Source organism: Paenibacillus sp. FW104-T2 (genome assembly GCF_058789975.1).
This window is the reverse complement of sequence record NZ_JBYTCE010000003.1, coordinates 1-57,671: the sequence shown is the minus strand read 5'-3', so window position 1 is coordinate 57,671 and position 57,671 is coordinate 1. Positions and strand designations below refer to the sequence as shown.

The window sequence follows — 57,671 nt, the reverse complement described above, 5'->3', positions numbered from 1 at the left end:
CATCCAGCACAAGCAGCTTCGGCTTATGTAATATGGCCTGAGCGACACCAAGACGCTGACGCATGCCCAGAGAATAGGTTTTCACCTTATCATGAATACGGGCGGTAAGCCCCACACGCTCAATGGTTTCCGCAATGCGTTCCTTGGTAATCCCTGGCGACATACGGGCAAAATGGACGAGGTTCTGATATCCGGTGAGAAATTTGTACATTTCCGGATTCTCTACAATGGCACCTACCTGGGCCACCGCCTGCTCGAATTCATTTTTGATACTATGTCCCGAGATGAAAATATCTCCCTTACTGATGGACATAAGTCCAACCATCATCCGGATCGTTGTTGTTTTCCCGGCACCATTAGGCCCTAAAAAACCAAAAACCTGCCCCGGAGAAATATCCAGAGTCAGGTCGCTGACCAACGATCGGGAAGATATGATTTTACTGACGCCCTGAAGTCGGACGACCGGCTCCTGCTGCATGCAATTCCCTCCCTCATCGACAGGCTAATGACTCATGCCCGCCTCTCATATGAACATAGTGTATCATAATCTTTGGTATAATGTCCCGTAAACTGGGTGTTCTCCTTACGCTTCATATGGATCTGACACGCTCCACAGCATCCAAGCGGCATCTCACTCCGGTAAAATCCGGTGCGAAATACGTGATTGCCTCCATAGCCCTCTTCCTTTAATTCGACAGAGCCTCTACCAACCGACACAATCATCCCACAACTGACACAGTAAAAGCGGCTCGTTTCGATCACAGAAATTCCTTCCCCTCAACAAGGAGCAATGTAGTCCCTGTTATTTGTCGTTAGAAGCTGAATTTTGATACATTTTGTATCTATCTCGTAATTTACTTGACCCCGGGACGGTTGTCAAGCCCTTTACGGCTTTAAAATAGAGTGAAACACAAAAAAAGCTCTATAAATGCGACAAAAGTCTCGCATTTATAGAGCTTAAAATAGGAACAATGATACAATATGATGCAAAGTATGGGTGTATATTAAACTACCATCCCACATCATGGGAATCACTCGCTGCTCTTACTTGAATGCTGTTCCTCGCCCTTGCCAGGGTAATACCAGAGCAGTGTCCACTCCTGTCCATCCTGCACGACGTAACAGGTCTGTACAATGTCTAATTGCCCAAAAGTACTTCTGTACTTCATGGTTATTCCGACCTTGTATGCCTCGGGAAATGGCTTTACGCCATCCATAACCGTTACATCAAATTCCCGCTCGGGCTTTTCCATCTCAAACTCAAAGGTTTCCACGCCAAAATGCTGCATGAAGATATGAGCCCTGGACTGTAAATAAGCACTTTTGGAGAAACGCTCTTTCATCAATGGGTGAAACAGTTCCCATGAGCTGCCGAAATCGCCCGCCTGCTCGTACTTGTAAAACTCTTCAACCACCGAAGCAGCGTCGTCCGGCGCATCTGCACGAAAGAGATATGGGATCGTTCTGCCTATTAACCATAGCAGCAACAGCACAAGTGCGATGAATCCGATCTTTTTGAACAAGGCATTTCGATTGCGTCTGCGCAGCATGTTCGTCCCTCCTGTCCTACTCCATTCTTATGATGAATAGCAGGAAAGTAGAAGCTGGAGGAACAAGAGCATTTCCTGGGAAATCCCTTTGTTTAAGATCATCCTCAAGAACTCGAATATCGGCGAGGCCTTAATTTACGGATCACTGCCTTCATCATTACATATAATGCAATCCCGCAGCTGCCGCCGATCAGATCCACGCCGATATCACGTATCGAACTTGTTCGATTGGGGCTGAACTGCTGTATATATTCATCGATCGAGGCTATTATAGCCACCACAACCAGCGAAGCAGCGATGGAGGTCACCATTCGCATTTTCCTGTATCGCAGTCCACCGTAGACAAGTACTGCGAGCACAGCATAGACAAACAAGTGTGCACTCTTGCGAAAGATAAACTCGGCAAAATCATACGGTCTCTGTCTCAATGAATAGTCATTCTCTCCGTAAGTGAAGTGTACATCAGGCAAGGCAAATCCGATTTTGACGTTTTCGGACAATTGATGCAGCCAAGGCTGAATGGTCTGCTGTTGATAAGATTGCTTGGACATGGACCAAATCACCAAAATCCAAACTGCAACCAGCAACAAGGACAAGATAAAACCGTATAATCTCCGTTTGCGTCCGTGTCTCCTTTTTCTGGAGCCCTCCTCCATCCGTATTGTCATCACCACTTTCGTTGCCCAATCCAAAACCTTTTATTTCTGCAAATTCTCCTGAATTATTCCATGAATGCGATCCCGTTCCTGTTGTTCCACAATGTAATAGTAAATACCATTGATTTTTTCGCCCTTGCCCTTGATTTCCACTGTATCAATATGTTCAAGATCACTGCGGTAATCCAGAATAAGTTCCTTCATTTCATCAAACGTCAGATCCGTCCTGACGTGTGTCCCGAGCTCATCCAGCATATTTTGAAGATTGAGTACACTGGAGAACTGCATTGTATTTTTCATCATTTGCTTCAATACTTCACGTTGTCTTCCATTACGACCTAAGTCTCCTTGGGGATCATCATACCGCATTCTTGAAAAACCAAGCGCAGCCACACCATCCAGATGAATATTTCCCTGTTCATAACGTCGGCCGTCGTAATCGAATGCAAACGGATTATTTACGTCCACACCGCCGACCAAATCAATGATTTTCGCAAAGCCTTCCATGTCCACCTTCATGTAATAGTGAATAGGGGCATCCAGAAACTGTTCCACGGTTTTCACCGACATGTCTACACCGCCGAAGGCATAAGCATGATTGATTTTGTCTTCTGTGTTGTGGCCTACAATCTCGGTTCGTGTATCCCTCGGAATATTAAACATAAGCACTTGTTTTTTGCTAGGATTCACACTTAATACGATCATAGTATCCGAGCGCCCTGGATCGTTCGGGCGTTCATCCACCCCGAGAATAAGAGCATTGAAGGGCTCTTTACTATTAATATCAACAGGCAGCCCGCCTCTACTGTCCGAGATGGACACGGGCTGAGCAGGATCACGCGGCTCATAGATCTGATCAGCCGTAGATTTGACGGATTGATATAGATACGTCGCATACCCAAACACTGCAATGACGAAAATGGAAACCACCCAGATCGAAATTTTCATCCACTTTTTCATGGTATTTCCTCACTCACGTTATGATGATCTTCCGTTTAGATGATTGCTGCCGCTTTGCCTTCAGCGTGGTTAAGCCCAGGACGACCTATAGAATAATACTGGAATCCGGAGGCTTTAATCTGTTCCTTGTTGTACACGTTACGTCCGTCAATCATGATCGCTTCATTCATCATGCTTGCAAGCTCCTTCAGATTCATTTGGGAGAACTCCTTCCACTCGGTCAGCACGCAAAGGGCATCGGCTCCTTTAGCTGCATGAAGGGGGTTTTCTTCCCAAACAATCGAGGCGGCATCAACTTCTCTGCGGAAGTTAGTTGTGGCAATCGGATCATACGCCTTAACAATAGCCCCGGCCTCCATCAAATACCTAATAATATCAATAGCTGGTGCGTCCCTGACATCATCTGTATCAGGCTTAAAAGCAAGACCCCAGATAGCAATGGTTCTACCACTAAGGGTTCCAAAAATTTCCTCAAGCTTGCGAATCACATTGAAACGTTGATCCTGATTCACCTGAACTACGGATTTCAATAATCTGAAATCATAATCCACTTGGCCTGCAATCTGAATCAGTGCCTGTGTATCTTTCGGGAAACAGGAACCACCATAGCCAATGCCAGCTTTCAGGAATGAGGAACCAATCCGTTTATCATACCCCATGCCTTCCGCTACACGTGTAACATCTGCGCCAACCTTCTCACATATATTCGAGATTTCGTTAATAAATGATATTTTCGTTGCGAGGAATGCATTGGACGCGTACTTAATCATCTCTGCCGACCGAATGTCCGTAATGATCAAGTTTTCGGTTAATGGGCGGTGAAGTTTCTTGAGCGCTTGAATCGCTCGTTCACTGTCCGTACCAATCACGATACGATCCGGGTTCAGTGTATCCTTAACAGCCGAACCTTCCCGTAAAAATTCAGGTACCGAAGCCACATCAAATGGTTGAGTGGAGATACTCTGGATGAGCTCTCTTACGCGATCATTAGTGCCCACAGGCACTGTGCTCTTGGTCACAACAATTTTATAGCTCTCCAGATGGGTACCAATCTCGATTGCCACCTGCTCAACAAATCCCAGATTGGCCTCGCCGTTTGGCAAAGAGGGGGTTCCGACTGCGATAAAAATAATATCGGATTCACGAATAGCCTCTGCGATATCGGACGTGAAGGATAATTTGCCTGCCCGTTTGTTGGCAACCATGAGTTCCTGGAGTCCAGGCTCGTAAATGGGTACTTCCCCTGCGTTCAGCATTTCAACCTTGTCCTGATTGTTATCTACACAGATGACCCGATTGCCGAGTTCAGAAAAGCAAACTCCCGATACAAGACCTACATACCCTGTTCCAATTACCGCAATATTCATCTTGTTTTCCCCCAGTTCACACAATTTTGGATGATGTCCGCCCATTCCATTTCAATTCTTACAATATCCTCTTCGATCAACTCGCTACCCATCTGAACTTCAATAATTTCAAGTTCCGTGATAGCTCTTACACTATGTTTTCCGCCAGACGGAATTGAAATGGTATCGCCCTGATTAATCCGTTTTATATCACCGTTGAGAATCAATTCACCTTGCCCGGAAACGACTGTCCACACTTCGTTTCGTTTCAGATGGTACTGGTAAGATAAATTTTTACCGGCCCCAATAATAATGCGTTTGGTGAGTACCTCTTCCCCCTGAGCATTCCGTGTATAATCAAGAACTTTATAACAGCCCCAGCGGCGTTCTTCATACATGGGACGTTCCGTACTATCTTTAAGAAGTTCTTTAATTTGTGGGCTAGACTCTTTCTCGCTGACCAAGATACCATCCGGGCTCGTAGCAACAATCACGTTTGAAACGCCCAGTACGCATACCGGGATATTCAACTCATTGACCAGATGTGTGTTTACTGAACTATCTGTAACGACTCCCTTGCCCACAATGTTAGTGCTCATCTCATCCGTCAGCGTATTCCACGTCCCCAAGTCTTTCCAGTATCCATCGTAAGGTGTAACGACAATCTGAGATGCTTTTTCCACGACTTGATAGTCGAAACTGATTTTCTCCAGTCTGCCATATTGCTTAAGCATCTCTTCATACTGGATGGGCAGCTCAAGCTTGATCAGCAGATTAATCAGATAATTCAGCTTGAACGCAAAAACCCCGCAATTCCAAAGGGCAGATTGCTCGATCATCTCTGCCGCTTCAGCCTCGCGAGGTTTTTCTTGAAAACGGGATACCTTGGCGTAATCTATAGGTTCATCCCTCGTTGCTAATCGTTGTTCTGGTACAATATAACCGTACTTTTCAGAAGGGTACGTAGGCTGTACGCCAATCAAAGCCAATTCAGCACCCGAAATTTCTAACACCTGTTCTAGCTCGGTAACCTTGTAAAAGAAAGATTCCTCCACATATGGGTCTACCGGAAGTATAGCTACCGTTTCATTCAGCCCTACCCCTTGCACCGAATAGAGATATACAGCCGTCAGAGCAATAGCCGGGAAGGTATCCCTGCGTTCTGGCTCAACAACCAGATCCACTTCTTCTCCCAGTTGACTGCGTAAAATTTCCACTTGAGGCTTACTCGTAGCAATCGTCGCCTGTTCACTCAACCCCGTTTGCTGCAGCTGCCGCCATACACGCTGTACCATTGATTCCGATTGCCCTTGAGGTCCTTCAAGCACCTTGAGGAACTGCTTCGAACGTGTATCATTGGATAAGGGCCATAACCTTTTGCCTGATCCTCCAGAAAGAAGCACGATTCGCAATATGATCACTCCACTCTATATTTTTCAAAAAACGGATGCTCCTTGAAATGGATGTGCAGGCTAAACAGACACGGTTGACTCCATGTAATTATGATCGATCGTTGGACTTTTCTTAGCAGAAGATAAATCTAATGTTGCTGTGTTGACCTGGTGGGTCCATATTCGATAATATCCGGAGTTTTTCCCGTATGAATTATCGATTAGAAGATTGGGCTTCGCCATCAAACAGGACAAGATATGTCCATGCAATCTCGAAGAATGAATCATCTCATATTCACTGAAACAACGAATTGCTTTGTTGACCAGATAATCACTGTAATTCATCCAGATCTTCTGAAGCAGCCGTCTGCCTCTTCCTTTCCGAAGTCCAAGCCCTAGCCAATACACCAGTTTGCGCTCGTAGCGATTATACAGAGTAGGCCAATCCAGAAAATCCCCTTGCTGATCTGCAGCCATATGAGAAGGTTCTGCTGCTTTTTCGATATCTGTTCTATAAAAATTCAATCGTTCTTTGCGCGGAGAGCTATTTCTCTCGATCGGCCACAATTGATGTGCCATATCTGGTATCAATGAAACGTGGCACCCTTTAAAGTTCTCCGTTGCGATCTGATAAGAGGGTTCATCTCGTACAAACAGATGAAGATCGGAATGTTGGCTGAATACTTCAGCCGTTTTTCGCAGAGCTGTTTCTTCCTTGAAGAAGATCGTTTGAGGAAGAATAATGATCCGATGCTCGGGATATTTTCGTATGATGTTTTCTCTGAGACGTTGGTGGGCTTCGTATAAATCACCAAAATTCCCACCACCATGAAGGACAATAATATGGTCTTTCGGGATTACCGTTTGTTCATTGAAATCGTGAACACTGTAACGTTCAGCAACTTTTATTCGATAGTCTTTGAAAAAGGCTTCCGTTCCTTTCATGATCAACAGATCGCCGCAATTGCTATGCACAGGATAATCAATATAGTAGATTTTGGACTCGGGAGGCATGATCTCCAAGATCTGCTCAAGCTTCTTCTTCAACTCATCCATGCGATGAGTCCTTTGCAAGTTTGGCATCTTTTCCGGCTCCTTTGAGTATATTTTTCTCTCTTAAGCGATCCCTCAGAAATGAAATATCTGCTCGGTCATAGAGCATTTTGCGAATCGGCATTTTAAAAATGACAGATATGGATATGAGCGACATCAGAATGCGTACAAATGAGCCCAGTAACAGGGCGAGGCCAATCCCAAACAGTCCGAACAACGGAGTTAACACAAAAAACAAGGTAATCGTCACACCAAGTGCAATAACCTGACGTAAAACAATTACGCCTGGTCGACCCAGTGCATTAAAAGCCGAAGCCAGAATCCATGATCCCCCGCCTACAATGCATTCAAGAGAAAGCAGATAAAAGGTGCTGCTTGCCTGGAGAAATTCAGGTCCAAATAGTAAGCCAATAAAAAAACGACCAATCAGCATACTGGGTATGATGATGATCGTCATAAGAACCATACTGATTCGAAAAGCTCTTCCTACGAGTGTCAGTACTTTCTCCTGTTCCATTCCTGCAACTTTGGGAAAGATCACATTCGTGATTGCCATCTGTACTACATTGAACATGCGGGACAGCGCATAAACCACAGAATATAATCCAAAATCCATCGGTGTTAAAAGCGCCAAAATAATAATTTTGTCGAATTGGTTATACAACGTGCCTAACAACTCTACTCCATACACTCGAATGCCGTAACTAAACAGGTGAATGCAGGTTTTGAATTGAGAGACTAATTGATTGATCGAACCGAAAATCTGTTGCCGCATCATGAACATGTAACCAAGCAGAACCAGAATATTGGCTGCAAAACTGATCATGATGGCTTTCTCCACAGTTAATAACCCTGCAGCCCATAATGCAACAAGTCCAAACAAATTAAAAAGAGGTGCAAGCAGTCGGGACAGATTATAAATATGGAACTTTTCCGTACCTTGAGCTGATGCCGCAAGCACTCCCATAAGTAATAGAACCGGGACCATGGAGACCGTATACCAGCGTGCAATGGTAACTACGGATTCAGAGTATCCTGAAAGCCATAAGGGAATACCAAACCAACTAATTATGCCAGCAATTAAACTAATGGGAAGCTGAACGGCAAAACTCATGCTGATGTATGTCGGCAATTGATCACTGTGTTTTTTAACATTGTAGATGAGTGAAGTTGGCAACCCGAGAGCTGCAAGTCCTGATATAAATGCAGGCCAGAACAGCACAGCGGCAAGCTCGCCTTTGCCCGTAGCCCCAAACATGCGGGCTGTCACAATGGACGTGAGTGTTGTAACACCCATAATAAGAATATTGGCAAAACTGGTCATAAGAATGTTTTGAATCATGCTGTAGTCACGTCTGTTTTTGGCAACGGCCATATTCATTAGGCGTTCAATCCTCTGCCATTACGGAAGGAACCGACAATTGTTCCGTTCCGGTATGATATTTTTGCCATTTCACTCATCACCTTTTGAACATTATTAAATGATATAACAATTAATAAGACTGCCTGAATAATTCTAGCTGCATGCTTAAAAATTCCCCACCCGCTTTTTTGATAACGGGTAGCATCGCTAATTCCTTGCCAGTAAACTCTTCTTAACAACCAACGTTTTGTAAGTCTACTTTTAGCAATTTTGTGCTCAACAACTGCGTATGGATTGTAAAATACTTTATACTCTAATCGAACCCGGCCAATAAGCTCACTTTCTTCGCTAGACATCAGATTACTTCCTACGCGCCCTAAATCTTCTCTGAAGGGCTGCATCTGCTCAAAAATGCTCATTCTGAAGGCAACATTTGCACCAAATGGAATAGCTGGCGCCTCCATTTCTACTATATCACCAGAGAAATCCATAAGTGTATATAAACTGATGATATCGTTCGGTATCCATTCGGGCTTGCCACCTTCCCAGATTGGTATGATTTTCCCACCCACACAGCCAATTTCTGAGTTCAAGTCGAATATGCGAATAATTTCTCTGATCCAAGAAGGACAGGCCAGTGCATCGTCATCTAAAAATAAAATAAACTCCCCTTTAGCTTCCTTGATAGATCTATTTCGCGCATAGGACAGACCCAATTGAGGTTCAAAAATATACCGAACATTTTCAGGAAAATGATGTGAGTAAAAAAGTTCCTTTGTGTTGTCTGACGAGTTATTATCTACTACCAAAATCTCATAATCTTTTGATTCTGCATCCCCATTCAAAACACTTTCCACGGCCTGCATGGTGTCAACAGCCCTATTATGTGTACAGATGGATATTGAAGCCCTCATAGTTCCCCTCCAAAAATACAATTTAATGAGGTTACGCCAACTTTTTCAGCAATTGACTACGATGTGACCATAGGCAATGATTGATAACCCAATTATGTCCATTATTTCCCATTTCTTCAGCCAACTTCTCGTTCACAACTAACTCCTCAATACGGTTGGCGATTTCGATATCATCCATTGGGTCAACCAAGTACCCTGTAACTTGATCCTTCACTGCATCAGGTATCCCTCCACTATTACCGGCAATGACGGGCAACTTATAATAATTGGCTTCAAGGAACACAATGCCAAAGCCTTCAACATCACCCTTCTCCTTAATATCACGGCTGGGCATAATGAATATATCCGAACATTCATATAATTGATGAAGTTCCTGATCGGTAATTCCACCAGTGAAAACAACTATGGTATCGAGACCGTATAGGCTAACCAAACGTTCTAATTCACCTCTGTAAGGACCATCACCACATATTAGATACTTAAGATTCGGAATATGCTTAATAACTTGGCGGATTGCTTTGAGAGTGACATCATGCCCTTTGCGCTCCACCAGACGAGAGACGGTAATCATCACTTTTTTACCATGCAGATCATACTTGTCTCGAACATCCTCCACGGATTCGACTGCACCACTTAACTTACTCACATTCAGACCTGGAGGGATGATCACGATCTGATGTTCATGTATTCCCAGTTCTATCAACCTGGATTTGGTATACTGACTATTCGCTATCACCTTGTCAGACCGTTTAAGAATCATCATTAAGAGTGGAAATAGCCTGCTGTTTACCATACCCATAACATCGAGACCGTGTACGTAGGGGAAATATTTCACTCCAAAGAATGCTTTCATGAATGGCCCGGCAATCCCTACCGGGAACACATTAACAAAGTGAATCTCACTCGTCTTTCTACGCCATTTCAGAATAATAAGCTGCAGAATTAAGATAACTTGAGATAGGATTAGCAGAACCTTGTTGGAGTTCCAGTAGATTCGCTTCCGAATGATCTCAAAGTCAGCTTTCCGGTCAAACTGATTCGATTCCACCGTATCTTTGATTTTATTGGTTAGAACCGTAACCTCTTCTGAAGGAATCTGAGAGATAAGCCCATAGGCATAATCATGAATTCCTCCTTTTTCTGGCGGAAAATCAATTGCGACAAAAACTTTAGTCATACGATTTATCTCCCTTGAAAGACCATATCGGTTCAATATTTACACTGTGCTCATAATGATATTCACCGTGTCTTTTGCACATTTGTTCCAGGAAAATAGACCTGAATGATGTTTGCCTTTATACGACAATTGCTGGCTTAAATCTGGATCTGATGTAATTTCAATTAACCGTGAAGCGGCTTCTTTGGGATGGTTAGGATCAAAGTACAGAACTGCATCCCCGCATACTTCAGGAATGGAAGCACGAGAAGATACAATTACCGGGCAGCCTGTTGCCATTGCTTCCAGCGGCGGCAAACCGAAACCTTCGTATAAAGATGGGAAAATAAAACCGGCAGCTTCTTCATATAGTGCCTTTAGTTCTTCATCCGTAACATAGCCCACCCAATTCACTGCATCCGATTCAGTCCATGCTTGTTCGCCAAAAACCTTGCTGTTTTTGGACCCGACAATAACTACGTTCAGATGATGTGCCTCAATCTCGGGCAATACATCAAAAATCAAATTAAAATTTTTATAAGGATTCATCGTGCTAACTGCCAGAATATACGGTGATTTAATCCCATATTTTTCTTTTGTACCTGCTGCAGCCTTTTTCCGATGAATATGATCGATGCCCAGATGAGTGACAGCCAGCTTGTGCTCTGCTATTTTACAGTGCTGCATGAGCTCTCCCTTGGAAAAGTGGGATACCGTGATGATTTTTTTTGAGGTTTTGCCCAGACGAACCATCAGGAATTTGTACCAGGAGCGGAATGCAAATGAGAATGCGTTAGGATAATTGAAAACGGCAGCATCATGAATGGTTACGATCTGATTCTTGTTAAAAGCCGGCCCCGTGTTACATAGATTAATCAAGAGACCATTCTTCGCGTGAAAAGGCAGCTCCAGCTGTTCCCACAGGTGTCCCTTTAGTTTACCGACCACTTTGTGACGAACGTGCTTGAAATCTGGCTGGGTAACTATGTTGGAGGGTGACAATAAACAAAACTCGTACTGGGAAGAATCAATTTCTCCCTTTTCAATCATTGCATCTATTTCTTTTACAAGTTCCAGTGCATATCGCTGTACTCCAGTAATCGTTTGGGTAAGAAACCGGGCATTAATATATATTTTAGTCATGTACATCTCCAGCTCTCTTAGAAAGTTCAAAATGACCCGATACAGAGGCTCCTTGGGCCACATGGCCTGCATGGGCATGGTGATAGAGATTCACAATCTCCTCGTTCATTCGTTCCGCGTGAAACTTATTCTTATACAAGACATATCCCGCTTCACCCATCTTCTTCAACTCATCCTTGTTAAGGTTTTTGAGAATGTGCAGCAGTTCATGAGAATGTTCAATGTCAAATAAATATCCGCTATCTCCGTGCTCAACCAGTTCTGGCAGAGCTCCGCGCCGGCTTGCAATAACGGGTTTTCGATTCTTCATGGCCTCTACAGCGACCAGTCCAAACCCTTCCCAGCGAGAGGGCATGATTACTGCATCACACTGTTGATAATAGCGATCAATATCTGCATTGTTTACCCAACCCAAACGGATAACATTGTCCGGAAAGCTCCATTCATTCTGTTCCAGCACACTATCCCCAATAACATATAAACGGAGATAACGCTGTAATTCAGGATTTTCATTTAATATTTGTAACAGCAGGTCCAACCCTTTCTGCCGATCATATCTGCCTACAAACAATAACTGAACCATTTCAGAATCACGATCTAATTCGCTTATTGAATTCACACCATTATCTTCACGTTCACGTACACCGTTATACACCAACTTGGACTTGGAGGCGGGTAAACCCAATTTTATGGAACTTTCCAGCTCGTGCTTAGAGATATTAATTATTACATCCGTTCTATAGGCCATAATCCTCTCGATGAACGCATATCCCTTCTTGAACAACGGCTTCGTATCCATAAGAAAAGCCCATCCATGAGAACAATAAAAGATGCTGGCTTTTTTGGGTTGAATAAAAAATAAGCTCCTTGCAAGCAATCCTGCAAATGAGCTGTGTATGTGAATAATATCTGGTTGTAATTTGCGAATGGTCTGATGAATTTGCCACATCGCCGATAGAAAATGCTTGGGATGACGCTTGTATTTGTATTGCAAAATATGATCTGACTCCAAATCAAAACTTGTTGCGCTATTGTAAGCACTCATTAGCAGATACACGTCAAAATGTTGCCTCTGATATGCAACAACTTCGTTAAGATAGGTCGCCATCCCCCCTACAACGTACTCTCCAATATGCAAAACCTTCAGTGCGCTCACCCCACTTTCTGTGACTTATCATATTCATGATGAGAACCTATAAGAGCCATACCGATGACAATCCAGAAAAAAATATTGGCTGGAAACATTTCAAGTACATTTGTAGTTAAGCTTGAAGCCGCAATCCCGGCGAGTAGTGCGGTAGCCATCTGTGGCAAACGAATTTTATCAGAAGATGGTAGCATATCCATTTTACGAATAAGCGCCACAGCAAGTATGGTAAACAAGACAACAAAGTATATTAATCCTATCCATCCTGTCTGTTCATAAAAGGAAAAAATCTGATTATCCACGGCAAAATTATTGGAGTTCAACCCGATCATGTGCGTTCGCCGACTAGCAGCACCAACAGAACCAATACCGTTACCTACCACCCCATGCATGGACAACGGAGATGTTAGTCTGCTTCCCCAGCTATTGAATCGATCAAGCATGGAAGAGACAGACAACAGGTTATAAGAATCCAATAAGCGGGTACCAGCAAATACACCAATGGGCAACAACATAAACGTGATACCAAGTATCAATGTGTTCTTTTTGTTGTACTTTCGGATTTTCAGAATAAACATAAAAATTTGATATACGATCCACAGCACCAAAGCCGACCGAATGGTCGACAGTAACAGGAAGCTAATCGTCAAGAATTGGATACTTATTCGAAACAGGTTGTATTTAACAGCTGCCTTCATGCGCTCTGCAATTAGACCCGTAATTAGTAAGGTATAAGCATAACCATCAGGTGAATAGGTAATGGAAGATAGCCGAGGTACACCTTCCAGATAGTTCTTGATATTTACACCATAAACAAACCCCATCGTTATTAACTTCTCTATGCCTAATGAATACTGAATTAACCATCCTACAATCAACAAAATGAAAACAATAAAGTTCGTTCTGGCAAATGCGTAGAATCCGCCGTATTTAGCGAATAACATACCTGCGAACATCATCATCAAAGGTAAGAATGTTATCTTCAGACCATAGATGAGCGTAACCACACTCGAACCCATGAACAGATTCAAAGAGCCCAGCGCTATGACTGAGCCCATCACAAACAAGAACGGATTTAGAAAGGAGGTTTGTTCTCGATACATTTTGCTCAGTGCAAAAAGAGAAACCAAGATCATACCTACATCTTTCAACGTTCTAATCACGATATTATCCACGTAAATGGATACCAAACCATAAATGGATAAATACACGATCAAAATATGCATGGAAACCAAAAATAGCGAGGATGGGGCATCCGATCTCACCTGAACGAGTGGATGAGATCTGGCATTCAGGGATATCATTTGCATGTTAACCTCCACGCCTGATTAGCTTTTCATAAATATCACTATGTTCTTTAAGAAGGTAATCTTCATTAAAGGACTGGCAGTGCTCGAAGCATTGATTCTTCAACCGTTGTTTCGCTGACTCAGACAGATTGTAATAATGCAGAATGGACTTCGTAATTTCTTCTACACTGTGGGGGGCAAACGAGAATTGTTCGGCATCCAGTAGAATTTCTGGCATCCCTCCCACCCTCGAAGCATAAATAGGTGTGCCCACTTGATAAGATTCAATGACTACTCTGCCAAAGGGCTCATTCCAAGTGGAAGGGACAATAGTCAGGTCCATATCCCTCATCTTCAGGGGAATTTGTGATTTATCCAACTTTCCCATAAATTTAATTCTTGGGTCTGATTCGGATTTTTCCTTTAACTCCCCCACCATTGGACCATCCCCAAAAATGAACAGTTTACCTACAATTTGCTCATTTAGTTTTTTTACTGCTTCAATTAAATATTGAACACCCTTCACTTCCGTCAGTTGCCCAAAATATCCAATTTGCAGAGGCTGATCATGATGTACCTGTTTACTGGCATACAGATTCTGTACCTCTTCATTGTTCTCGACAATATTATGAATCACATGTTTGGAAGAACGCTCAAATAACCCCAGACCTGTATGAGTTCTAAGGATATGTCCTGATATGCCTATGACTGCCGAGATCATCCGGCTATATCTTTTGGAAATTTGTCTATATATTTTGGAGTATGCCTCGATCTTAATGGGTTCAATCAGTGAGAAATCCCGCAACGTATGCACCACAGGAATATGAAGTTCATAAGCTGCCTTCCAGATCGCCAGACTTAGGCCCGGAATGTTCTGAGTATGAATTACCGAGGGCTTAGTCTGCAAAAGATATTGTTTTATATGCTGATACTGCTTCCTATTAAAAATATCCTGAACTCGCCATAGCACTTTATCCGGAGCGGATACTTGTTTGGTTGAATCTCCGATCCAATACCGATTGTTAAACGGTAATCGTAATATCTCAATCCCGTTAATCGTATCTGTAATCACTTCGCCATCCTTATGACTGCCAACAGTCATGACTTTCACGTGATAACTGGGACTCAGCGTCTGTGCGAGGATCTGTGTTGATATCTCTGCCCCGCCAATGACATGCGGAGGATACAAACTGTGGGCAATCAATATTTTATGCACTCATCTCATCTCACTTTGATTAGCTTCATGGAGTTTCCTGCAATGTGGCACGAACATTCTCAATCGTTAACTTCAGTCCTGTTTCCAGTGATATTTCCGGTTCCCAGCCGAGCACGGTACGTGCCTTATCAATCACAGGACGACGAACTTTGGGATCATCCTGAGGCAAAGGCTGGAACACCAGCTTACTGTCGGATTGGGCCAACTTTTTTACCAAATACGCCACTTCAAGGACAGTGTACTCCGTCGGGTTGCCGATATTAATAATCTCTCCATTCGCCTCTTCGGTTTCCATCATTTTTTGCAGACCACGAATATTGTCATCCACATAGCAGAACGAACGGGTTTGAGAGCCATCCCCATAAACGGTGATGTCCTGTCCTGTCAGTGCCTGGGTTACAAAATTGGAGATGACACGGCCATCATCATTCCGCAAACCGGATGAATACGTATTAAATATTCGCGCTACTTTAACGGGAACTCTGTGTTTCGTGTAGTATTCATAACAAAAAACTTCGCCCAAACGTTTGGCCTCATCGTAACAGGCTCTCGGTCCCCATGTGTTTACATTCCCTCGATAACTCTCAGGCTGTGGATGCACTTCAGGATCCCCATAAGCTTCACTTGTACTTGAAAATAGAAACTTTGCTCCCTTGGTTCGGGCCAGCTCAAGCATGTGATAGGTGCCCTGCGTGTTCACCCATATGGTACCAATTGAATCAGCTTGATAGAATTTGGGTGAAGCTGGCGACGCAAGATGATACACCTCATCCACAGGTTGATCAATCAGAAAATCGAGTGAAGCTGCCAAAGTGACATCCGCTTCTTGAAAGTGGAAAAGGTGGCTGTTCGCCACCTCTTCCAGGTTACTGGACACGCCTGTCGACAGATTATCAATTCCTGTAACCTGATGACCTTGATGAATTAAAGATTTGACCAGGTGGGATCCCAAAAAGCCGGCTGCCCCTGTCACTACAATATGTTTCAATACGTTCACGCTCCGTCCGTCAAAATGTATTGCTTTTAATCATTACCATGGCCGTTCTGAAGATAATTTTAATGTCTAACTGCAGCGAGACGTTGGAGATATAATGGAAATCATATTGCAGATTGTGATGGATGGGCTCTTTGCGAGCTTCACTCACCTGCCATAACCCGGTAATACCTGGTTTTACCAGAAAACGTCTGCGCTCCAAATCGGTGTAGCTTTCTTCTACGATTCGCTTCATTTCAGGTCTAGGACCCACAAAGCTCATATCACCCTTGATAATGTTAAGCAATTGTGGCAGCTCATCCAGACTCGTCTTGCGAAGCAAGCGACCCAGACGGGTGATTCTGGGATCATGACTTGTTGTTGGAGATAAGCCATATTTCGGTGCGTCCGTACGCATCGTTCTAAATTTATAAATATTAAACTTGATTCCGTTTTTTCCGTAACGCTCCTGTTTAAAGATTACAGGTCCTTTGGAATCGAGTTTGATCATTACCGCAATAACAAGCATGATCGGAGATGTGAGCAGTAATAGGAAAGCAGCTACAAAGAAATCGATGAGCGGCTTCATAACGTCGGCGTACCCACCTACACGTTGGGAGTACGGCTGTTCAAGCAGTTTCCCATGGGCTTCCTTGGCAATGGCCTCTCCGCCGCTTCCATAATATTCTGGTCCCGAGAGATTCACAGACCATCCCCTCCTGCAACAAGCACTTGGTTCAATTTTTCCTTCATTAAGATCTCTTCAATCGCCATTAAGACAGGTGCACGCAGCTCATTATTTTTCAACGCAAAATCTAGCGTAGTCAGGATATATCCTAGTTTCTCGCCCACGTCGAAACGGGAACCTTCGAAATCATACGCGCTGATGCCTTCATCGTGATTAAGCATTTGCAGAGCATCGGTAAGCTGAATTTCACCACCAGCTCCCACATTTTGCTCTTCCAGATACTCGAATACCTTAGGCGTCAAAATGTATCGGCCCATGATTGCGAGATTGGAAGGAGCAGAACCGAGTGGCGGTTTCTCTACCATACTATTTACTGATGAAAGTCTTCCATCGGTATGCAGTGGATCAATAATTCCATAGCGATAGGTTTCACTTGGACTTACCGTTTTCACACCAAGCACCGACTGGTTAACCTTCTCGTATTGTTGAATCAACTGCTTCGTGCACGGTACTTCGGATACGACAATGTCATCGCCAAGCAACACGGCAAAGGGCTCATTGCCGATAAAATTCCGGGCACACCAAACTGCATGCCCCAGTCCCAGGGCTTCCTTCTGCCTTATGTAGTGAATATCAACGTTGGAGGATTTCCGGACTTCTTCCAGCAAACCCAGCTTGCCTTTCTCCAGCAGATTGTGCTCCAATTCAAACGCACTATCGAAATGATCCTCAATTGCACGCTTCCCTTTGCCAGTTACGATAATAATATCCTCAATACCGGAAGCTACCGCTTCCTCCACAATGTATTGAATCGTCGGTTTGTCTACGATAGGGAGCATCTCTTTAGGCATTGCCTTTGTAGCGGGTAAAAATCGGGTCCCCAAACCTGCTGCGGGAATGATTGCTTTCCTCACTTTAGTCATAAATACCACCCTATCCTTCTTATTTTTATGGTTTAAAAGTATGAGTTGAACCACTTAAATCCATGAAACCTTGAAATAAATTGATGCAATTCTTACTTTCAATTTCATAAAGGGGCATTCAACCCAACCTCACGTCACACCCTTGACGATTAACGTCTAAGGTACACTACCCACAGTGTGACCGAGTGCCTACCTTGATAAAGGTGTAGTAGACATGACCTGTCAGTGCTATTTGGGATTTATAACGAAAGTCTCTTAAACATTCTCGACATAGTCAGCATTCCGATTCTTCGGTACCTGTACATTGTTCAGAACTGCTCCGAGAATCCGAGCATTTACATGTTCGAGATGCGCCTTTGCCTTTTTGACCAAGTCTTTCTTCACCTTGCCTGCACTTACGACAAGAAGGACGCCATCGCACAAGGAACTGATAATCAATGCATCCGTCACTGCCAGAACAGGCGGAGTATCAAATAGAATGACATCGTATTCTTCCTTTAGACCCTCCAGCAGGGCTGTCATTTTACGGGAACCCAGCATCTCGGAAGGGTTGGGCGGAATCGGACCGGAAGAGAGAACATGCAGTCCTTCCACATCCGTTTCTCTCAATACTTCCGTCACTTTATATTGACTCGACAATACACTGGTCAGCCCTACATGGTTGGGCACATTAAACATGCGGTGCACGGCAGGTTTGCGCAGGTCCGTATCCATAAGCAGAACCTTTTTCCCTTCCTGTGCATAGGTCACGGCCAAATTCCCAATCGTTGTGGTTTTACCTTCACCCGACAAAGCCGAAGCAATCATGATCGTTTGAATCTGACTATCAATGGATGAAAATTGGATGTTGGTTCTCAGCTTACGATAAGCCTCAGATGAACTGGACTTGGGATTAGCCATTGTTACTAGGCTTCCTTTATCATTGGTTAACCGTGGCATACTGGCCGTCACCTACCTGTTTTTGAGATGTTGTCTGTTTGGAGCTGCGAACTTCTTCCTTTTTAATTTTGGATATGACAGCGAGTGCTGGAATTCCCAGCTCTTTCTCCAATTCATCTTCGGTTTTCAACGTATCATCCAAGTATTCCAAGAGGAATACAAAACCTACTGCCAGCAGAAGTCCTACGAGAAAGCTGATCAGGATATTAACGGTTGGATTTACATTGATGGGTCTGGACGATTCCGTGGGTTTGGCTTCACTTAGAATGGTTACATTATCCACTTTCATAATTACGGGGATTTGGGATTCAAACACTTTGGCAACGGCATTAACTGTTTTGGCCGCTTTTTCCGAGGACAAGCCGGTAGCGGTTAAACTCATAACCTGGGATTCATTCGCTGTGGTTACCGAGATGTTTTGTGCCAGTTGATTGCCGTTCATGCCTAGATCGGGGTATGTAGCAGCTACTTTGTCGAGGATTGCTGAAGATTTGATGATTTCCATATACGAGTTAATCACTTTAATGTTGGTTTGAATGGACCCAATATCCAGACTGGGAACACCCTCTGCGTTATATGCCTGATTGACGATCAATTTTGCGTTCGCCTCATAAATGGGGACGGTAAAAAAATAATTTTTGACACCCGCTCCAATGCAAGCAACAGCAACAAAGGCTACGATGATCCAAATTCGCTTGCGTAAAATTTGCATGTACTCTTTCAGTTCCACCTTGTATTCCTCCCATTCAATTCGGCGATTATGAAGACATTCTATCGATCTGACTGCTTACCAGAACAACAACCTGCGTTTGAGAACCATTGGTTTTTCTTGCTCTATGTCTATACTTTGGTTGTTCCATAACGACCAAGCATTATTTTTTAAGCGTGTAACCAGTTCTTTGCCAAACCTGCGGCCTAGCTGCTCATATGCAGCATTCATAGCAAATGAACGAATATGAATGTCATGAGCGTCTGATGAAATGAAATGAAACGGGTTTTCTTTGCAAAAATGAAAACACCATTTCTGAACTTTTCGTCCGAAAAGTCCTATGATGGACTGGGCCGTGAGCTGAATCAGTGCGCCCTGATGAATGTATTCAACCAATAACCCAGGATTTTTATGGATTAAGTGATTCCTTTCGGGATGAGCAATGATAGGTACGATACCGGCTACTTTAAGTTCATGAAGTATTCCGGTGAACTGCGAGGGAATATAGCCAAAGGGCAATTCCAGCAACATGTAACGACTCCCGGCAAGTGTGCAGCATTTGCCTGCGTGTAAGTCTCGAATCAGAGCTTCGTGAACCCTGATCTCCTGTCCGGGGCGGATCTCCAAGCGAATGTTGCGTTTGCGAAGCTCTGCACGAAGCAGTTCCACGGCCTGATTGACCACAATCGGTTCATTATTGTAATGCCCGTTCAGGTGATGCGGAGTTGCAATGATCGAGGTAACTCCCGAGGCTGCCGCCTTCTGGGCCATGTCGATGGACTGTTCCATGTGAACCGGACCATCATCAAGACCTGATAAAATGTGGCAGTGTATTTCAACCATATCCAAACTTCCTCAATGTATGATCCCCCTCGCCCTTTTATTCATCGCGCAAAATGCTTTTGGTGTTAAAGAACTAATGCATAACGCTATGAAATATAGTAAAATGGCGTTAAGTACATGCTTGTTCAGAAAATGTTTAGAATTTGTGATGCTTCATATGGTAAAATCGATGTAATGATAGGTTTTCTGCAGGTCCGGTTGTTCCGCTGCCTTTTCATAGGCAAATCGGGATACCGTAGGAAACTGCACGTCACGAAGCATCTGATTTAACTGTCCAGTTATATATAGTGTCTGCTCTTGCTGAATATGCAGGCTTGAATGATACAATGTAAGTTCGCCGAAGGGCTGTTTCCATTGCAAGTTGGCCTGAAGCCTTAAACATACTTGGCGATCTTCTACATCCAAACCGATCAACATCATTGACGATACCGGTAAAACCAGGTCACTCAGGAAAGTAATCGCTTTTGTATCCATCCCAAGCAAGAGAACGGGACGTCGTTTGCGGTCTACTGTCTTACCCTGAAACTCCTGAATGTACATATGGACATTTAATTCTAGATCGGCCCATTCCTGAATCACTGAATTCATCGTTTCATTCCTTTTAGAATGGATTAACCTCCAAGTGTTGCCATTATTCCTTCTCACAGGTATATTGCATAGACAATTTGGAGACACTTAAATTATTCCAAATGATACATTTTGTAACTTCCATACGTCCAATTTACGATACAAATTGTATCATGTCAAGCAGTATTTGGACATGGTTCTTTTGATTTACGACAATATGAGATGTCCTTAGACAGACCTATTTGAGGTATAGGTCTGTCCAAGCGTCATCATTTTGCAGGAAAGCTGCCCTGATCAAAAAATAGCTCAGGATTGGTTTAATATATTTGACATGGCGTTCAGGGGGAAAAGCGTATGAACTACGGAAATCGCATTGCTGAATTAAGGGAACAGCGGGGACTTACTCAAGAAGAACTTGCGAGCTCCATTCATATTACCAGGGCCGCTCTCTCCCATTATGAGAAGAATCGACGCAAACCGGACTTTGAAGTATTAACCAGGCTTGCTGACATTTTTAATGTATCCATTGATTATCTCATAGGGCGTACGAAGCAGAGCGATGTGGTTATGGATGAGGATGTTCGGGAATTTGTGGACTCGCTTGAATTATCAGATAAGGAAGTGTTGGATCGCTTCGACCTGATGATCGATGGCAAACCCTTAACAGAAGAAGAGGCACGTCGTTTTATTGCTTTTGTCCGAATGGAACGCAGTATGGATTAACTCCAACAAAGGAAGACCCAGTCCCGAGTAGTCATCTCTTCGGTTCCTGGGTTTTTTTGCGTCTGAACTCCCTTCAATACATAGTTGTGTATGATCCTGGTTATTAGTGCTCATTGTTGACGGAGGATATGAACTCGTTCCAACGCTCCGGGTCGATTCCGCATTGCAGTAAAACCTTCATGATGTCCATCTCGGTTGCTTCCACTTGTTTACCTGTCGGCTTAAGTTCGCCCCTGTTTGGATTCTTCATATTCATTCCGCTAACCTCTCTTATCTATATATACTTTCTCTGCACTCCAAAACTAGCCTTATTATACTTGAGAAAGTTCCTCAATGTTGTCGTCTCATGGCGATAGCGTTTTTGGTACGGGTTCTAATTTTGTCGAAACACAAATAGGAGCTTTACAGCGCCTCATCGGCAGCCATAAAGCTCCATTAATTCTTCATACAACTCATTCACGCAATTCTGTTAAAAGTGGGACTTAACCTCCCGCACGTGCAAGCTCACGCATATTGGCTTCAAATGCAGCCAGCAAAGCTTCCTCTCCCGTCAAGCCTGTCGCCTGAACACGTTCGATCTGCTCTGTCATCCGTTTGAAGTCTTTCGGAATAACCCGAACGAACTGGTTCACAGAATCCTGCCAGTTATCCAGAATACGCTCACCTGCAGCACTGCCTGTATAAGCCACATGACGTTGAATCATGCCGCGCAGGTCTGCACTTTCCGATACATCTTCAATCCGCTCCAAAAGAACCATTTCCAGGTTACAACGCTGCAGGAATGTGCCTTCCGGATCATATACGTAAGCAATACCTCCGGACATCCCGGCTGCAAAGTTACGACCTGTATCGCCAAGAACGACGACACGTCCTCCGGTCATATATTCACAACCGTGGTCACCCACACCCTCGACAACGACTTTTGCACCCGAATTCCGTACGGCAAAACGTTCACCTGCAATCCCGCGAATATAAGCTTCACCACTGGTTGCTCCATACAGTGCCGTGTTACCAATAATGATATTATCCTCGGCCTTGAACGTTGCTTTTGGAGAAGGCATAACAATCAGTTTACCTCCGGATAACCCTTTACCAACGTAGTCATTGGAATCCCCTTCAACGGTCAGGGTCATCCCTTTAGGTACAAAGGCCCCGAAGCTTTGTCCGGCAGAGCCGACAAACTTGAATTGAACGGTGTCTTCCGGTAGTCCAGCAAGACCATATTTCCGTGTAATCTCACTACCCAGAATCGTACCTACTGCCCGGTTAACGTTAGTAATCGGAAGAACAGCCTCAACAGGTTGCCCAGATTCGATCGCAGGCTGAGCCAGCGTCAGCAGCTGCTGCATGTCGAGCGTCTCTTCCAATTGATGATTCTGGTGCTGTGTACGATAACGTGCAGAACCTTCCGGCATCTCAGGTACATGCAGCAGCACAGACAGGTCCACACCTTTTTTCTTCCAATGATCTACAGCCTGAACTGTTTCAAGACAGTCTGTACGTCCAACCATTTCCTGAATGGTACGGAAACCAAGGTCAGCCATAATTTCGCGTACATCTTCAGCGACAAAACGCATGAAGTTCACAACGTGAGCCGGATCACCCATATAATTTTTGCGCAGCTCCGGATTTTGCGTTGCCACACCTACCGGACATGTATCCATCTGACAAACACGCATCATGATACATCCCAGAGCCACGAGTGGTGCTGTGGAGAAGCCATACTCCTCCGCTCCAAGCAAGGCAGCAATCGCAAGGTCTCGACCATTCAGCATTTTACCATCCGTTTCCAGAACAACACGATCACGAAGATTGTTCAGCATCAGCGTTTGATGTGTTTCGGCAAGACCAAGCTCCCAAGGCATACCCGCGTGACGGATCGAGCCTTGTGGAGATGCCCCCGTACCGCCGTCGTATCCACTTACGAGGATAATATCGGCACGACCTTTGGCTACACCTGCAGCAATGGTACCTACGCCGACTTCGGAAACCAGCTTCACGTTGATTTCCGCACGTGGATTTGCGTTTTTCAGGTCATAGATCAACTCAGCCAAATCCTCGATAGAGTAAATGTCGTGATGCGGCGGAGGTGAGATCAGACCCACGCCAGGCGTTGAACCACGAACTTCAGCAACCCAAGGATATACTTTACGTCCTGGCAGCTGTCCACCTTCACCCGGTTTTGCACCTTGTGCCATTTTGATCTGGATCTCGTCAGCATTTACGAGATAGTTTGACGTAACACCGAAACGTCCGGACGCGACTTGTTTAATGGCACTCCGACGTGAATCACCGTTGCTATCTTTAATGAAGCGAGCCGGATCCTCCCCGCCTTCACCTGTGTTCGATTTACCACCGACACGGTTCATGGCAATCGCCAAATCTTCATGTGCTTCCTTACTGATGGAACCGAAGGACATCGCACCTGTTTTGAAGCGGCGCATAATACTTTCAACGGACTCTACTTCCTCCAGCGGAACTGCCGGCCCTGCCGGTTTCAGTTTCAGCATGGAACGAATCGTCAGCAACTGATCATTCTCACCCTGTACCAGTTTGGCATACTTTTTGTACAGGTTGTAATCGCCAGTGCGAACAGCGTGCTGTAACGTATGAATCGTTTGCGGGTTGAACAGATGTTCTTCCCCGTCATTACGCCATTGATATTCACCGCCAGAATCCAGCACTTTGTCATTGCCGTCTTTGTCCGTAAAGGCACGATTATGATGAGTCAGCACCTCTGCTGCCACTTCTTCCAGACCAATACCACCGATCCGGGATGGCGTCCAAGTAAAGTAACGATCAACGAAATCAGACTTCAGGCCAACCGCTTCAAAAATTTGAGCGCCCCGATAGGACTGAATTGTCGAGATTCCCATTTTGGACAATATTTTAATAACGCCTTTGGTTGCGGCTTTAATGTAGTTTTTGACAGCTTTCTCATGCGAGATGCCGCGCAGCAGCCCTTGCTGAATCATGTCATCCAGTGTTTCGAATGCCAGATAAGGGTTCACGGCACTTACACCGTAGCCCAGCAGCAATGCGTAGTGATGAATATCACGAGGCTCTGCCGATTCCAGCAAGATGCTGACTTTGGTTCTAGTACCCTGACGGATCAGGTGGTGATGCAAACCTGCCACTGCAAGCAGTGCAGGAATGGCCGCATTCTCCGCATCCACGCCGCGGTCAGACAAGATCAAGATGTTATGACCTTTGTCGATGACACGGTCCGCTGCTTCGAAGAGCAGATCCATCGCTTTGCGCAGTCCTTCCGCGCCTTCTTTGGCCGTGAAGAAAATCGGGATGGTCATCGAACGGAAGCCTGGACGGCGCACGTGACGAATTTTCGCGAAATCTTCATTGGACAATACCGGTGTATCCAGACGGATCTGGCGACAGCTCTCCGGTTCTGGATTGAGCAAGTTGCGCTCTGGACCAATCGTTGTAGCCGTAGACGTGACGATCTCTTCACGGATGGCATCAATTGGTGGATTGGTTACCTGTGCAAACATTTGTTTAAAGTAGTTATACAAACGCTGCGGACGATCCGACAGCACTGCCAGTGGTGCATCATAACCCATGGAACCCGTAGCTTCCATCCCTGTGGACGCCATTGGCTCCAGCACCTTGCGCAGTTCCTCAAATGTATACCCATAGGCCAGCTGAAGCTGGGTTACGTTATCGTGTTTTGGATCTGGAAGTTCCGGCGCTTCCGGCAGTTCATTCAGATCCATCAAGTGCTCATCGAGCCACTCCTGATACGGATTCTCGGCTGCAATTAGAGCCTTTACTTCCTCATCCGAGATGATGCGTCCTTCTTTTGTATCCACGAGCAGCATGCGACCTGGACGCAGACGATCCTTGTACAGAATATCTTCTGGAGCAATATCCAAGACCCCGACTTCAGAGGACAAAATGATGCGATCGTCTTTCGTTACATAATAACGTGCCGGACGCAGACCGTTACGGTCCAGTGTTGCACCAATCTGCAGACCATCCGTAAAGGCCATTGCTGCCGGCCCGTCCCAAGGCTCCATCATCGTGCTGTGATATTCATAAAATGCTTTTTTGGCCGGATCCATTCCCTCATCCGTGCTCCACGGCTCAGGAACCATCATCATTGCCACGTGTGGCAAGGAACGTCCGCTCAAATACAAGAACTCCAGTGTGTTATCAAACATCGCCGTATCCGAACCGTCCGGGTTAATGATCGGCTTCACTTTGGAGATATCGTTGCCAAACACTTCGCTCTCAAACAGCGATTGACGTGCGTGCATCCAGTTCACGTTACCACGCATCGTATTGATCTCACCGTTGTGGATCATGAAGCGATACGGGTGGGCACGCTCCCAGCTTGGGAATGTATTGGTACTGAAACGGGAGTGTACTAATGCAATCGCCGATTCAACCAGGTCTTCCTGCAAATCGAGATAGAACTGTCCAACCTGCTCGGTAGTCAGCATGCCTTTGTAGACAATTTTACGACAAGACAAGCTTGGCAGGTAGAACGAACCGCCTTCTTTCTCATCAGCCGAATACCGGATCGCCAGCTCAGCACGTCTGCGAATCACATACAGCTTGCGCTCGAACGCGAGCTCATCGTTGATATCCGCAGATCTGCCAATGAACACCTGACGCACATAAGGCTTCGCAGCAAGAGCGGAACGACCAAGCATCTCATCAAAGGTCGGCACATCCCGGAAACCGAGGAATGTCTGTCCTTCTTCTTCAATGATTTTCTTCAGGCTTTCTTGGTGAGCATCACGAATCTCAGCATCCTGAGAAAGGAACAGCATCCCCACGCCATACGCTCCCTGCTCTGGCAGCGCAAAACCGAGGCGCTCTGCTTCCTGTGCAAAATAACGATGTGGAATCTGAATCAAAATACCGGCTCCGTCACCGGAATTCGGCTCACTGCCCTGTCCCCCGCGGTGCTCCATATTACTGAGCATGGTCAGTGCCTGACTAACGATATCGTGTGAAGGTACTCCTTTGATGTTGGCAACAAAACCCATTCCGCATGCATCTTTTTCGAACTGTGGGTCATACAAACCCTGTTTAGGAGGTAATCCGATGTGTCTCATGGAACGCAACCTTTCTATAATGAAGTATTTCGGAAAGATCAAGAACATAGGCAACAAGCAACAATGAAACGGGAGGAGCGGGCCTACAGGTTGAGAACCCTGCTGAATAATCGGGGTGACCACAATCGGGTCATTGGATTTAGAGTACTTCTGCTGCTGGAGAAGAAGTCATTCTTTTGTAGTGCTTCCGGATGAGCCGGTAAAGAGCACAATTATAATTACTCGCAGTCGCTGGCACGACCGCTGATATGGAGCGACGTTTTTTGATATAGTTCTATTATTTTAACACCGACCTAACATCAGCGCAATTTAAACTTTTTAATACCTCTGATAAGAAATGTTTTGCAGTACAGCTTTAGTGTAATGACGTTTAAATTCATCTCTTTTTCGAATAATTATACACATTTTAAGACAGAGTACAACTGATTTTATCTGCTGACAAAAGAAAAACATTCCATATGCAGCCTGTGTTTCTGCTTAATATCACCAAATTCCCACTCCGCTTTCGAGCAAAATGCAGCCCGAACATGCATTTGTATACAAAAAGAGCCTGCGACCCGATTTGGGGTCACAAGCTCTTTGCACTTTTTGACTACTATGTTGCATAATTTTGATACTGGATACCAAACTTTATTTTTCCATCCAAGCCATTACTCTGCATGACTTCAGACTTATGCTGTCACAACTTGACCCGATTCGGCCGAATCAGTCATTTCAGCCTCTTTTTTCGGACGACGGCCACTCCAGAGAAAGTACGCCAGCGTCAACAGAATGGATACCCCTGCATAGATAGCCAGAATTCCAGCCTGATGCCACATCACATCGAAGTTGCCACTGGACACGACTGCTTTGAAGCCCATTATACTATGCGTCATTGGTAACCATGGGCTAAATGCCTGGAGCCAGGACGGAATCAGTTCTACCGGGAAGGTTCCTGCACTTGCCGCAAGCTGGAATACCAGCAGCAGAATGACCACATAGCGTCCAGGCAGATCGAGCCAGGTAACAAGCGCCTGAACAATCAACATGAACGTCAGCCCCGTAATAATTGTGAACAGATAGAACAGTCCTACACTGTGCGTTTCCAGACCAAGACCATACAGCATGAAGCTCGCAACGATAACCGATTGAAAAATGCTCATGGAACCAAATACGAGTGTACGGCTTACAAAACGGCTCCAGCCGGATGCGCCCGGTACGGATGTATCACGCATTTTCAAAATAATGGTCGAGATAAGGGATCCGACAAACAATCCAATGGACAGGAAGAAGGGCGTCAATCCTGTACCGTAATTGGACACGGATTCTGCTTCATTCTCAGCCGAGTTAATCGGTTCAGCAAACATGTTGACCACATCATCGGTCTTCTTCACTTCAGACGTTTTCTGAGCGGCATCATTCAGCTTGGTTGCCAGTTCACTTGAGCCATCTTTAAGCTCAGTCAAACCATTAGCCAATTCGCCTGCACCATCACCAAGCTGTTTGGAACCGTCTGTCAGCGAACTCACACCACCGCTCAGCTTACCAACGCCGGTTTGCAAGGCACTTGTGCCTGTGCCAAGTTGTTTGGCCCCATTCACCAGCTGAGTGCCGCCGCTTGCAGCTTCACCCAACTTGCCGCTAAACTGCTTCAGGCCGTCAGAGAGCTTCGCTCCGCCTTCGCTAAGCTGATTGGCTCCAGCGAGCAGCTGCTGCTGTCCATCAACCAGCTGGTCGGCTCCAGCCAGCAGCTGCTGTTGTCCACCGTGAAGCTCTGTCGCACCTGCTGCAAGCTGCTGGTTGCCCTCGTGAAGCTGATTTGCACCTTGCGCCAGCTTTTGTTCACTCTCGTGCAGCTGTGCGCTGCCTTCTGCCACAGCCTCACTGGCTGCCAGCAGCTTCTGAACATCCTCACTTGCAGCCAGCTCCGGATTAGATGCAGCCAGCTGTTTCAAACCGTCCGCCACACCTTGGGCACCGTCCGCAACTTTACTGCTTCCATCCACGGCAGACTGTAAGCCTGACGCCAGCGTTCCACTACCCTGCACTGCACTTTGCAAACCTTCAGAGAGCTTCGCACTGCCTTGTTCGGATGATTGAAGACCTGCCTGCAGCTTGCCTGTGCCATCAAGTGATGATTGAAGACCTGCCTGCAGCTTGTCACTGCCATCCTTTAACTGGTCTGCTCCGCTTTGAAGCTGATCCGAGGCTGCAGCCTGCAGCTGCTGAAGACCGGATACCAAACTGGTTGTTCCGCTTTCCAGCTGGGTGGCCCCGGTATGCAGTGCATCAACGCCATCGCTCAATGGAGATAGTCCATCCTGAAGCTCAAGTGTTCCGGATGCCAGTTTGGCCAAATTGTCTTTCAGCTTGACCGCACCATCATCCAGTTTGCCTGCCCCCGTATTCAGTTCGCCCGCACCATCGCCGGCTTCCGCCAGTCCGTCAGATACTTCGGAGAACTTGTCGAGCAGCGTTTCGGCATAGGCCTCTGTCACCTTGGCAGATACCTTCGCCTTAAGATCCTTGATTGCCGTCTTGCCGATCTGTGCACCTACGAAGCTGTAATTGCCGTTCGGTTCGTAGATCAGTTCAGCTGGCTGCGGTTGATCATCCAGCAGCGTGGTGGCCTGGGAAGAGAAATTTTCAGGAATCGTAATTTGCATATAATACTTGTCGTTCTGCATACCCTCTTTGGCCTGAGATGCATTAACGAATTCCCATTCAAAATCTTTATTTTTCTTCAGCTCATCCACCAGATCGTCACCGACCTGCAAGGATTTGCCTTCAAGCTCTGCTCCCTTGTCGAGGTTGACGACAGCAACCGGCATCTGGTCAACATGACCATACGGGTCCCAATAGGCAGCCAGATAAATGCCGCTATACAGGATCGGAATAAACATTACTGCAATGACGGGGATCAACACCTTCGGGTTTCTCACGGCCGATCCCACATCCTTGAAAAACACGGATAAAGATTTCATGTCATTTTCTCCCCTAACTCTCTGCTTCACGAGCAGGAACTAACTTGATGTAAACATGTGAATAAAATCAGAAATTTGCTGAAATACGAACTGACCACTTTCCTCAAACGGTCAATTCAGGACAAAAAACAAACCTGCCTCTCGGCAAGCCTCACTGCCTTCAAGCAAAAAAGACACTCCACATTCTCCCTATATTATAGTAGAGAAATTTGGAAACTACATGACGGCAGCAATTCCTTCCATTAAGAAAAGACGAAAGTAATTTTTGATTTCCTCTTTGCTGAGCGGTTCGTGCTGTTTATTCCAATCCGAGGTGAGCGCTATATACAGACGGATCATCATAAAGGCTACGACTTGCGGATCACAATCCCGAATCTCACCGCTGTCTCTGGCTTTCTCCAGCTCCTTGGATAAGAAGTCGGAAATGACCTTCTCCACCTTGTCCAGACCCTCCTTGGCCTGAAGTGTTCCAAAATCCTTAAGTTCCTGGGATAGCTTCACCAATAGTTCATGATCACGTCGGAATTCCAGCAATGAATCCAGCACACGAAACAGGTTATCAAAAAAGGCACTTTCCTGACGCACTTCACGATGGGCAATATTTTTCATTTCCTGGATCACTTCCACCAGAATCTGATCAAACAGCTGCTCCTTGTTCGTAAAAAAAGTGTAAATTGTCCCTTTGCCTACATTCGCTATCTTGGCTACCTGATCCATCGTGGTAGCTTTGTATCCAAACATGGCGAACGACTGAGCTGCTGCATGAATGACCTGCTGCCTCCGGTCAATCGGAGCCATCATATCCCCTCCTTCACTGATTTTCACTTATAAAATGACCGAAAATACAATTTGGTCACTTGGTCAAAACTTACATTATCACCTTCGTCAACAGATTGCAACCCTAACATTTCAAATTTGTGTTAATTTATTTTAACCGAAATGCAGTGGAAAGTGATTCATTCGTCGTCTATAGTGTATGATGGTTCCAATAATACGGATTAAACGAAGATGGGCTGTCTCAGAACATCAACTTTCGTGTAAATATTTATGGAATGAACATGATTTTCCGTTTCGCTGTATATTCATGTATTGAAGGGTACGGCAGAACGGTGAACTTATCAAATTTAAACTTATGAATAAAGGTGAACTCATGCGAAAACCAAGAGTGCTCTTATTATCCGAAGGTTTCGGCACCGGTCACACCCAGGCCGCACATGCGCTGGCAAGCGGCATCAAAAAGGTCAGTCCACACGTCCATAGCCGCGTTATCGAGCTTGGCAAATTCCTGAATCCGACGGTGGCTCCGCTTATTTTTTCCGCCTATCGAAAAACACTATCCGTCCAGCCCAAACTCGTCAGCATGCTGTATCGGACACAATATAATAAATCGTTGAACGGATTTACCAAACTTGCTTTGCATCGGATTTTCTATACTCAGACGGCGCAGGTCGTATCCCAGTTGAAGCCGGATGCGGTAATCTGTACCCATCCATTTCCGAATGCGGTCATTTCAAGGCTGAAACGGCAGGGACTAAACATACCGCTGTATACAGTCATTACAGATTACGATGTGCACGGTACATGGATCAATCCTGAAGTAAATCAGTATCTGGTCTCTACCCCGCAGGTTAAGGCATTACTTGAAATTCGGGGAGTCGACCCCTCTCGAATTCAGGTTACGGGAATTCCCGTGCATCCTGATTTTTGGGAAGCAGGTGACAAAGTACGGTTACGTCAGGAAATGGGGCTGAAGGATATGCCTACGGCACTGCTTATGGGCGGTGGATGGGGGCTTTCCTTTGATGAAGAACATATGAAACTATTAACCTCCTGGGCCGATCGGGTGCAGCTCGTTTTTTGCCTTGGAAGCAACGAGAAGATGATCTCCAAGATGAAAGAGATGGCTTGCTTCCAGCATCCGAACATCCGCATTCTCGGTTACACCAGGGAAGTCAGCAAGCTGATGGACGTATCGGACGTGCTTATTACGAAACCGGGCGGCATGACTTGCACAGAGGCTCTGGCTAAAGGGCTGCCGATGTTGTTTATTCCACCACTTCCAGGCCAGGAAGAAGAGAATTGTGAGTATTTTGTACAAGCCGGATACGGCCAGGTCATACATTCAGCAGACGTTATTACCACAAGGTTCAGAGAGCTGTGTGACGGCACAAAAGCACCGAGTGAAGCTGAAAGCCAGCTGAAAGTTGTACGCAAACCGTGGAGCAGACCGTCCTATGACCCAACGTCCTGTGCACAGGCTGTTCACGAATTATTATGCCCGGGTGCAGCTGAGTTCCCCTCCACGCTCAAGGAACGCTTCAAAGCCGGAATTCCTGCCACGACGCTGTCAGGTACCAGAATCCCATTTTAAGGCCTCTAAGGGCCCTTGGAGCTCTTCTGGGAGGGTGTTGAATGTGGATAGACATGTCCTTTGATTAACATTCACTCATTTGAAACGAAATGCATGCAGAAAAGGTTCCCTTCTCATTTTGGAAGGGAACCTTCTTCAATTTCATTTAAAATAAGCGTATGTTTTACCAGAAAAAAGGGTAATTTAAAGGAAAGAGATCCATGTAAATACCGAAATAAAACTCTGTTTCAGGTGTTTTCAAAGGTTCGTTTAATGTAAATACATTAACTACCCTGCCTGTTTGCAGAATTTTCAGATCAATTACTTGTAAAAAGTATGATGACCGATCGTTTTCACTTTTTTCTTCGAATGGGCAACCGTCAGATCATCGGCAAGCGTCAATGACAAGAAATAATACGTATCATCAGCGACTTCCTTCTGTCCATTCAGTGCAGCGTTCACTGCCTTCACGCTGTCCTCATTGGGAACTACACGCTTCAGACGTCCGTTGGCTACCGGGCTGAATTGAGACTTCTGATAGATTACCTTATAAATAGTATCGGGAAAATTGGCTGACCGCAGCCGGTTTAAGACAACATTGGCAACTGCCACTTTGCCTTCGTACGGTTCACCTTCCGCCTCTGCCATGACGATTTTTTGAAGCAGAAGCAGCTCTTTATCGGACACACTGTATGACCAGGTTGCAAGTTTTGAGTCCTCCTGGTTCAAAAGCTCAGTCCGCGTAAAGTAAAGTTTTTGGGGGGGAGTTGTTACAGCAGCAGCCGCTTTGGCCTTCTCTATTTTGGCCAATTTAAGGGCAGCTTCTTTTTTGGCTTTGGCCGCAGCAGCAGCTCTAGCCTTATGCTTGGCCTTGGCTTCCTTCAATTCCTGTTCTTCCTGAGCAGCCGTAAGCCAGTCCTTGGCTGGCAGTGAAGCCGTCCAGTTTGCCGTATGAATCGATGAATCAGCAGACAGACTTGTCCCGTCTGACATCATTCGCCTGTCCCCAGCAGAAGAAGATGATGCGCTATTTTGCACAGAAGCTGCCAGATCGGTCATCTGTTTACTATCACTTGCCTCGTTCCATTTCCCAGTTGCCTGAACTACATTAACCCCCACTATACATACAAGCAGCACAGATAACATCGGTGCTACCCAACGATTCTTGCTTATAATATCCATTCGTAAGATTCCTCCTGTCGCAACAATTCCCTTAACTAAGTAACCCAAAAAAAAGAATTTGAATAACGATGGCTAATATTACATAGGGATAAACGTAATGTCAATGTGATTTTATGTCATAAAAACATGTTTCAGGAAAATGAAAACGTATCCACAACCTCATACATCGGCGATTGTCCCAGCCTGGTCACATAAAGTACAAAGTCCTCCACAATCCATGATTTAGCACCCAAGGAATGTTCCGGAAGCACCCCATAAATACCTTTATCTTCATTTCCTGGGGCTAAACCCAGAAATTTGCGTGCTATGGTAATGTGCGGCGAGTAAGGTCTCAGCTCTGCTTCATATCCAAGTGTGGATGTGGCCTCCACGATCCGTTTGTGAAGAAGATTCAAAGACTCCAGCTCGCCGTCCACACCCCTCCACAACACCTTCGGAGCATCTTTCAGACCAAAAGTACCCCACCCGGAAGTTTGCAGTTCAAACGGCTGAATTCCAGTACTCGCCATGCGCAGCGCTTTCCGCAGATGACCGATATCACTCACCAGTGTATCTCCCAGAAATTGCAGCGTGATATGGTAATCCCGATGGTCTGTCCATTTGCGAAAATCGAGTCCGTTCTTCACCATTCCTGCATCGAGTTGAAGGGATTCCTGAATAGCTGCCGGGAGACGTATCGCCGTAAATAATCTTTCCCGCCGTGATGGTAGATCCGTATATGAATAGTTATTCATCATCGTATACACCTCTCTAAAGTTCGTTCTATTATTTCATAATCATATGTCCTGTTTCAAGTTGGGTAATTATAGATTGACACAAATGTCAGCACTCGCACATGAGGCTGCACTCCTGCCTTTCTGCAGCATTTTCTCAAATCTGCTACACTTATCTCACAACTCAATTGAATTCAGGAGGTTACACACTATGGGTAAAATTGTATGTTTTCCATCTTTATCTGCGGAACAGCAGCAGCGCATTTTAGACGCCGCACCCGGCTATACGCTGACCGTCAGCAAAGCCAAGGAGATTGACCCTGCTGCGTTAACAGAAGCCGAAATTATTGTTGGCTGGTCTCCACTCGTCACAGAACATGCCCTGAAGAAGGACAGCCTTCTGAAGTGGGTACAGGTCTGGTCCGCAGGTGTGGATAACCTCCCCTTCTCGGATTTGGAACAAAAAAATATTCAGGTGACCAGTGCCAATGGCGTACATGCCATCCCGATCACTGAAATTATTGTAGGCATGATGTTATCGCACAGCCGCTGGCTGAGACAAGCCATGCTTCATCAACAGCAAGCCGAATGGAAAAATCCTGGAAAACCACTGCCAGAGCTGCACGGCAAAACGGCTGTCATTGTTGGTGTAGGAGAGATCGGCACCGAAGCTGCCCGTATTCTCAAGGCGTTTGGCATGAATGTCATCGGGGTTCGCCGGTCCGGCAAAGACGTTCCTAATGTCGATCACATGTACGATATGTCCGGACTGCATGAAGCTTTGGGCAAAGGTGATTATGTCATTAACATTTTGCCCCTCACAGACGAAACCCATCATTTGTATGATCAAACCGCATTTGAACATTTCAAGACAGGCTCCTGCTTCGTCAATGTAGGACGAGGTCCAAGTGTAGACACTGAAGCGCTGATGCGTGCACTGGATAGCGGCCAGGTCGCCTATGCTGCGCTGGACGTTTTTGAAGAAGAACCCCTTCCTGCTGAGCATCCATTATGGCAAAAGGACAATGTGTTAATTACCCCCCATATCGCGGGAAGTACGGAGCAATATACGGATCGGGCACTTGATATTTTTGTGGAAAATCTGGAAGCTTACCTGGCGGGCAAGACGCTGCCGCTCAACCTGGTCGACTATAGTCATAAATACTAATTCGCCCTCCATTTTCCATGCACAATTGTACAAATGCCTTATCATTATTTCTAAAAATGGATATAAAAAAACCTCCACACCCGGAAATCATTTCTTCCGAGTTGGAGGTTTTCTTCTACTATATAACTATGTGCATAACCAAACGTGACGTATAAACGTGCCTTTACGAACAGCGCAATACTGATTCACTTCCCACCCTGCTGCAAGCAAATGCTCTTCCATCCATTCCGTGGATACAACTACAGCCCGTTTCGCCAGCCTGCGCAGACTTGTCAGCATGATGCGCTGGTCTTCATCCGGGAGGACGGAACACAGATTGTAGGGCATATCCAAAATCGCTGCGTCGTAAGATCCGTCTAATTCATTCATGTCACCCAGTGTAAGGCAAGCCGGATCATAACCAAAGTGCGGCAGATTGATGCGCGCTCCCTGAATGGCCAGCGGATTCAGGTCGTTCCCTCTCGCCTCAATTCCCATGGAGAGTGCTTCAATGACTACCGTACCCATGCCGCAGCATGGATCGAGCAGCCGCTGGTTCAGAATGTTCGGTACGGCAATGTTAACGAGAGATCTGGCCAGCGCAACTCCGAAACCAGTGGAGTAATTTTGCGGCTTCTGCTGATGGCGTTGCCACGATCGATCCGCTTCTGTCCACCGACCCAAGATCCATTTTCTACCTGTTCGAATTAGTCCAAAGGTCACTTTTGGGCGCTTCATCTGCGCCTTGCCCTTAATGCACATTCCTACTTCTCTTTCCAGCTGACGGGAATGTTCATAATCAGGCATATGGTCTCCTTCTTTCAAACATACCACCTTAAACGTCTCTTCTTGAAGCAATTCAATCTTCGCTGCAGTCGGAAGCAGATCCTTCACGGTCTCTGCTTCCGATATCACGTCCAGCCTTCCATGAATAAATGGGCTTCTGCCTGGTGGAATGCATATATTAGACCGGACATATGAGCGTAAATCCGAATTTATTTCCAGTCTGGAACCAACCAGTGTATGGAGCTCGAGCGAGCATAATTCACGCTCATTCTCATGACAGGCAAACGTATAGATGTAATCTTGGTTGATTGAACTCCTTGTGATGTCGGTCGAATAGATTTCAGTCAAAATTGCAGCCGTCCTTCATGTTTCTTCTATTATAAGAAGAAGGTTTATATTTTTAATTTCTCGATGGAAGTAAGCAGGTCATCCGACAATTCCTTCAATGATTGAATGCTGCCGCTAATCGTTTCCATGGAGCTTACCTGTTCTTCAGCTGAAGCCGAAACTTCCTCTACGCTTGCCGCAGATTGTTCCGATACTGCCGAGATCTGTTGGCTGAAATCATTCATGCGTCCACTTGCATCCTGCATGCCTTCCAACCCAGCTGTCATCGTGCCAATCACGTGAACCATTTCCTCTACGGATTCATTAATATTCCGGAACAAATTACCCGAAGTTCGCACATGCTCTTGCCCCAGTTCAGTCTCCCGGACACCTGTACGCAATTCAGCAACAACTCCCTGGGAATCCTGCTGGATATCTTCCGTAATCACTGTAATTTCCTCCACTGAAGTCTGCACCGCTTCCGATAACTTCCGAACCTCGGCTGCGACCACGGCGAACCCGCGACCACTCTCTCCAGCGCGGGCTGCCTCAATGGAAGCATTCAATGCCAGCAGGTTGGTCTGCCTTGCGATGTCACGAATCACTTGGACGAGCTTGGAAATATCCTCGTTTTTACGGTTGAGCTGCTCCATCCGCTCCATCGAAGCCGAGACAGCCCCGGAGATTTGCTGCATTTGCTGCACCGATTGCTCCATCGCCTTACGTCCATTCAATCCCTGCTCCAGCACACGTTCTGACATCGCACTAAGCTTGCTCCCTTGATTGGCATGCTGCTGAATATGATCGTTCAATCCCTCAACCGCACGTGCTGATTCAACTGCCGTTACGGCCTGGCTCTCTGCAGCCTTGGCTGACTCTTCCATCGTGATGGCAATCTGCTGACTTCCAATTTTGACTTCTTCCGAGGAAATGGCCAGCTCGTTGCTCTGGCGATTCACCGCTTCGGCAACACGTCTGACATTCAGCACCATGGAAGTCAGATTCCCTTTCATCGTGTTTACCGCTTTAGCCAAGAGCCCCACTTCATCTTCGTGCTTGGTATGTATATCCTGCACATTCAATTGGCCTTCTGCAATCAGCTTCACTGCACTAATAACCCGGAGCAGCGGTTTCACAACCTGCGAACGGATAATCGGAATCGCAATCGCTGTGATCGCAATCATGATCAGCACCCCTACAATAATGATCATTCGGCCATTCTGCACTGACCTGATGGTTTGTGCTGCCGAAAGATCCGACTGATTCTGATTGTACTCGACCAAAAAATCCAGATCGACCTGCATGGCATCGAAGGAATCAGCCCCTTTTTCCGATACTTCCTTCGCCAGTTGGGATTGTCCTTGATCACTCAAATTGATTGCTTGGGTATTCAGCTTAAGGTAAGCTGCCCACTTCGTCTTGAATGCATCCCAGTGCTCCTGTTCGTCTGTCGCCTTTTCCTGCTGATCGTATATTTTGATCGTCTGTGCCGTTTCGCGAATGTAATTGGTACGCTCTTCAGCGAGTTCAGCCTTGTCTCCATCCGGAGCATCAAAGTGCCGGTAACTCAATGACAAAACATGTTCGGTGGTATAGTTCAACCTATTGATTTGCTGAATCGAGGGCATCCAGTTGCCCGTAATCTCATTGGTATTGGCTTCCATGGAGTTTAACCGGGTGACAATGGTGACACTAAGGAGAATTAAACAGAGGATTAACAAATAGAACGCGATGCTGATACGCAGACCGATACTCCTGACCTTTAATCTGCTGAACATGTGATTTCCCCCTTATGCCTGATTCGGACATTCTCCGAACTTTCAGTTCTTTGGTCTTGGTTTTACCCTTCTTTTGGCATCTTGCAAAATACTCTTTTATCATATATCTATGGGTAAACTGACGTAAAGTATTATAACATTATTTTGTTTAAGACATGCTTCGTTTTGTAAAATCTTGTGTCGTATACACGTTGAGGTCATAGGCATACTTCCGAAAGCATGCAGCGAGATAAAATGGAAAAGAGCTGCAGCATACGGAGAATACCGATCTGCAACCCTTCAACATGTTAAATTGTGAGGATCATCCTATGAAAACCGGAAAAGCGCTGCTTAATTCACTTCACCATGTTTTTACCAAACTCGGCAAGTAACCGATAAGACGCAAGTCTTCGCTCGTAATCAGGGCCGGCTGTAACCACTAGAAACTGATTCGTCCCCAGTCGTTTGCTTACCTGCCCGAATTGTTCCCAGATCTGCGGCGCTGTCCCTGCAAAATGTTTCCGTGCTTCGTCCGCACCCTCGCCCTTCTCAATGTTGATCTGACCACCCGTACTAGAGTTAGATTCCTTCTCGGCAGCGTGCAGGGCTGGCGCATCTTGTCCACTCTGCCTGCGCCTATCTGCCATTTCACGGCTCCAGTCCCGAGCTTCCTCCTCTGTCTCTGCACACATTGCACTGACCGCAACCATCACTTGCGGTTCGTTCATCGTTTTACTTGGGGTAAACCCATCCCGATACCGCTTCACTGCTTCCATACCATCGGCATCACTCATAAACTGACCAAATACATACCCCATGCCATACCGTGCGGCAAACTCGGCACTCTTGACGTTGGTACCCAGCATCCACAGGGATACGGGAAGTTCAGGGATCGGACGTGCCGTTACCCGATGCTCCTCATAACTGTACCGATCCTCTAGCAATTCAGTGAGTGCCGCAAGTGATTCAGGCAATTTGGACACATGCTGCAAATAATTGCCGCTCAGCGCCATGGTAGCATGCGGCCCACCTCCAGGCGCGCGTCCCAGTCCCAGCTCAATTCTGCCTGGGTAAAGTGCAGCCAGCAGCCGAAACGACTCGGCCACCTTCAGCGGACTGTAATGCGGCAGCAGCACCGCACCCGATCCCAGCTGAATTGTTGCTGTCCTCGCACCAATATGCGAGAGAAGAACTTCAGGCGATGCGGATGCAAGTTCCTCCATATCATGATGCTCGGATGTCCAGTACCGGGTATATCCCCAGACTTCGGCATGTTGAGCCAAGGATACGGCCTGCTGCAAAGCCTCTTCCGCTGCAGCTCCATTCAACCTTGGCACAAGGTCGAGCACGCCCAGACTGAACGGCTCACTTGAGCCTGTGCCGATGTTTGTATCCAAGCTTCTCACTCCTTATTCTAGTCCAGATCGTAGATGGAACCTACCTTCAGACCATACAATTCATTGTATATTTTCTCGGCAAACGCATCCGTCATGCCTGCAATATAATCAATCACCATGTGCTCCCATGTCCAGATCGGATGAGCCTTCGCCTGATCCTTCTCATATCGCTGCAGCCAGTCGGATGGAATAATGGATTTGGACGTTTCCGGATCAAGGAACGCATCCCACAGGCGCTTAATCATCCATTCACTGCGTTTTTGCAGACGCTGCACGCGCAGATCACGAATCATGGTCACCCAGGCAAAGCTCTTGAGCACACTCACCGTGCGCAGCATATCAAGATCCTCTGCATCTTCACGGACAAACGTCACCTTCTTCCAATCCCCGTCGTCAATTACGCCCAGGCTGCCCACAAAGAGGCTTACCCAGTATGCCTTGACCTCGCGGCGGGTACGGGAGTAATCATGCTCGCAGAACGGCATCTTCTCATTCCAGACACGCAGGAACGAAGCGAGCACTTCTTCTACCTTTTGCCCTATCGCCTCTCTCGTCCAACCATTCCAGAACAGATCCTCGAGTGTAGTAATCTTATCCACAATCAGGCGATGAATGTGCGGATCCTGCAGGAAATGCTCATGCACTTCGATCTTGCCCGCCTTAATGCCATCCTCCAGATCGTGTGCAGAGTACGCAATATCGTCACAAAGGTCCATGAGCTGTGCTTCCAGCGTCTTCTTGCCTGCCGGCATGTTCCAACGATTACGAATCTCATGGATATATTGCCACTCATGATGATACATGCCCTTCTTGCTCTCCGTACCTGGGTATGGATATTTGTTGATTCCAAGCAGCACCGCATCGGACAGATTCAATCCATCGATGTCCTCTCGTTTCTCCAGGAACATGATGAGACGGAAGTTATGTGCATTGCCTTCAAAATGCTCATATTTCCGCTTCAGCTCTGCACGAACCTCTGCCTCCTGTTGGGGTGACTTCGCTCCGCGGCTCTTCTTCATAATCTTCTTGACCTCGGTGTTGATCAGGTCATCCAATATGCCGTCCAGTACTTCTTCCCCTTTATGTCCAAACGGCGGATGTCCGAAATCATGTGCGATTGCGGCACATTCCACCACTTCCGAATCAATAATAAGCCCCGGGCTGTCCGCCTGACTCCAGTCCACTTGGGGGTAACGACGAAGCAGGCTTCTTGCCGCCTCTCGCGCAATCTGCGCAACCTCAAGGGAGTGGGTTAACCGTGTGCGATAATAGTCGCCTGTTCCAGCCCCAAACACCTGGGATTTACCCTGCAACCGGCGGAAGGTCGGTGAATGAATCAGTCTGGAATAGTCCCGCTCATACGCTGCACGAGCTCCATCCAGTTTGGTAAGTTCAGGATATTGTCTATGTTCTCTCAAATCGTTCCATTGCATGTGATCACTCCTAGCCGACTGTCTCTATTTTGAGTGATTATACACAACATCCGTCGTTTCGAAAAGCAAAACCTGTCTGTGATTGTCATCTCTTCTCACATCAACTTGTGATGTACAGTCTTCTTCTTTTATTATACCCCGACAGACTATCATCCGTGCACCTAAATGAATAATGATATACATCAAAATACATCGAAATACATCAATATATGAAACCATTCAGAGTATTGCAGAGATCATTCCGATAATTCAAAAAAAGATAGGATGAAAAGTACTGATGAGCATCGGTAGCCGTTCCGGTTACGGATCGTTCTTCCGATCGCTGTCGTCTCCAGGTTTTCTGAATTTCCCTTGGCAAGGGGAAAACCCGGAGACAAACGCGACCGCTTCGCTTCTTCTGAATCGATTCCGTCCCCTCCACTACTTCGCTGCTGATCGCTATGATTTCAATAAAAAATAGTAATTTCGTAGAATCTAAAGTAATTAGGAAGTTACATGAGACATACTCATTCTCAATTCAAGCGCGGCCTTTCATGATCCTCTGTCTCGTATTTTGTTCCTTGGAGGGGAGAAAATAAAAAACCGACAGGGACGGAATCGCCCTGTCGGGTGGAGATGGTCAGGCGCTGCGCTTGCTGGCCTATTACTTATAGAGAGTGCTGATAGCGTGAAACTACACGCTACTTAAAAACTCAGCTCGGTAATGCGATTACACCATCACTTTGCAGATGTCGTTGGTGAACTCTACCGGATCTTGGATTGGCAACCCCTCGATCAGCAATGCCTGGTGGTACAGCAGGCTAGTGTACAGGCTCAATTTTTCCTTATCCTGTGCGTAAGCATCTTTCAGGGATTTGAAGACATCATGGTTGACGTTGATCTCCAGCACCTTATCCGCCTGTACATTCTCGCTGTTCGGCATGGCTTTCAGGATTTTCTCCATCTCGATGGTCAGTTCACCTTCGGTGGACAAACATACCGGATGGCTTCTGAGGCGTTTGGAAGCTTTGACCGCTTTTACTTTGCCTGCCAGCTGTGCTTGCATCGCTTCGAACAACTCTTTGTTGTCGTTATCTTCTGCTTCGTTTTTCTCTTTATCCTCGCTGTCTTCGATACCCAGGTCACCGCTGGAGATGGATTTGAACTCTTTCTCCTTGTAGTTCATGATCATTTTGATCGCGAATTCATCGATGTCCTCAGTGAAGTACAGCACTTCATATCCTTTATCCAGTACACCCTCGATCTGAGGCAGCTTCTCAATCCGCTCAATGGACTCACCCGATGCGTAGTAGATATACTTCTGGTCTTCCGGCATTCTGGAAACGTACTCGTCCAGGCTGACCAGCTTTTTCTCTTTGGAAGAAGAGAACAGCAGCAGATCCTGCAGTGTATCCTTGTTCACGCCATAGTCGCTGTATACGCCATATTTCAACTGACGCCCAAACGCTTGATAGAACTTCTCATAGCTCTCGCGATCGTCCTTCAGCAGGCTTTGCAGTTGGCTCTTGATTTTGTTTTTGATATTTTTCGCGATCAGGCTCAGCTGACGGTCATGCTGCAGCATTTCACGGGAGATGTTCAGGGACAGGTCCTCCGAATCAACCATACCTTTGACAAAACCGAAGTAGTCTGGCAGCAGATCGCCGCATTTATCCATGATCAGGACACCGTTGGAGTACAACTCCAGGCCTTTTTCGTACTCTTTGGTATAGTAATCAAACGGCGTGTTCTCCGGAATAAACAGAATTGCATTGTATACTACGGCACCGTCCGCGCTGATGTGCAGGTGTTTAAGCGGTTTGTCAAAACCGTACCGTTTTTCCATATAGAAGTTGTTGTAATCTTCTTCGGTCAGCTCGCTTTTGTTTTTGCGCCAGATCGGCACCATGCTGTTCACGGTTTGCTCTTCTTTATACTCCTCAAACTCGTTCTCCGTACCTTCCTTCGGACGCTGACTTGTCACATCCATCTTGATCGGGTAACGAATGAAATCTGAATATTTCTTGATGATGGATCTCAGGCGATACTCTTCCAGAAACTCATCATACGAATCTTCTTCCGTATTGGGTTTAATCGTCAGGACGATTTCCGTACCCACAGAATCTTTCTCAGCTGGAGTGATCGTGTATCCATCCGCACCTTCAGACTCCCATCTCCAGGCTTCGTTGCTGCCCAGCGTTTTACTCGTCACGGTCAGCTTGTCCGCCACCATGAACGCGGAGTAGAAACCAACCCCGAACTGTCCGATGATGTTATGGCCGTCTTTGGCTTCGTTTTCCTTTTTGAACGCCAGCGAGCCGCTCTTCGCGATAACCCCGAGATTGTTCTCCAGCTCTTCCTGGCTCATCCCGATTCCGGTATCAGTCAACGTGAGCGTACGGTTCTCTTTGTCGATGGTCAGCTTGATGTAGTAATCCTCTTTGTTGAAGACGAGCGTATCGTCGGTAAGGGCTTTGTAATATATTTTGTCAATGGCGTCACTGGAGTTGGAGATCAATTCTCTCAAAAAGATTTCTCTTTGGGTATAGATGGAGTTGATCATCATATCCAGCAAACGTTTGGATTCTGCCTGGAACTGTTTCTTGGCCATGAATGGGTGTTCTCCTTTCAATTTGGGATATAGAATGATTGATTTGAATATAGAAGCAAAATCGAATTTACATCTAATACGTGACTTAACTAGAAACAACTCGACTACTCTTATCCCCGGATTATACTGATCCACCTTAATGGCTCATCTTGAAATAAAAGCATGGCATTGTGCGTACAGCTGTTCCGGTTACGAATCGTTCTTCCGATCGCTGTTATCCCCAGATTTTTTGATCCATTATCTTAAATGGAAAATCCGGTGATAAAGGCGAGCGCTTCGCTTCTTCAGAATCGATTTCGTCCCCTCCACTACCTTCGCATCGTATCAAGAGCCAGATTAAAGTTGAAGCTTGTAGTTCAGCAAGATCTGCAGGTCAACAAAGAACTTTTCGAGATCTAGTCTAGCCCTTCACTCTCATGCCCTATCCGAGTTCACCTTAAGAATATTCAAAAACACAATCATTCCATATGTAGTCGCTGTAGTATAAAGCATCATTTGTTAGCACTCAGATGATCGGAGTGCTAAACCCTTTCTTTTATATAACATATGGCAAAATTGGGTGTCAATACGCCGGGCGTTATTTTAACAAAATGGTGGATTAACACTTCGTTTATACACGCATATTTGATTTTAACGTAATCCATCAGACAATACAAAAGCCAGCTCGAATCCATGTTCGAACTGGCTTTTTCGCGGATTGGTATAGCTGAAATAGTCAGCTTCGCTAATAAGCTGATAAAAAAGTAGGTCAATGAAGGAATGGAACGCATTCCTTCATCTACTTCACCATCTTTGGATCAAGGGTGTCACGCAACCCATCCCCGAGCAGGTTGAAGCCGAGTACCGTCAGCATGATGGAAAGGCCGGGAAAGATAAGCGTCCACGGCGCTTTTTGCAAAAACTGACGGGAATCCGAGAGCATTTTACCCCATTCCGGGTCAGGCGGTTGTGCACCCATGCCGAGGAACCCCAGTGCGGCCGCCTCAATAATGGCTGTCCCGATGCCCAGTGTTCCCTGAACAATCAGCGGGGTAAGACTGTTCGGCAAAATATGGCGAAACAGAATACGCATATTATTTGCGCCCAGTGTGCGGGCAGATGTAATGAATTCCTCCTGTCTCAAGCTAAGTACACGCGAACGCACCAATCGTCCGTAGGTCGGAATATTGACGATGGCAATGGCGAGCAAGGCGTTTTGCAGGGAGGGACCGAGGATTGCCACAATGGCAATCGCGAGCAGGATACCCGGAAAGGCCAGCAGAATATCGAATAGACGTGAGATAAGCATATCTGCCCATTTTCCATAAAACCCGGCAACCAGTCCAAGCAATGCTCCCGCAATAATGGAACCGATCACCGAGAAGAAGCCCACCCACAAGGAGATACGCGCACCATGAAGCACTCGGGAAAATACGTCACGCCCCAGATCGTCGGTACCAAACCAATGCTCTGCCGAAGGGGCCTGAAGCCGGTCCGTCAGCACTTGTTCCTTGTAATCGTAAGGAGAAATGTATGGAGCAAGGAAAGCCAGCAGGATGAAAAACACAATAATGATCAGTCCGGCGAGCGCCAGCCGATTGCGGCGAAATGTTCTCCAGGCTTCCCGCCATGGACCGGATGCACGTGTCGATGCTGCTTCTATGGATTGTCCGGTGTTGGTTGATAATTTGGCCATGCGGCGTCTCCCTTCTTTAGCTATGAATGAAAGATAAGAAGAATGATTCCAATAACACTTCGCACTACGATTGCTGAACCATCTTCCGATCGCTGTTATCCCCAGATTTTTTTTGATTCAATGATTATAAATGGAAAATCCGATGATAAAGGCGAACGCTTCGCTTTTACAGATTGGTTCTGCACTCTTCGTATCGTGTAATTTCTGATATCTATCTTATTTAAATGTTCATTCATCAAAACAAATGATGGAGCTCCTACTTATAGCTAATCCGCGGATCAAACACAGCGTAAAGCAAGTCGACAATCAGGTTGATTAATACGAAAAAGAAGGCCACGATCAGAATACCACTCTGGATCACCGGATAATCCCGCGAACTAATCGCTTCATATATATAGCGCCCCACACCAGGCCAAGCGAAGATCGTTTCGGTCAATACTGCGCCGCCGAGCAAAGAGCCGGTTTGGATCCCAATAACGGTCAGGACGGGGATAAAGGCATTTTTGAGTGCATGTCCATATACGACAAAAAACGGACCGAGTCCCTTCGCCTTTGCGGTGCGGATATAATCCGAACTCATGACCTCAAGCATGCTGGAGCGAGTCATCCGTGCAATAACAGCCATCGGAATGGTTCCAAGCGCAACACTTGGCAGGATAAGATGTTTGGTTACGGTCCACAGCTGGTCCCAACGGCCGGCAATCATCGTATCCAGCACATAGAGACCGGTGATGGCATCGACGGGATCACGTGCGTTCATTCGTCCAATGGAGGGCAGCCAGTGCAGCTTGTTGGCAAACAGCCACTGTTCCATCAGACCGAGCCAGAAGATTGGCATTGATACACCAACGAGCGCAATAACCATGCAGCAGTAGTCGAACCAGGAGTTATGCTTCCATGCACTGACGATCCCTGCATTAACACCAATAATGACGGCAAATAACATACTCGCCATCGTCAGTTCGAGCGTCGCTGTCAGGTAAGGTACGATTTCCTGGGCAATAGGCACCTTGGTGCGGATGGATGTGCCCAAGTCTCCTTGGAGCAAATCACCAAGATAAGCGAAGTACTGCTGGAACCATGGTTTATCAAGTCCGAGCTGGTCCCGAAGGGCTTGCTTGGACTGTTCGGTTGCCTTTTGCCCAAGTATCGTCTCTGCCGGGTCACCCGGGATGGCATGAATAATGGAAAAGACGATCAGGGTCATGCCGAGCAGTACGGGCAGCAGCACGAGTATGCGTTTGACAATATAGCTGTTCAATCTCTATTCACCTGCCTTTGACGTATCATGCAACATGCAATTATAAAAGCGCTGGTAGACAAGAATGCTTTAGATTGTTATGACCAGATGTGGATTCTGCCAAGCATTGCGTGTTCACCAGCGCCTTGAAAGATGAAACGAAAAATGATGATGATTTTAGATCACATAAATCCGTTATTCAAAATAAGCATTTGCATAGGATTCGCTGCCCAGTGGAGACGGCACAAAACCTTTCAGGTTTGCTTTACCCGCCAGAATAGGTGTCGTGTGCACAAGTGGAATCCACGGTGCATCTTCCTTGATAATCACTTGAGCCTGTTTGTACAGCTCGGCGCGTTTGTCCTGATCCGTCTCTTTCTGCGCATCGGTCAGCAGCACATGCAGCTCTTCGTTTACATAAAAGCTGCGGTTGTTGCCCGGAATTGCGTCTTTATCCAGCAGCGTGTACAGGAAGTTATCCGGGTCGCCGTTATCTCCGGTCCAGCCGAGCATGTAGATGTCGTCCTTCTCTCCGGCTTTTGCATCATCAAGATAAGTCGCCCACTCCGGCGATTCGATGTTGACGGTCACTCCAATTTTCTCGAAATCAGCCTGAATGGCTTCGGCCACCTTCTTGCCGTCAGGCATGTAAGGACGGGACACCGGCATTGCATAGAACGTTACCGCGTCTGGCAATCCGTCTGGGAAGCCGGCTTCGGCCAGTAATGCTTTTGCTTTTTCCAGATCATACGGGTAATCCTCAATCGCGTCGTTGTATCCCCACAGAGTTGGTGGCATCGGGTTCACGGCAGGCTGAGCCTGTCCGGCAAAGAACGCATCGATAATGCCCTGTTTGTTCACCGCATGGTTGAGGGCTTGTCTTACTTTTACATCGTCAAAGGGTTTCTTCTTGAAGTTAAAGCCGATATACGCCACGTTGAACGGTGGACGCTCGATCTTCTGCAGCTCACTGTTGCCTTCGAGAATGGACAGATCATCCGGGTTCAAGTCCTCCATGACATCAATCTCACCATTTTGCAGGGCATTGAAGCGAGCCGTGTTGTCCGGAATCGAACGAACAATGACTTTGTTCAGCTTTGGTAAACCCTCTTTCCAGTAATTCGGATTTTTCTCCAGGGTGATGGAGTCGTTCCGCTTCCACTCTACGAATACAAATGGACCTGTGCCCACGGGCTCGCTTTTGAAATTCTCTTTTTTCTCCTGAATGGCTGTTGGACTGGCAATACCGAATGGGGTCATCGCGATATTTTGCAGGAAAGGCGCCTGCGGCTGGTTCAGTGTGAACTCTACCGTCGTCTCGTCAATCGCCTTCACTTCCTTGATGACACGGCCATCCTCTGGCCCAAACATGGAATCGTAATAATCGAAGGAATCCCCTTCAAATTTATATTCACTCGCCGGATCACTCCAACGGTTGAAGTTAAACACAACAGCATCGGCATTGAAATCTGTTCCATCATGGAACTTCACACCGGACTTCAGCTTAAACGTGTACTTCAGGCCATCCGCCGAAATCTCCCAACTCTCTGCCAGACCAGGAACGACCTCCGTCTCGCCTTCCTTGTAATCCAGCAAGGAGTCAAATACCTGGTGCCCAATCTTCAGCGACTCCCCGTCTGTTACAATTGCAGGGTCCAGTGCCACTGAATCCCCGCCGCGGCCCATAATCATCGTATCCTGAGCTGCCGTTTCTGTTGGGGGATCGGTACCTTCTGCCGGAGCAGGTGAATTACCTGTTTCTTCATTGCTGGAGCAGCCTGACAACACCAAGACGGTGCTCAAAGCCAGAGTCACAAAACCGGACATCCATTTCTTTCTCATTCGCATACGTACAACACCCTTCCCTGTCTCATAATGTGTGTAATGCTAGCGTGAAAAAACTTCAATGATAGCCATTGGTTCGGTGCTTGCTTGTATCAATGAAAGGCTTTAGGTGCCTGTGATACCTGTAAATATGGTCGTATTAGAATAGGATGGATTACTATTCGTTTTTTTTACGGATTTGCGTACCGAGCACGTATTATGCGAATCCACAAGGTTACCTTTTGAAGAAGCGTTCGTTCGGCTATGTTGAGCAACAATTGAACTTAGGTCAATTAGCAACAGCATTCTACTTTTTGGATGGAAGTGAGATTGAGTTAGAAGACAAAGAAAACAAAGAGAATGTTGTTAGAAGATGGTACAAGAACATTGTTTGTTTGGGATATATTTTGTTCATATGCTCATAAAGCTTGGCATTTGCCATTGAGTAGGTTGGGCAGCATCTAACGCTCCGTTAAAAGCTAAAATGGATGTAGTACGTCGTATTTTCTGATGAAGGTAGTTGTATGAAGCTGCGTGTATGAGTGTATATGTTCGAAAATGCAGGGATTGGACAACAGGGAGACATTACAATAACTTGTCATGTTAAGGCTCTGTCATGGTGAGGAGATTTATGTAAATAAACAGTGGTTAAAAACAATTTCGTGTAACTTACTTTACATCACATTCATCAATTAGACAAGAGTTTTACGGACATAAGTCTTCGACTTTATTCACGCGTTAATTTTAATTACATAAAACACAAAAAAGGAACATCATTCGACATAAAAATGCCGATGTGTCCCCTCTTAATCCCGCTCTGGTAACTTCCAATATAGCTTTATTATGTCGTTGTTACCTCACTTTTTAAACAAACCTCTGCGATACATGACCGTTATAAAACGGTAAAAATCATAACTCGCCCCATTATCGATGCTGAACAGCGGATTTTTGGTGTCATACGCCAGAGCCGCATCCACGGCTGCTTTGGCCCACACCGGAACTTCCATCTGCTGACGTGCCTGCAGTTTGTCTACTTGCGCCTTCAGCGCATCAAACGTTGCTTTCTCTTCGGCTGTCATCGGTTCGCCCCCTTTCGGTGGTTCGGTCGGTTTCGTTGGCTCGGATGGTTCAGGCGGCTTCGGCGTGGCTGCTGCATATCTGGCCCGCAGCTCCGCTGCCGATCCTTCGAACTCATTCATGTCCACGTTGCCGCTAATTCCATTCACTTTGCCCGAATCCGTATACTGCCAGAATGTCCAACTTTTCCAGGCAGGCTGATCATCCGGCACACGTGTGCTGCTGTACCTCGCAACCCACAGATCATACGTGCCAAGTGAAGGTTCAAAATTACTGGCAAATGAATTGCCCGTATATATGATTGGTTTTACGCCCGTAAGACGCTGCAGTTCAGTTAAAAAGGCTTTGGCTACCGTGTTGATCTGGGCTTTGCTCAGATTACCCGGGTTGTTCTCGTAGTCCATGACCGGTGGCAGCTGCAGCGCTTTCGCGCCTCCGACCTTGTTTAGCGTATTGGCATAATGCGCCGCTTCGGCCTTGGCCCCGTCCGTGGAGGTTGCGCGGAAGAAGTGATACGTTCCGACAAGCATGCCTACCGCCAGTGCGCCGCTTACATTTTTCTGAAAGTTCGGATCGGTATACGTCTGCCCCTCGGTTGCCTTGATGAACACAAACGTCATGCCGCTTGCCTTCACTTTGGCCCAGTCGATATTGCCCTGGTAGCGGGAGACGTCAATGCCCTGCGTGTTGCCCGAGCTTCTCGTTTGCATGTTTCTCACACCCTTTATGCGGCAATTGCCGTTTGTATATATTTAATGCTAAGAGGCTTGGGATTGCTTGTGTGCGTGTCCCTTGTTGATGGTAAGGTAATTTTCGGATTGCTCGAGGTTATGTCGTTGTCGCTATTGAATTAAAGTTAGTTAGTGCCTAAGTCAGCCTACATCGTATTCTATGTTGGTGCTATATAAACTTCTATTGGTAGTAAATTCGTTATCTATTACACACTAAGGAAACCATACCGGGTCGGTACGTGACCGTTCCAGATCCGGATCGTTCTTCCGATCGCTGTTGTCTCCAAATTTTTATGATTCATTATTTAAAAGGGTAACATTCAGAGACAAAGGCGACCGCTACCGCTTCTTCAGAATCGATTCCGTCTCTTTCACTACTTGTAGCTAATGGCACATACCAAATACTTTTGACTCAGTAGCGCTCTGCCTATTGCCACAGGGCACATTGGAATGAATGCTGAGTCCTTACTTCGTGTCATCCCTGATCTGTTGATCCACATCCTTAGGATCTGATGGTGCAATAGATTCTCTGGAATGAGGAGTGTAGCTGCCGGGAATCCCCCCGTCCCCTCCCTTGCCCTTGAGCACTTCAATGGCCTGCCGGATCGCAGGCGGAATCGGTGCTCCCAGTTTGCCCCCATTTTCAATAATAGATAACAGCTCATTCGCGATATAAAAAAAGGCGACCGCATCCCTGAACAAATGTCCGTCTCCCAGAACACCGTCCACCAGATGAGCCACCGATACCATTGCAAATATAAATACCTTTCGCGCGATGCCGAACATCCCGACATTGCTTTCGAGCTTGCCACTCGCCCCCGCAGCTGCGATACCCGTTAGATAGTCGAGGATGACGAATACGAGTAGTACCCCGAGCACGCCTGACCAACCGCCGAAGAAGTAGGTTGCTGAGCTGCTTAGTAGAGCGATAAACGATTTCCATATGGTGTCCCATTTTTCCATGGTTTCACCTCCTTATACACGGTTTACGAGCTTTCGTTCATTTCATGACAACAAGTCAAATTTCCAATATGTTTGTCATATTGAAATTATCCTCGTAAGCTGAATTATTTCCCCCACTGAACCCGGAGTAACTTCCTGTTGTCCGACACTTTATACTTATAGTGTTTAAGTTGTCCGCTTTTGCAACATGTACCATCGCAATGATACTTGTGATAAAACATTAGATTAGTGCAATCACAATGAGTGTACGGTATAAACGGTATCTGCCCACAACGTCACACCTCTCTCTATTGGTCCCCTTTGATTATACAACGAGAGAAGGGTTACAGCATGTCCACTGTAACCCTCTGTATATATCTCGGTTGTATGTCATTCTGGCCTCACATCGACATGAATCTCATGTATGAAAAATTGCAAGTTATGTTGTTTGAACCACTCAAAGTGTTTATAACCGATTTTCCTAATTCCATAGGCCCATTAGTGTTGAAACTAGCTGGTTTGGGCGAAATTTCAGCAGGAGTCTCTGTGTATATATCATGGGTTGCTCCTTACATCGAAACTATTGTTGCTCTGCTAAAATCGTAGTTAACATTCGTACCTCCACTTCCAGCCAGAGTTACCGCTATCCTTATTTGCATAGGCGTTCCCTTGTTGAAACCGGATGGCATATTTGATGTGAAGCTATAGTAGGTCAGTGAACTATCTAACTTTTGCGACCTTGCAACTCCCGTTTTCAAGTCTATTTGTGCTGAGTGTAATTTGGATGTTTGCCTGTAACTACCTGAATTATCTGCGTAGTCAGCCAATGCCCACATTACACCATTTCCATCGACCAAAACTATCGCCACCCTTTTATTTGAACTTGCGTTAGTTGCGTAAAAAAGATCATTAGACGCTTGAATTGATATGATATCTGTTTCGGCGGGTATAGTTGCTATAACCGGGCCGTAAACACCAACCTCACCCGGAACCGTGAAGTATCCACGCGTATTATCAGGCACTGTTACCGATTGATAATATCCCTGCGGTATAGCCCGTATTTTATCGGGCAATACCGACCATCCGTCATTCGTGGATGCACTTCCTCCATTGGCGTTAATGGCATCCACTATGCCTTTTTTCGCATCAACGCCAGATTGAAAAAGCACATCATAATCTGTTTGTGTAGACATCCGAATTAAAGTGGGAACAAATTCAGAATCTTTCACAGTAGAGATCGGACCTGTATCAAACGTGTATACACCTGATTGTCCCAGTCTAAAAATAATACCTCGCGCACCTATATTAGAATGAGTTTGTTTAAAGTAATATTTATTGTTCGTTGGATGAATGTAACAATTATGGCCAATCAAGAAAAAACCTGAGGTCCCTGCTGAGATGCTACCCCATGAACTTACAGTAAGCGTTCCTGAGATATCACCACCCGTACGAAGCAAACTTGCATTCTTGGCATTCGTCTCGGCAGCCACCCTCGCATCCCTAACCGCCTTCTCCGTCGCCGCAACCGCCTCAGACGTACCATCCGTTTTGCTCGATAACTGCACCTTCCCTTTCTGCGTCAAAGACGCATCGGGAATATCCATCTTGCTCACCGCTTCACGAAGCGTATCCAAATCGGCCTGTGTCGCGACACCTGCATCTATCTTTTCAAAAATCCCATTAATACTCTCCCGGGTTACGTTCTCGTTCCCCAAGGGAAGAGGTAACTTCAGTCGATCCGTTTCTTGTGGCATTACGCCCACACCTCCAGTTCATTCCACGTCAGGGACGCGGCGTCCAGTTCATCCCAGGTCATCTGTTTGTTGTCCAGATCGTCCCAGATCAGATAGCGATACTCATATTCCACGGCCATGTGGGCCGGTTTCAGTTCATCAATCGCGCGTTTGAGATCATCGATATTGGGCGGGATGCCCATCGTGTCTACAAAGCTCACCGTAAAACTCCACGCCTCCGGTTGAAACGTCACATCCACCTTGCCTCCGGCATATGCCTCTGCCACATTCGCAACCAGCCTGCCGGAAAATGTCCCGGCACCGCGCAGCTTCGACTCCACCACGGCACGTCGTTGCTCCACGGGTTTGAGGCGATCCGTCTCAAGGCCAAGTTCCTGCTCCCAGATATCCAATCCCCACGTCGCCGTACGGACAAAAAACTGATCCAATGTTTCATCCAGTGCCTGATACAGCAGATCCATCTCGGTACCTTTGGACTGCATATCGGCCTGCATAACACGCGAAGTCTCATAATAGATTGGCAAATACGAGAACAGTTCTTTCCCCTTCGGGCTTGAGACTGTAGAAGCCACACCCCCCGGCAGACTATTCATGGACATCCACCGTCCCCAGTACCGCCACCTGACTCGCGGTCATCTCGATATTCTGGTCACTTACACCATTTACGGTCAGCTCCGAATAGTCGATAATCGGCGGAATGTCGAGCAAAATTGCTGCAATACGGGTGTAGCGCACAAGTGGATCGGCAAAAGCGAGCTGCTTCAGGTACGCGGTCACCCCGCGTTCGATTAATGCTCGGACATCCGCCAAGGTTGCATCACTCGCCAGCGTCAGCTTCACCTCAATGTTCATCGGCACTTCCTCGGCTGGCATGACTGACACCACCGGACCTGCCGGGGCAACGCCTTCACCTTGACCATCCTGCGTCGGGTCCACGTACTTCTGCACAGCCGCTACCAGATCGTCGCCTGCAGCACGTTTGTCCGTATCCAGCAGATATAACCCCACCGTGCCCGGCCCCTGCCATAACGGAATCACACGTGTTGCACCAACGCCCGGCACCTCACTGGCCCATTGCACATACTGTGCCTTGTTGCCGCTCGTCCCCTGGTTGCGGACTTTGGCATAAAAGCGTTCCAGCAGCGCCGTATCCGCCTCAATATCCGCACCTCCTTTGATAACGTCCGTGTTCACCACAGACGTCACACCACTTACCGGTGTAGACAGCACGGTCACAGTGCCAGTCGGCACATTACTTTCTTTTCCGGCAACGAGCGCCCGCACACCAACCATACCGAATCCATCTTCTCCAAGCTCTACGCTCCCAACGGTCTCGTATTCCAGCGAAGCTTCACCAGATACTTCATCCGCGAGCGTAGCCACAACTGTACCCGCTGGCACCGCTTTCCCCGGTGTACCCGTGAACCTCACCGTGCCTTGTGCCGCCACAGCGGCCCGCCGCGCAATACCATGCTCTCCTGCCCGCAGATCCAGCTCTTCCGAACGAAAATTCGGGTCACTGCTCGCAGCCGTACTGGCAAACCCTCGCCGAAGCAGCTCCTGTGCCCACAGCGCCGCCTCAGACAGCATAAATGCAACCGGAGCCTCCGCATCCCACAGAAACGATCCCTCCGACTTATCCAGATCCGCGGGCAGACGATCCAGCATGCGCTGCATAATCTGTTCCTCCGTCTGGTCCTCCAAATAACGCGGAATCTCAGCCATCCCGTCAGATCACCTCACTTTCCAGAATAAACATCTCTTCCTGTACACTCGCCACCCGGCACGAGAACATGCACTGCTCTAAGTTCCAATCGAACGTGAACTGGTCTACCGAATCCGTGCGTGGATCAGCCAGCAGCGTCTCCGTTACCATCCGAGTAATCTCACTTTCCATCACACCCCGGCTGTCACCCTGACCCACCAGCTCTTCCAGCTCCGAGCCATAGTTCCGGGAGTAAATTACATGTCTGTACCGCGGCGTCTTCACCGCCTTGATGCACCATTGAACCCAGGCTTCCTGCGGACCTGCCGCAGCCACTTTGCCACTTGGGGTCAGCACAAAATCCCCCGCATCGTAATCGAATCGCCAGCTCCGCCCAAAGCGTACCTCTTCCGAAGCCGCACCCGACAGGTCCTCTTCATCTCCCCAGACCACACCCGTTTCCGGGAACAAACTAGGCATTCGCACTCACCACCTTACACAGCACCACAATGTCGTTACCGCCATTTACCCGCATCGCCAGCACACGGTCCCCAGCCTTCAAGCCTTTCCCCAGAGACCACACCGCTTCTTCCACTTCCTCTTCTTGCAAAAGAAACCTTCCCGTGCTCGTCGTTCCGCCATTCGCCACGTCAGGTATCCCGGAGATCGCGCCAACAGCCTCGCGCTCCGGCAACCCAAGCGTGCCCGGCAGCTCGGCCACGAGATAGTCCTGCACTTCGTGCTTGAAATCATCCAGCTTCACGCCGAACGACGTCATTGTACCCAGCACCGCGCCCATACCGCTTACGGCCTGACGGGTATGCGTACTCATCGCGCCCCGCATGACCTCGGCAAAATGCCCATACGGATCTTCCTTATTCAAGGTAATACCTCCTTTTCACCAGCTCCGCCGTGCCCAGCTCCAGCGTCATCGTACCTGGCCCGACCGATAGGTCTCTACTGACGGACATGACGATCAGCTTCAGGCCTTTGAGCAGTACCGCATCGCCGGCGCGAATCGTGTTCACATCCGGCGCGGAGACGGTAAAGGTCTCCTGGATGCCTGTCAGACGGCTCTTCGCCAGTTTCTTGGCGGAGGTTGCCGTTTTGACCTGATCGTCCTCGATCAGCTTTTGCAAGGTGCCCAGTTCCTCCACACCATCCTGCTCAATCGCCAACACTTTCGATGGAACTTCCTTGCCGCTGCTGGATTCCGATGCAGCCATAACTTTAACTTTGGTGACTGCACCCTCAAGCGTACGCATCTGGGACAGATCGATCAGCCGATCCAGCTCGTACACCTTCGCATTGCTGCCCACCTTGAACAGCTGCAGTCCGCCAGGTGTCATCCGGGGATGATACATGTCTCCGCCAGACTTAGCCGTTTCCTTCAGATCCGCAAACATCATCGAAAAGATCGTCTGCGAACGATACACCGCTTTGCCCAGTTTTGTTTTGGTGTCTGGCAGTGTTCCATATGGAATTTTCCACTCTTTGGCGTACGTTTTGAGCCGCTGCGTGGCGGTTTGGTCTTTGGGCAGAAGGAACTCATCTTCCGATTTTTCCAGATAGATCATCCGGTCGTACACCGTGAGAGACAGCCGCTTGGTGCCGCTGTTGGAGCTTTCCACCTCCCAGATGACCGCAGGATGCAGCAGATGAACCATGGATTTTTCACCAAAAGGAACCCCGCTGATTCGCACCGCCATCCCCGGTGATATCGCAGGCAACCCGGAAGAAGCCGACACCGCCAGCCGGATGTTTGCCTGATACGCAATCTGGTCCAGCGAGTCCTTCAGCGTAATCGTCTCCACCAGCTTGGTGATGTCATATTTGTCGTCCACAATGACCTTGTAGGTCATGGCATCACCAGCTTTTGTCCGGGCTTGATCCGGTTCGGATCACTGCCAATGGTTTTCACATTGAGCTTGTAGATCTCGTTCCATTTGGAACTGCTGCCCAGCTCAAGCTTTGCAATTTTGGACAGCGAATCGCCGGATTTGACGGTGTAGGTTTTACTGCTTTTTTTCAGATCGGTACGAGAACCCGACTTGCTTCCTGATGTTGCCGCACCAACCTTCTCCACTTTGGAATCCCGCCAGGTGCGCAGCGTGATGTCAAAATAAATGTCCCCACTCTCGCCGCCCCGGAAGGTCGTATTGTGCGAGATGAGATACACCGGCACGTTCACTCCTGTGTTGGAAATGATGAAACGAAGTGGTTTTTTGGATACGAGAAACGTATTCAGGATATTCATCGCCACCCGCGGATCAGGTACAGGCTCGTACATGCAATAGGACGCGTCATATTCTTTTGGAAAAAAAGAAGAGAAAGTGATCTCCTTCACCTTCTCTCCCTGTGCAAAATCAAATTCGCCATACTCCAGCATATTGATCGTTTCGTACCCTTTGGACCTTGATATCGTGAGCTCTTCCGGCTTCACCGGGAATCGGAACGATGTCGTCCCGTCCTTCAGCGTGAATTCCATATGGATTCCTTCCACGTTGTCTTTAATTACACTCATAACAGGCCTCCTTTCTGCTTAGGCCATAATCGTTTTTCGGTTTTCCATGGCACGACGTAATTCTTTAACAAACTGATTACTAATTTGATTTGCTAGATCACTATAATCCAACTTATGATTATTATTGGATATTTGGATTGCGCCATTAGGTAAATTCACATTAATTTGCTTGGTCTTTTTTGTTGAAGAAGATAAAATATTATTTGCCCTACTTTTATCTAACCCTATGTTTTTTGTAGGCTTTATACTGCTAGTGTTAACCTTTTTTAAAGGCCACCAACTTTTAGGCCAAATACTGGTAAGAGCCTTACCGCCCCATTCTCCTAATTTCTCTCCCCACTTATCACCAAAGAATGCTCCAGTACCAGCAAGGATTGGGATAGCTGGTTGCGCACCTGGAATGATTCCACCCAAAGCACCCAATCCAGTTCCTAGAGCTATTGATCCTACTTTCGCTCCAATAATCTTACTTACTTCAATCATTTTTTCTTCTGGTGTAGAAGCATGTACAACCTTATTTATATTTCCTACAATATCAAGAAATTTAAAAGCGCCATTCCCTACCTTTCTCACACGTTTAGTCCATGGATGATCCCACATATCTTGCATTTTGTAGCTTAATCCGTAACCGAAATTTTTAAAAGTCTCCAGTATTTTTTGACCGCCCTCTTTACCTTTGTTAATCCAGTCAGAGACTTCAAAAAACTTTTTGATTTCTTCTTTAGAATTCTCATACCAATCTTTAATGCCAACACTCTTGTTGCCAAGCCAAGAGAATGTAGCATCCTTAACCGATACCCCCTTTTTCCACAGCCACTTTGCATTGTTGCCTATCCCGGAAAATGTAGCATCCTTAACCGATACCCCCTTCTTCCACAGCCACTTTGCATTGTTGCCTATCCCGGAGAATGTAGCATCCTTAAC

At 46.6% G+C, this 57,671-nt stretch carries 50 protein-coding genes (1 of these 50 running past the window's edge); 5 read left to right on the top strand and 45 right to left on the bottom strand.

The annotated features are described in order from the left end of the window. On the bottom strand, positions 1 to 478 hold the 5' portion of the coding sequence (locus AC3WQ3_RS04985; protein ID WP_154892635.1) for an ABC transporter ATP-binding protein. The gene continues 431 nt to the left of window position 1, outside the view; 478 of the gene's 909 nt are visible here — the first part of the coding sequence; the start codon lies at positions 476 to 478; its stop codon lies off the left edge, out of view. Between the two features lie 80 nt (positions 479 to 558). Here AC3WQ3_RS04985 and AC3WQ3_RS04980 point away from each other — a divergent pair, with 80 nt between their 5' ends. After that, positions 559 to 690 (top strand): hypothetical protein, encoded by a 132-nt coding sequence (locus AC3WQ3_RS04980; protein ID WP_255248006.1) that lies wholly within the window; start codon positions 559 to 561, stop codon positions 688 to 690. Positions 691 to 1,031: 341 nt separating this feature from the next. Here AC3WQ3_RS04980 and AC3WQ3_RS04975 read toward each other — a convergent pair whose 3' ends face one another. The 20 genes from AC3WQ3_RS04975 to AC3WQ3_RS04880 form a co-directional block, all read right to left on the bottom strand. Then, positions 1,032 to 1,550 (bottom strand): hypothetical protein, encoded by a 519-nt coding sequence (locus tag AC3WQ3_RS04975; protein ID WP_492471604.1) that lies wholly within the window; start codon positions 1,548 to 1,550, stop codon positions 1,032 to 1,034. Positions 1,551 to 1,654: 104 nt separating this feature from the next. Then, a complete protein-coding gene (locus AC3WQ3_RS04970) occupies positions 1,655 to 2,206 on the bottom strand; it encodes a VanZ family protein (protein WP_492471745.1) in 552 nt (183 codons plus the stop codon). A gap of 42 nt (positions 2,207 to 2,248) precedes the next feature. Continuing rightward, positions 2,249 to 3,166: an LCP family glycopolymer transferase gene (locus tag AC3WQ3_RS04965; RefSeq protein WP_336781119.1), complete on the bottom strand. Its 918-nt coding sequence runs from the start codon at positions 3,164 to 3,166 to the stop codon at positions 2,249 to 2,251. Between the two features lie 35 nt (positions 3,167 to 3,201). Next, entirely contained in the window at positions 3,202 to 4,533 is a 1,332-nt protein-coding gene (locus AC3WQ3_RS04960) for a UDP-glucose dehydrogenase family protein (protein ID WP_336781120.1), read from the bottom strand. Further along, positions 4,530 to 5,924, bottom strand: a complete 1,395-nt coding sequence (locus AC3WQ3_RS04955; RefSeq protein ID WP_492471603.1) for a sugar phosphate nucleotidyltransferase — start codon at positions 5,922 to 5,924, stop codon at positions 4,530 to 4,532. The genes AC3WQ3_RS04960 and AC3WQ3_RS04955 overlap by 4 nt, the downstream gene beginning before the upstream one ends. Before the next feature lie 60 nt (positions 5,925 to 5,984). Continuing rightward, a complete protein-coding gene (locus AC3WQ3_RS04950; protein ID WP_336781122.1) occupies positions 5,985 to 6,986 on the bottom strand; it encodes a polysaccharide pyruvyl transferase family protein in 1,002 nt (333 codons plus the stop codon). After that, complete coding sequence (locus AC3WQ3_RS04945; RefSeq protein ID WP_492471602.1) at positions 6,952 to 8,337, bottom strand: oligosaccharide flippase family protein; 1,386 nt, start codon at positions 8,335 to 8,337, stop codon at positions 6,952 to 6,954. The genes AC3WQ3_RS04950 and AC3WQ3_RS04945 overlap by 35 nt, the downstream gene beginning before the upstream one ends. Next, the gene (locus tag AC3WQ3_RS04940) at positions 8,337 to 9,233 is read right to left on the bottom strand and encodes a glycosyltransferase (protein ID WP_492471601.1); all 897 of its coding nucleotides are present in this window, start codon (positions 9,231 to 9,233) and stop codon (positions 8,337 to 8,339) included. Before AC3WQ3_RS04940 ends, AC3WQ3_RS04945 begins: the two co-directional genes overlap by 1 nt. Positions 9,234 to 9,264: 31 nt before the next feature. Further along, entirely contained in the window at positions 9,265 to 10,410 is a 1,146-nt protein-coding gene (locus AC3WQ3_RS04935; protein ID WP_492471599.1) for a glycosyltransferase family 4 protein, read from the bottom strand. Positions 10,411 to 10,449: 39 nt separating this feature from the next. Beyond that, positions 10,450 to 11,532 (bottom strand): glycosyltransferase family 4 protein, encoded by a 1,083-nt coding sequence (locus tag AC3WQ3_RS04930; RefSeq protein ID WP_164764236.1) that lies wholly within the window; start codon positions 11,530 to 11,532, stop codon positions 10,450 to 10,452. Beyond that, the gene (locus AC3WQ3_RS04925; protein ID WP_492471598.1) at positions 11,525 to 12,688 is read right to left on the bottom strand and encodes a glycosyltransferase; all 1,164 of its coding nucleotides are present in this window, start codon (positions 12,686 to 12,688) and stop codon (positions 11,525 to 11,527) included. Before AC3WQ3_RS04925 ends, AC3WQ3_RS04930 begins: the two co-directional genes overlap by 8 nt. Then, entirely contained in the window at positions 12,685 to 13,989 is a 1,305-nt protein-coding gene (locus AC3WQ3_RS04920) for an O-antigen ligase family protein (protein ID WP_492471597.1), read from the bottom strand. The genes AC3WQ3_RS04925 and AC3WQ3_RS04920 overlap by 4 nt, the downstream gene beginning before the upstream one ends. Before the next feature lies 1 nt (position 13,990). Beyond that, positions 13,991 to 15,184 carry a glycosyltransferase family 4 protein gene (locus tag AC3WQ3_RS04915; protein ID WP_492471596.1) on the bottom strand — a complete coding sequence of 398 codons (1,194 nt, stop codon included), beginning with the start codon at positions 15,182 to 15,184 and terminating at the stop codon, positions 13,991 to 13,993. A 25-nt stretch (positions 15,185 to 15,209) separates the two neighbouring features. Further along, on the bottom strand, positions 15,210 to 16,181 hold the full coding sequence (locus AC3WQ3_RS04910) for a UDP-glucuronic acid decarboxylase family protein (RefSeq protein WP_318284002.1): 972 nt from the start codon (positions 16,179 to 16,181) through the stop codon (positions 15,210 to 15,212). A gap of 10 nt (positions 16,182 to 16,191) precedes the next feature. After that, a complete protein-coding gene (locus AC3WQ3_RS04905; protein ID WP_246058283.1) occupies positions 16,192 to 16,863 on the bottom strand; it encodes a sugar transferase in 672 nt (223 codons plus the stop codon). After that, entirely contained in the window at positions 16,860 to 17,768 is a 909-nt protein-coding gene (gene galU / locus AC3WQ3_RS04900; protein ID WP_127538123.1) for a UTP--glucose-1-phosphate uridylyltransferase GalU, read from the bottom strand. The genes AC3WQ3_RS04905 and galU overlap by 4 nt, the downstream gene beginning before the upstream one ends. 255 nt (positions 17,769 to 18,023) lie before the next feature. Further along, positions 18,024 to 18,707, bottom strand: coding sequence for a polysaccharide biosynthesis tyrosine autokinase (locus AC3WQ3_RS04895; RefSeq protein WP_154892647.1), 684 nt, complete (start codon positions 18,705 to 18,707; stop codon positions 18,024 to 18,026). Continuing rightward, on the bottom strand, positions 18,688 to 19,437 hold the full coding sequence (locus AC3WQ3_RS04890) for a YveK family protein (protein WP_095360709.1): 750 nt from the start codon (positions 19,435 to 19,437) through the stop codon (positions 18,688 to 18,690). Before AC3WQ3_RS04890 ends, AC3WQ3_RS04895 begins: the two co-directional genes overlap by 20 nt. Positions 19,438 to 19,494: 57 nt before the next feature. Continuing rightward, complete coding sequence (locus AC3WQ3_RS04885) at positions 19,495 to 20,259, bottom strand: tyrosine-protein phosphatase (protein WP_492471595.1); 765 nt, start codon at positions 20,257 to 20,259, stop codon at positions 19,495 to 19,497. A 153-nt stretch (positions 20,260 to 20,412) separates the two neighbouring features. Continuing rightward, positions 20,413 to 20,847, bottom strand: coding sequence for a hypothetical protein (locus AC3WQ3_RS04880; RefSeq protein ID WP_492471594.1), 435 nt, complete (start codon positions 20,845 to 20,847; stop codon positions 20,413 to 20,415). 333 nt (positions 20,848 to 21,180) lie between these two features. Here AC3WQ3_RS04880 and AC3WQ3_RS04875 point away from each other — a divergent pair, with 333 nt between their 5' ends. Further along, the gene (locus AC3WQ3_RS04875; protein WP_095360712.1) at positions 21,181 to 21,549 is read left to right on the top strand and encodes a helix-turn-helix domain-containing protein; all 369 of its coding nucleotides are present in this window, start codon (positions 21,181 to 21,183) and stop codon (positions 21,547 to 21,549) included. A gap of 103 nt (positions 21,550 to 21,652) precedes the next feature. Here the strand turns inward: AC3WQ3_RS04875 and AC3WQ3_RS04870 are convergent, their stop codons facing one another. The 4 genes from AC3WQ3_RS04870 to AC3WQ3_RS04855 form a co-directional block, all read right to left on the bottom strand. Continuing rightward, the gene (locus AC3WQ3_RS04870) at positions 21,653 to 21,805 is read right to left on the bottom strand and encodes a hypothetical protein (RefSeq protein ID WP_153977277.1); all 153 of its coding nucleotides are present in this window, start codon (positions 21,803 to 21,805) and stop codon (positions 21,653 to 21,655) included. Between the two features lie 226 nt (positions 21,806 to 22,031). Further along, a complete protein-coding gene (gene gltB / locus AC3WQ3_RS04865; protein WP_492471593.1) occupies positions 22,032 to 26,630 on the bottom strand; it encodes a glutamate synthase large subunit in 4,599 nt (1,532 codons plus the stop codon). A 671-nt stretch (positions 26,631 to 27,301) separates the two neighbouring features. Then, complete coding sequence (locus AC3WQ3_RS04860; RefSeq protein WP_492471592.1) at positions 27,302 to 29,593, bottom strand: YhgE/Pip family protein; 2,292 nt, start codon at positions 29,591 to 29,593, stop codon at positions 27,302 to 27,304. A gap of 216 nt (positions 29,594 to 29,809) precedes the next feature. After that, a complete protein-coding gene (locus AC3WQ3_RS04855) occupies positions 29,810 to 30,391 on the bottom strand; it encodes a TetR family transcriptional regulator (protein WP_154892652.1) in 582 nt (193 codons plus the stop codon). Between the two features lie 352 nt (positions 30,392 to 30,743). Here AC3WQ3_RS04855 and AC3WQ3_RS04850 point away from each other — a divergent pair, with 352 nt between their 5' ends. Next, positions 30,744 to 31,964, top strand: coding sequence for an MGDG synthase family glycosyltransferase (locus tag AC3WQ3_RS04850; RefSeq protein WP_492471744.1), 1,221 nt, complete (start codon positions 30,744 to 30,746; stop codon positions 31,962 to 31,964). 300 nt (positions 31,965 to 32,264) lie between these two features. On the opposite strand, the gene AC3WQ3_RS04845 is transcribed toward AC3WQ3_RS04850, so the two are convergent. Together AC3WQ3_RS04845 and thpR are read right to left on the bottom strand one after the other, a co-directional pair. Next, complete coding sequence (locus AC3WQ3_RS04845; RefSeq protein WP_095288975.1) at positions 32,265 to 33,125, bottom strand: cell wall hydrolase; 861 nt, start codon at positions 33,123 to 33,125, stop codon at positions 32,265 to 32,267. Positions 33,126 to 33,256: 131 nt separating this feature from the next. After that, the gene (gene thpR, locus AC3WQ3_RS04840) at positions 33,257 to 33,859 is read right to left on the bottom strand and encodes an RNA 2',3'-cyclic phosphodiesterase (RefSeq protein WP_492471591.1); all 603 of its coding nucleotides are present in this window, start codon (positions 33,857 to 33,859) and stop codon (positions 33,257 to 33,259) included. A gap of 190 nt (positions 33,860 to 34,049) precedes the next feature. Between thpR and AC3WQ3_RS04835 the strand changes: the two genes are divergently transcribed. Beyond that, a complete protein-coding gene (locus AC3WQ3_RS04835; protein WP_492471590.1) occupies positions 34,050 to 35,006 on the top strand; it encodes a D-2-hydroxyacid dehydrogenase in 957 nt (318 codons plus the stop codon). Between the two features lie 126 nt (positions 35,007 to 35,132). Here AC3WQ3_RS04835 and AC3WQ3_RS04830 read toward each other — a convergent pair whose 3' ends face one another. The 4 genes from AC3WQ3_RS04830 to AC3WQ3_RS04815 form a co-directional block, all read right to left on the bottom strand. Then, positions 35,133 to 36,110 carry a TRM11 family SAM-dependent methyltransferase gene (locus AC3WQ3_RS04830; protein WP_492471743.1) on the bottom strand — a complete coding sequence of 326 codons (978 nt, stop codon included), beginning with the start codon at positions 36,108 to 36,110 and terminating at the stop codon, positions 35,133 to 35,135. 53 nt (positions 36,111 to 36,163) lie between these two features. Then, entirely contained in the window at positions 36,164 to 37,876 is a 1,713-nt protein-coding gene (locus AC3WQ3_RS04825; RefSeq protein ID WP_492471589.1) for a methyl-accepting chemotaxis protein, read from the bottom strand. A gap of 335 nt (positions 37,877 to 38,211) precedes the next feature. Next, complete coding sequence (locus AC3WQ3_RS04820; protein ID WP_492471588.1) at positions 38,212 to 39,252, bottom strand: MsnO8 family LLM class oxidoreductase; 1,041 nt, start codon at positions 39,250 to 39,252, stop codon at positions 38,212 to 38,214. 17 nt (positions 39,253 to 39,269) lie between these two features. After that, on the bottom strand, positions 39,270 to 40,685 hold the full coding sequence (locus AC3WQ3_RS04815; protein ID WP_336781141.1) for a deoxyguanosinetriphosphate triphosphohydrolase family protein: 1,416 nt from the start codon (positions 40,683 to 40,685) through the stop codon (positions 39,270 to 39,272). Positions 40,686 to 40,962: 277 nt separating this feature from the next. Between AC3WQ3_RS04815 and AC3WQ3_RS04810 the strand changes: the two genes are divergently transcribed. Next, a complete protein-coding gene (locus tag AC3WQ3_RS04810; protein ID WP_492471587.1) occupies positions 40,963 to 41,145 on the top strand; it encodes a hypothetical protein in 183 nt (60 codons plus the stop codon). Between the two features lie 249 nt (positions 41,146 to 41,394). Here the strand turns inward: AC3WQ3_RS04810 and htpG are convergent, their stop codons facing one another. The 14 genes from htpG to AC3WQ3_RS04740 form a co-directional block, all read right to left on the bottom strand. Further along, entirely contained in the window at positions 41,395 to 43,275 is a 1,881-nt protein-coding gene (gene htpG, locus AC3WQ3_RS04805; protein WP_430198435.1) for a molecular chaperone HtpG, read from the bottom strand. A gap of 778 nt (positions 43,276 to 44,053) precedes the next feature. Further along, positions 44,054 to 44,950 (bottom strand): nickel transporter permease, encoded by an 897-nt coding sequence (gene nikC, locus AC3WQ3_RS04800; protein WP_492471586.1) that lies wholly within the window; start codon positions 44,948 to 44,950, stop codon positions 44,054 to 44,056. Between the two features lie 256 nt (positions 44,951 to 45,206). Then, complete coding sequence (locus AC3WQ3_RS04795; RefSeq protein WP_095360724.1) at positions 45,207 to 46,211, bottom strand: ABC transporter permease; 1,005 nt, start codon at positions 46,209 to 46,211, stop codon at positions 45,207 to 45,209. Between the two features lie 174 nt (positions 46,212 to 46,385). Continuing rightward, entirely contained in the window at positions 46,386 to 48,032 is a 1,647-nt protein-coding gene (locus AC3WQ3_RS04790; protein WP_492471585.1) for an ABC transporter substrate-binding protein, read from the bottom strand. Between the two features lie 839 nt (positions 48,033 to 48,871). Continuing rightward, complete coding sequence (locus tag AC3WQ3_RS04785; RefSeq protein WP_492471584.1) at positions 48,872 to 49,801, bottom strand: glycoside hydrolase family 25 protein; 930 nt, start codon at positions 49,799 to 49,801, stop codon at positions 48,872 to 48,874. Positions 49,802 to 50,287: 486 nt separating this feature from the next. Then, positions 50,288 to 50,785, bottom strand: a complete 498-nt coding sequence (locus AC3WQ3_RS04780; RefSeq protein ID WP_127538108.1) for a phage holin family protein — start codon at positions 50,783 to 50,785, stop codon at positions 50,288 to 50,290. 548 nt (positions 50,786 to 51,333) lie between these two features. Beyond that, a complete protein-coding gene (locus tag AC3WQ3_RS04775; protein WP_492471583.1) occupies positions 51,334 to 52,518 on the bottom strand; it encodes a tail fiber protein in 1,185 nt (394 codons plus the stop codon). After that, entirely contained in the window at positions 52,518 to 53,111 is a 594-nt protein-coding gene (locus tag AC3WQ3_RS04770) for a YmfQ family protein (RefSeq protein WP_492471581.1), read from the bottom strand. Before AC3WQ3_RS04770 ends, AC3WQ3_RS04775 begins: the two co-directional genes overlap by 1 nt. Further along, complete coding sequence (locus tag AC3WQ3_RS04765; RefSeq protein ID WP_492471580.1) at positions 53,104 to 54,243, bottom strand: baseplate J/gp47 family protein; 1,140 nt, start codon at positions 54,241 to 54,243, stop codon at positions 53,104 to 53,106. Before AC3WQ3_RS04765 ends, AC3WQ3_RS04770 begins: the two co-directional genes overlap by 8 nt. Positions 54,244 to 54,247: 4 nt before the next feature. Further along, positions 54,248 to 54,703 carry a DUF2634 domain-containing protein gene (locus AC3WQ3_RS04760; RefSeq protein WP_221807191.1) on the bottom strand — a complete coding sequence of 152 codons (456 nt, stop codon included), beginning with the start codon at positions 54,701 to 54,703 and terminating at the stop codon, positions 54,248 to 54,250. Further along, entirely contained in the window at positions 54,696 to 55,106 is a 411-nt protein-coding gene (locus tag AC3WQ3_RS04755) for a hypothetical protein (RefSeq protein ID WP_492471579.1), read from the bottom strand. Before AC3WQ3_RS04755 ends, AC3WQ3_RS04760 begins: the two co-directional genes overlap by 8 nt. Beyond that, positions 55,099 to 56,085 carry an XkdQ/YqbQ family protein gene (locus tag AC3WQ3_RS04750; RefSeq protein WP_492471577.1) on the bottom strand — a complete coding sequence of 329 codons (987 nt, stop codon included), beginning with the start codon at positions 56,083 to 56,085 and terminating at the stop codon, positions 55,099 to 55,101. Before AC3WQ3_RS04750 ends, AC3WQ3_RS04755 begins: the two co-directional genes overlap by 8 nt. Then, positions 56,082 to 56,711 (bottom strand): LysM peptidoglycan-binding domain-containing protein, encoded by a 630-nt coding sequence (locus tag AC3WQ3_RS04745; RefSeq protein WP_183523015.1) that lies wholly within the window; start codon positions 56,709 to 56,711, stop codon positions 56,082 to 56,084. The genes AC3WQ3_RS04750 and AC3WQ3_RS04745 overlap by 4 nt, the downstream gene beginning before the upstream one ends. A 54-nt stretch (positions 56,712 to 56,765) precedes the next feature. Continuing rightward, on the bottom strand, positions 56,766 to 57,671 hold a 906-nt coding region (locus AC3WQ3_RS04740; RefSeq protein WP_492471576.1), incomplete at its 5' end, for a hypothetical protein.

Excerpts from the sequence above, each read along its gene's own strand:
- AC3WQ3_RS04775 (WP_492471583.1), bottom strand. The coding sequence starts at position 52,518 with ATGCCACAAGAAACGGATCGACTGAAGTTACCTCTTCCCTTGGGGAAC.
- AC3WQ3_RS04745 (WP_183523015.1), bottom strand. The coding sequence starts at position 56,711 with ATGGAATTCACGCTGAAGGACGGGACGACATCGTTCCGATTCCCGGTG.
- AC3WQ3_RS04970 (WP_492471745.1), bottom strand. The coding sequence starts at position 2,206 with ATGGAGGAGGGCTCCAGAAAAAGGAGACACGGACGCAAACGGAGATTA.
- AC3WQ3_RS04790 (WP_492471585.1), bottom strand. The coding sequence starts at position 48,032 with ATGAGAAAGAAATGGATGTCCGGTTTTGTGACTCTGGCTTTGAGCACC.
- AC3WQ3_RS04855 (WP_154892652.1), bottom strand. The coding sequence starts at position 30,391 with ATGGCTCCGATTGACCGGAGGCAGCAGGTCATTCATGCAGCAGCTCAG.
- AC3WQ3_RS04850 (WP_492471744.1), top strand. The coding sequence starts at position 30,744 with ATGCGAAAACCAAGAGTGCTCTTATTATCCGAAGGTTTCGGCACCGGT.
- AC3WQ3_RS04815 (WP_336781141.1), bottom strand. The coding sequence starts at position 40,685 with ATGCAATGGAACGATTTGAGAGAACATAGACAATATCCTGAACTTACC.
- AC3WQ3_RS04960 (WP_336781120.1), bottom strand. The coding sequence starts at position 4,533 with ATGAATATTGCGGTAATTGGAACAGGGTATGTAGGTCTTGTATCGGGA.
- AC3WQ3_RS04825 (WP_492471589.1), bottom strand. The coding sequence starts at position 37,876 with ATGTTCAGCAGATTAAAGGTCAGGAGTATCGGTCTGCGTATCAGCATC.
- AC3WQ3_RS04945 (WP_492471602.1), bottom strand. The coding sequence starts at position 8,337 with ATGAATATGGCCGTTGCCAAAAACAGACGTGACTACAGCATGATTCAA.
- AC3WQ3_RS04930 (WP_164764236.1), bottom strand. The coding sequence starts at position 11,532 with ATGACTAAAATATATATTAATGCCCGGTTTCTTACCCAAACGATTACT.
- AC3WQ3_RS04895 (WP_154892647.1), bottom strand. The coding sequence starts at position 18,707 with ATGCCACGGTTAACCAATGATAAAGGAAGCCTAGTAACAATGGCTAAT.
- AC3WQ3_RS04920 (WP_492471597.1), bottom strand. The coding sequence starts at position 13,989 with ATGCAAATGATATCCCTGAATGCCAGATCTCATCCACTCGTTCAGGTG.
- AC3WQ3_RS04965 (WP_336781119.1), bottom strand. The coding sequence starts at position 3,166 with ATGAAAAAGTGGATGAAAATTTCGATCTGGGTGGTTTCCATTTTCGTC.
- AC3WQ3_RS04750 (WP_492471577.1), bottom strand. The coding sequence starts at position 56,085 with ATGACCTACAAGGTCATTGTGGACGACAAATATGACATCACCAAGCTG.
- AC3WQ3_RS04810 (WP_492471587.1), top strand. The coding sequence starts at position 40,963 with ATGAGCATCGGTAGCCGTTCCGGTTACGGATCGTTCTTCCGATCGCTG.
- gltB (WP_492471593.1), bottom strand. The coding sequence starts at position 26,630 with ATGAGACACATCGGATTACCTCCTAAACAGGGTTTGTATGACCCACAG.
- AC3WQ3_RS04935 (WP_492471599.1), bottom strand. The coding sequence starts at position 10,410 with ATGACTAAAGTTTTTGTCGCAATTGATTTTCCGCCAGAAAAAGGAGGA.
- AC3WQ3_RS04975 (WP_492471604.1), bottom strand. The coding sequence starts at position 1,550 with ATGCTGCGCAGACGCAATCGAAATGCCTTGTTCAAAAAGATCGGATTC.
- AC3WQ3_RS04880 (WP_492471594.1), bottom strand. The coding sequence starts at position 20,847 with ATGAATTCAGTGATTCAGGAATGGGCCGATCTAGAATTAAATGTCCAT.
- AC3WQ3_RS04760 (WP_221807191.1), bottom strand. The coding sequence starts at position 54,703 with ATGCCTAGTTTGTTCCCGGAAACGGGTGTGGTCTGGGGAGATGAAGAG.
- AC3WQ3_RS04980 (WP_255248006.1), top strand. The coding sequence starts at position 559 with ATGTCCCGTAAACTGGGTGTTCTCCTTACGCTTCATATGGATCTGACA.
- AC3WQ3_RS04885 (WP_492471595.1), bottom strand. The coding sequence starts at position 20,259 with ATGGTTGAAATACACTGCCACATTTTATCAGGTCTTGATGATGGTCCG.
- AC3WQ3_RS04870 (WP_153977277.1), bottom strand. The coding sequence starts at position 21,805 with ATGAATATGAAGAATCCAAACAGGGGCGAACTTAAGCCGACAGGTAAA.
- AC3WQ3_RS04770 (WP_492471581.1), bottom strand. The coding sequence starts at position 53,111 with ATGAATAGTCTGCCGGGGGGTGTGGCTTCTACAGTCTCAAGCCCGAAG.
- nikC (WP_492471586.1), bottom strand. The coding sequence starts at position 44,950 with ATGGCCAAATTATCAACCAACACCGGACAATCCATAGAAGCAGCATCG.
- thpR (WP_492471591.1), bottom strand. The coding sequence starts at position 33,859 with ATGAATAACTATTCATATACGGATCTACCATCACGGCGGGAAAGATTA.
- AC3WQ3_RS04875 (WP_095360712.1), top strand. The coding sequence starts at position 21,181 with ATGAACTACGGAAATCGCATTGCTGAATTAAGGGAACAGCGGGGACTT.
- htpG (WP_430198435.1), bottom strand. The coding sequence starts at position 43,275 with ATGGCCAAGAAACAGTTCCAGGCAGAATCCAAACGTTTGCTGGATATG.
- AC3WQ3_RS04835 (WP_492471590.1), top strand. The coding sequence starts at position 34,050 with ATGGGTAAAATTGTATGTTTTCCATCTTTATCTGCGGAACAGCAGCAG.
- AC3WQ3_RS04940 (WP_492471601.1), bottom strand. The coding sequence starts at position 9,233 with ATGAGGGCTTCAATATCCATCTGTACACATAATAGGGCTGTTGACACC.
- AC3WQ3_RS04845 (WP_095288975.1), bottom strand. The coding sequence starts at position 33,125 with ATGGATATTATAAGCAAGAATCGTTGGGTAGCACCGATGTTATCTGTG.
- AC3WQ3_RS04780 (WP_127538108.1), bottom strand. The coding sequence starts at position 50,785 with ATGGAAAAATGGGACACCATATGGAAATCGTTTATCGCTCTACTAAGC.
- AC3WQ3_RS04950 (WP_336781122.1), bottom strand. The coding sequence starts at position 6,986 with ATGCCAAACTTGCAAAGGACTCATCGCATGGATGAGTTGAAGAAGAAG.
- AC3WQ3_RS04785 (WP_492471584.1), bottom strand. The coding sequence starts at position 49,801 with ATGCAAACGAGAAGCTCGGGCAACACGCAGGGCATTGACGTCTCCCGC.
- AC3WQ3_RS04860 (WP_492471592.1), bottom strand. The coding sequence starts at position 29,593 with ATGAAATCTTTATCCGTGTTTTTCAAGGATGTGGGATCGGCCGTGAGA.
- AC3WQ3_RS04765 (WP_492471580.1), bottom strand. The coding sequence starts at position 54,243 with ATGGCTGAGATTCCGCGTTATTTGGAGGACCAGACGGAGGAACAGATT.
- galU (WP_127538123.1), bottom strand. The coding sequence starts at position 17,768 with ATGACTAAAGTGAGGAAAGCAATCATTCCCGCAGCAGGTTTGGGGACC.